This window comes from Taishania pollutisoli, assembly GCF_014518315.1.
GTDB classification, from domain to species: domain Bacteria; phylum Bacteroidota; class Bacteroidia; order Flavobacteriales_D; family Crocinitomicaceae; genus Taishania; species Taishania pollutisoli.
On sequence record NZ_JACVEL010000004.1, the window covers coordinates 230,686 to 288,356 of the forward strand.

The window sequence follows — 57,671 nt, forward strand, 5'->3', positions numbered from 1 at the left end:
ATTTCAATAAAAAATTGTATCTTTCGTTCGTAAACGATAACCCGGTTATACTTATGAAACATTTATTACTTTTCTCCTTATTCAGTGTGGTTATAACAGCATCTAATTGCTTTTACGGGCAAAGTGCAAAAACACACTTTGATAACAAGCCTTATGTTGAAGGTGAGTTTCTGATTCAGTTGACAACTGAACAAAGTCTGAAAAAATTAATTGCAGAAGCCCCTGCGGAATACAAATTAGAAGTTCTAAAATTTGTTTCTCCTCCCATGCGAATCTGGAGCATCAAATTTGACCATCAGGCTATTTCCCATGAAGGGATGCAACAATGGTTATACACCCGAAAAGAGGTTGTTGTAGCTGATTATAATTACTATGTTCAAATGCGCTCTACACTTCCCGGTGATCCAAGCTTTACTCAACAATGGCATCACAACAATACCGGACAGACCGGAGGAACGGCAGATGCGGACATTGATTCAGATCTTGCCTGGGACATTACGACCGGAGGAACAACAGCTACCGGTGAGGATATTGTGGTATGTATGGTTGAAGGATCAGGAGGGAATCTGAATCACCAGGATTTAAGTCCGAACCGCTGGATCAATACTGCTGAAATTCCGGGAAACGGAATTGACGATGATAACAACGGCTATATTGATGATTATAACGGTTGGAACACGGTTAATGATAATGATGACACAGGTACAGGGGCACACGGTACAAACTGTTTGGGAATGATTGGTGCAAAAGGAGACAACAACCTAAATGTTGCCGGAGCAAACTGGGATGTGAAGCTAATGGTAATTAACATGAGCAGTTCGCTGACGCAGTCCAATGTCATTGAAGCATATACTTACCCGCTGGTAATGAGAAAAAGATGGAACCAATCAAACGGTACACAGGGGGCCTTTGTCGTGGCAACCAGTGCATCCTGGGGAATTGATGGTGCGAATCCCGCAAGCTATCCGCTTTGGTGTCAGTTCTACGATACGTTGGGATACCATGGTATCATTAATATCGGTGCTACCACCAATTCTAACCTGGATGTGGATACTGCCGGAGATATGCCTACAGCATGTTCCAGTACGTACATGGTTGGAGTAGGAAGAACGGACCACAATGATAATACAGCCGGAGGATACGGGGATCAAACCATTGAATTCGGTGCACCGGGAATCAATGTTGTTACAACTGCCGGAACCAACGGAATTACAACAACGACAGGAACCTCTTTTGCTTGTCCGTTAACCGCCGGAGTTGTCGGATTGGCATATTCCATTCCCTGCCCGAGTTTTATGAATATTGTAAAATCGAATCCCCGGCTCGGAGCTGATCTGGTATTAGAAGCGTTAATAAATGGTGTGGATGTTAAGGCGCAATTGGCAACAAAATTTATCACCGGAGGACGTCTGAATGCTAAAAATACACTTGATTTATTGATGACGGAAACCTGCAGTACATGTTTTGCAGAAAACATCAGTGTTTCAACAACCGATGCTGCTGCAACCATCACATTTACGATTAATTCAGAAGTCAATTCGGTTAATGTGCATTGGAGGGCAGCAGGAGCTTCTTCCTGGGTAACAGTTACAGGCGTTACTTCTCCTTACCAGTTAACAGGGTTAGATGCCTGCAGTGCCTACGAATTTTACCTGGAAACAACCTGTACAAGTGAAACCGGGGAGTCTGCTATCACAGCATTCAGTACTGTAGGATGCGGAAATTGTATTGATCTGCCTTATTGTGATGCTAAAGCAACAGGTTCTACACAATCACGTATCGCGTTTCTTTCTCCGTCAGGAATTGTAACAACAATTACGACTTATACCGAAACCGACAATTGGGGAGGAGATATTGAGGATGGCTATGTATACGGTAATCTGGTGTTGATGAGCGGTAGCGGTACCAACACAAATGAAGGATGTGGTACACTTTCAAATGCTGCTGCTTTGTCCGGAAATATTGCTGTTGCAGTGAGAGGTACTTGTAATTTTTCAGAAAAAGCATTGAATGCTCAAAATGCAGGGGCAACGGCGCTGTTACTCATTAATAATCAAGGAACAGCACCTGCTTCTTTAGGTTCGGGAACAGGAGCGGCAAGCGTTACGATCCCTGTTGTAATGATCACTCAGGCACAGGGAGCCGGTTTATTGTCAACCATAACAGGTGGTGGGACAGCAACAGGATTGATGGGAGTTCAACACGAATGGATCGAGTCATTCGCTCTTGGTGGAACAACAATAACAAGTGGGGATAACAATGGCTATGCAGCTGCTGATGGAACAAATTCCTTTGCATTGGAAACAGGGACATCTTATCCGTTCACATTAACTCCGGGATTTGATGGTGAGGCACTTCCTGAATATACAAGAATCTGGCTGGATGCTAATCAAAACGGGACATTTGAAACCGGTGAGTTGGTTTTCGACCAGGGATCTGCCTCAATCGGTGCGGTATCAAATTCATTGACTGTTCCTGTAACAGCAGCTATCGGAAGTACACGTATGAGAGTTCAGTTGGCTTATCAGGGAACGGGGCAAACGACATTGCCGAATGTATGTGGTGACTTTATGTGGGGAGAAGTAGAAGATTATTGTGTTACAATCAGTGAAGGAGGGCAGGATACTACGGGAGTAGGGCTTGAGCAACTGACTGCGGATGATCTGAGTGTATTCCCGAATCCGTCAACAGATATTGTTTCTTTCAGCTGGAAAAAGCAACAAATCCCGGCTGTAATTAGCATTGTAGATCTTGTCGGAAAGGAAATGCATACAACACCATTGGATTCAGAGACGACGAAAATCAACGTTTCCGGTTTCGCTACGGGAACATATCTGTACCGCATTACCGGGGAAACAGGTCGTATATTATTTACCGGAAAATTACTCATACGGCATTAATACCATAACCTCTGCTAAAAAGCCTCTTTGATTATTTCAGGGAGGCTTTTTTATGATTAATGGTGTAATTCAAGGCCCCAACGCTATAGCTACCTTCGGGAAAACAATGAATGTAATTCTACGACATGCCCTCAATGGTATTTCGTGTTATCGCAATAATGCGATATGACGATTTGCGCATAGTATCATATGACGACAATTAAAAATGGTTCATTATGACCCACATTTTCCACATCCGCAGTCATCGTCTTTTTTCTTTCTGAACTGTTTCGAAAACTTCCAGCCTAAAAATCCTACTGCTGTGCCTACACATACTATGACAAGAATAAGTTGCATATCAAGATAACAATTGGAAGGATAAGAATGCGCCTAAATAAGCCAGAACTCCAAATAATCCTAACTGAAAAAATGTCCATTTCCAACTCCCTGTTTCTCTTTTTACAACGGCCATTGTCGCCATGCATTGCATTGCAAACACATAAAAGACCATTAGTGAAATACCGGTTGCAAGGGTGTAGACAGGAGTTCCGTCAGCACGTTTTTCTTTTAGTAATTTCTGGCGTAGCGGAAGATTTTCTTCTCCGTCATCGTGAACTGAATAAATGGTTGCCAATGAACCGACGAATACTTCTCTGGCTGCAAATGAAGTGATCAGCGAGATACCCATTTTCCAATCGTACCCAAGTGGCGCAATCACCGGTTCGATGGTTTTCCCCATAATCCCGATGTATGAATTTTCCAATTGAGCACCGGCAATTAAATCTGCCTGTTCCTCTTCGTCCAACTGGTTGACTGTTGCAAATTTCTCGGCAGTAATCACCGCTTGCTCCATCCTGTCACCCGGTCCGTAGGATGCAAGTGCCCACAAGATAATTGAAATCGCAAGGATAATTTTTCCGGCATTCAGTACAAACACTTTTACTTTTTCGAATACCGTAATTCCTACATTCCCCCAACGTGGTTGTTTGTATGCAGGCATTTCCAATAATAAATATCCCTTCGTTTTTGCTTTGATGACAAACTTTAACAAGGCAGCAATGCCCAAAGCTGCTATCACTCCCATGACATACAAGGCAAATAACACTAATCCCTGAAGGTTAAAAAAACCGAAAATCGTTTTTTCAGGGATAACCAATGCTATCAGTAACGTATATACCGGAATGCGTGCAGAACAACTCATCAACGGTGTTACCATAATAGTAATCATCCGCTCTTTCCAATCAGCAATTGTACGGGCAGCCATTACTCCCGGAATGGCACAGGCAACACCCGACATCAAAGGAACTACACTTTTTCCGTTCAGTCCGAAAGGACGCATCAACCGATCCATAATGAATACGACACGTGCCATGTATCCTGTTTCTTCCAGGATGGCAAGGAAAAAGAATAAAATTGCAATTTGGGGAACGAAAATAACGACTCCTCCGATTCCGGGAATAATTCCCTGGGTCAATAAATCATTGAAAATTCCTTCCGGCATGGATCGGGCTATCCATTCACTTAAATGCCCGAATTGCGCATCAATGAAGTCCATCGGAATAGAGGCAAACGAGAAAATAAATTGAAAAATGAGCAACAAAATTGCGGCAAAGATCAGGTATCCGAAAATGGGATGTGTTAAGATTTTATCTAATTTTGTGCTGTTTGTTTCCGTCTTTTTTTCATCTGCTTTTTGCGTCAGGATGCCCGGAATAATTGTATCAATTTTGGCAAATCGTTTTTCTGCCTCTTCCTCTTGTCTCGCCTGGTCATCAATAACAGCTAACGTGGCATTTTCTATAAAAGTAATACGATTCTCCGATTGCTTGGCTGTCGTAATCGCTTCAAGAATCCGGGTTTTCCCCAATTTAACACGCGCATTACTGGACACAATAACCGCATCGGGAAACTGGGATTGTAAGTTGTCTACAGCAATTGATAATTTGTTTTTGTCTGCCACATCAATCATGTTCAACACCATAACTGTGGGCAGTCCCAGGTCATAAATCTGTGAGAATAAAAACAAATTCCGCCGGAGATTGGATGCGTCTAAGACAACAACACATACATCCGGATAATCCGGATTGGCCGGATTGGAAAGCACATTGTAAACAACTTTCTCATCTTCGGAATGAGGATAAACACTGTATGTTCCAGGGAAGTCAATGAGTTGATGGCTGGTTTCGTTTATCTTTAATAGTCCCGTTTTTTTCTCAACCGTTACTCCCGGGAAATTTCCCACGTGTTGCCGCAAACCAGTCAACAGGTTAAAAACAGAACTTTTTCCGGTGTTCGGATTTCCTAAAAGCGCGATCTTCATTGTGCTGCTGTTGGTAAATGATTAAACGGTAACGTGAATTAAATTGGCCTCAGATTTTCGCAGTGAAAGAACAAATCCTTCGATATCGACTGCAATCGGGTCGCCAAAAGGTGCGGTGTATAAAACGCGGACTTTACTGCCGGATGTTAATCCCAATTCTAATAATTTTGAACGTAATTCGTCACCTTCTATTGATTGTACGACGGCATCATTTCCCTTTTTAATCTGTGCTAATTTAATGTGACCACTCATTATTGTGCTGACTTTCTGAAATTGCCGTAAAGTTAGCATTTTTAACCAATAAACCTTCCTTATTTAGAAAGATTATGAATTAGGTGTCATTATTTCGCCAACCACAAGCCCGGATTCAAGCTTGTAACAGTTGTTCCCACAACCTGATGGATCTCAAAATGTGACGTAGATAACGATTGTCCGTCACTGGTGACGAGCGAACCAATTACTTGTTTTGTAGATACTTTCGAGCCTACATTGACGAATGTACTTTGCAGATTACTGTATACCGTTCTGTAATTTCCGTGTTTCACAATCACCACTTTTCCTGCTCCCGGAATGTTCATCACAGAAGTCACTTCTCCTTCAAAGACAGCTCTTACCTGCGCATTTTTCGGTGCGGAGATATCCACTCCGTTATTATTTGTAAATACACCCGGAATCGTTGGATGCGGATTTTTACCATATCCTTCGGTAATGTTTCCTTTTTCAACCGGCCATGGTAGTTTCCCCCTGTTTCCTTCAAAACTTTTACTCAATGCCGCATTTTCTTTTGTCTCTGGCAATTCGACCGGTTTTGTCGTAGGTGTTGTTGAGGTAGTTGTATTCGGGGAAGTTGTCGTTGTCGGTTTAGCAGCATCAGCTTTCTTTTTGGCTTCCGCCTCTGCCTTTTTACGACGCGCCTCAGCTTCTGCTATTTCTTTCTTGATTGCTGCATCGATCTGTACCTTGAGGTTGGCGCGTTTACGTTCGTCTTCCTTCAGCTTCGCGATAATTTGTCCTTCCTGTGCTTTTAATTCCTGGTACACCACCTGTTGTTTCTGCTGGTCAGCCATGATCTGTTCACGTTCCGCCTTTTTTTCATCCAGCATTTTCGACTTGTACTCTTTTTCCTTTTCAATGTTCTTCATTTCCGTAGCGATCAACCGTTGATGTTGCTCAATTACCAGAAACTGCTTTTTGATCATTTCCTGTATTTTTTCCAGGTATTTCGCCCGCTTAATGGCTTCATAATAGCTGTCAGAAGAGAAAATGTACATCATTTTCCCGTATTTATTCCGGTGTTTATAGGCATAAACCAATAATTTCTTATATTGTTCCCTGAGCGTTTTCATTTCTTCGCTCAGTTGTTCAATCTGGTTTTGCTTCTCTTTAATTTTTAATTCAGCCCCCCGAATCTGGTTGTCGAAATTGCGAACCAATTGTTCCCTGTATGCGATCTGATTGTTCAGTAATTTCAATTCATTAAATGAAGACTCCGTATTCGACTTTGCTTTTTCGAGTAATTGTTTCGTATTGGCAATATTTTTTTCCAATTGCTGCTGTTCTCTCTTCAGTTTTTCACTGGTAGACTGCGCTATGGACTGTGAAGCCATTGCCATGCATAAGATTCCCAATATGATTTTACTTACACTTTTCATACGAATCAGGAATTACAATGATCATTTCTTTTGGAACGTTTAGTTCTACTTTATCGTATGTCATCGACAGCAAAATCTGGTTATTCGGTGTTTTGATTTCTGCCGTGATAATTTTCGGGGATGAGAAAAAATCTCCGGTCATGTACTCCGGATAATGGACTGCAATGGATACTTCATCTTTAAAGCTGGTAATTTCTACTTTTTTCAACTGTTTCAGATCCGGGCTGAGGTAATAGGAAATAAGCACTCTTCCTTCATCTTCCAGTTTTTTCTGTGTTGAAAGAATGTAATTGTACGGGTCGGGAACCAGATAATATTCCCGACCAGGATTGAAATTCAACGGACGCCCCAACAGCAATTCTTCGAGGTTTAAGTAGGAAAATTCTACTCCGAACCGGTTTTTAAAAAAATTCAGGTCTTCCAGGAGGTAACATTTCTCTTTCTTATTGGAAATCTTTACGGAATCCGTTGTGACCATTGCCGTAATAATCGGGATTCCCGCATAGGTGATCAAGGCGTTTACAGCAGTATCTTTTTGAATCTTAAGTGATGTTTTGAAGCTAATGTTTTGCTTATTATCTGTGTATTTTGTGTCAATTTTTGTCGACAGAAACTGTGGAACAGATTTGCTGATACTATCCAGCGCAGCGACCAATTCTTCTTCTTTTACTTTCGGAAGTTTTTCGTGTCCTTCTGTCAGTTTTCTGGCACACGACTGACTTCCGATCGCCAACACACCAATTAATATGTTAATCCAGATTTTCATGGTATGTTTTCGTTGCGATTTTTTTCTCAATTATTGTTCCTTTTGCTCCCAGTTGCACCGCTTTTTCCCAAAATTCCACTGCTTTGTCTTTTTGGTTCAATTTGGAATAAACATCTCCCAAATGCTCTGCTATTAAGTGTTGCTGATTATCCAACTCATATGCTTTCAGGAAATCGGCGAGGGCTGCTTCGTATTTTTCTTGTTTGAAATACACCCATCCCCGTGTATCGTAATAATTGGGTTGCTGGGGTGATTTTGTGATTGCCTGATTGGCTAGGCTCAGTGCTAGTTCCAGGTCTGTCTTCGCATTTGCCAGTCGGTATGCAAAGTTATTTTTCAGCAGGTTACTTTCTCCATCCAGTTTCACGGCATCCTGATAAAATTGTTTACCTTCCTTGTAATTTTTAGCTGTAAAATATGCTTCCCCCAATTGTCCCAGAAATTCAGCTTCCAGTTTTTTATCGTTCACTACCATTGATTTTCCGATGGTAAGTACATCAATAGCTTCATCTGCTTTTTTCAACTGAACGGCGCTTACTCCATTCAATAAATAAACAATTGGCATGGTTGTAAAGTAATTCAAACATTCTTTGCTATCCGTATACAGTTCTTCCCACATTGACGATTGGTATTCCAGCAACATCACCTGGTTCCAGATCGGGAATTGTTTTTTCTCGTATTGTAATGCCTTTCTGTAATTTTCCAGCGCTCCCTGCTCATCCTCTTTCTCCATCAGGTAATCTCCTTTGATCGAATACGACTTGGCATCTTCGGGGTGTAACAGGATCATCAGGTCAATCAGTTCCGCCGTTTCCTTCGCTGATGCCAGCGGTGTATCCTGTAAGCTGATGAGTAAACTCATTTTTGTATCCACATCTACATCCTGGCATTGAAAGGCTGCTTTGAATTCATTAAATGCTTCTGCTGTTTTCCCTTTTTGCCGGTAAATCTCCCCCAATGCAAGATGCGCCCTACCATTTTCCGGATCAGCATCCACCAACTGCTTGAGAAAATCAACCCCTTTGTTCATATCTCCTTTTTTGAAGTAATGATCAACCATTGTCGCAATGATCTGAGGTTCTTTCGGGTATTCCACTAAAACGGATTCCAATTCAGCCAGTGCTTCCTTTTCCTTTTTTAAGGACATGTAGAGGTTGTATTTCTCCAAAGAAAGACTTGGATTTTTTCCCATCACATCTTCAGCCTTATTCAACACCTGAATAGATTCATCTACTTTGCCTGTTCTCAACAAACAATCTCCGTACCCATATAACCAGCTCAGGTTTGTCGGTTCGTGCTCAACTAATTTTTTGAAGTATGGAACCGCTTTTTCAAACTGCTGTGTGTCGTAGTTTAAAACGGCTAATTCTTCTGCATACCAGATATTTTTCGGATCAAGTTCATAGGCCTTTGTTACCATCTGAATGGCTTGCTGATATTGGTTTTTCAGAGAATAGAGCTGTCCAAGCGCAAAGTATACAGCATCGTCATTTTGCTTTATCTCCAGGCATTTGTTAAATGCTTCGATGGCTGCATCCGTATCTCCTTTGATCTTTAATCGCATTCCATTGTGAAACGCTTCGATGTATGGAAATTCCGCCTGTGAATGGGGTTGTTCCTGTTTCTTTCCTTTTTTGGAAGACGAGGTATCGCTCTGAGCTGTTTTTCTTGTTCCGCACGAGCTGATAATCACCCCTGAAATAAGCACTATGACTGTTAGAAATTTCATCCTTTTACTGTTGTATAATCACCCATGCTCAAATCCTGCGCCACAGATTCAAAATGCGCGTGAGCACCGATCATTGAGTTGGCGATAATGGCATTTTTGATAGAGGAATGATGTTGGATGATTGTATTTTTAACCACTGATATCGCAATATTGCTATTTGCACCTATTGACACATGCGGACCTATCACAGAATTCGTTATCACTGCATTTTCTCCAATAAAACAAGGTTCAATGATTGTGGAATTTTCAATCTTTGCTGATGGAGCAATAAATAATACTCCTTTTTCTTTATCATATTCCAGTACTCGTTGATTGGTGAAAACCGTTACTTCTTTATTTCCGCAGTCCAACCATTCGATTACCTCACCCGGTTTGAATTTATACCCGGATTCAGTTAAACGTCTCAATGCATCCGGAAGCTGGTATTCTCCTCCTTTGATTACATTATTATCAATCAGGTATTCCAATTCCTTTCTTAATTTCTCTCCTTCCCTGAAATAGTAAATTCCAATCATTGCTAAATCAGAAACAAACGCTTTCGGTTTTTCTACAAAATCAATGATTTCTCCCTTGTCATTCATCTTTATTACACCAAAGGCAGAAGGATCTTCAATTTGTTTTACCCATAAAATACCGTCATCATTCGGGTCAATTTTGAAATCAGCTTTAAATAACGTATCAGCAAATGCTACAACGGTTGGCCCAATTAGCTGTTCTTTAGCACACAAAACGGCATGAGCTGTACCCAACGGTTCTTTTTGGTAATGGATGGAACCTTTTGCTCCTAACTTTTCTGCAACATTGATCAGTTCTTCTTCTACTTCCGTTCCGAAATCTCCGATTACAAAAGCGATCTCATCAATTTTGTTGTTTAAAACTGATGCGATATCTTCTACCAACCGATGAACAATTGGTTTTCCTCCAACCGGAACAAGTGGTTTCGGAACAGTTAATGTATGTGGTCTCAGACGACTTCCTCGTCCAGCCATTGGAATGATTATATTCATTTATTATTCTTTTATTTTACTCCCGTACTCCCAAAACCGCCATCTCCACGGTCTGTTTCAGAAAGGGTATCTACTAATTTAAATTTCGCTTGTTTATGTTTTGCAAACACCAGCTGGGCTATCCGTTCCCCATCTTCAATCAAAAATTCTTCATTGGAAAGGTTGATTAAAATTACACCAACCTCACCGCGATAATCTGCATCAATTGTTCCGGGAGAATTAAGGACTGTAATTCCCTTTTTTAAAGCCAGACCGCTTCTTGGACGAACCTGACACTCATAGTCTTGCGGTAATTCCATGAATAGTCCTGTCTTAACCAGGATCCTTTCTAATGGTTTTAATCGTATGGGATTGTCTATGTTTGCCCGGACATCCATTCCTGCCGAAAAAGCTGTTTCGTATTGTGGTAACGGATGCTTCGATTTGTTAATGATTCTGACTTTCACTGGTTGCTGTTTGTAAAACAAACAAAGGTATAAAAATGAAAAGGATTGGAGATGTCGCATATGTGAAAGTTGTTAGGATGAAGATGTTGAAAAGGTGAAAGAAATAACAATTATCCCCGATCTTCAGATAACACCATATCGCAATTTTGAGAACTGTCCAAATAGTAAGAAAATGCAAAGATCTGCTAAAACACATTTGCCTGACTCAATATTATTTCTTATCTTAAAATAAGATTTTATTTATCTACCTTATTTTAAAACCACAAAAATCATGGGTGCAACTAAAAACGAAGCATACACGCAACAACAGATCATGAGAGCCAGATTTTTTAAAGCGATTAGTCATCCTGCACGGATTGCTGCTCTTGAAAAATTAATTGCTGCAGCAGGACAAGATCTCGGATTCAACGAATTATTTGACGGAATAGAGCTGGCACAATCAAGTAAATCACGTCATTTAAAGCAATTAGTTGATGCAGGATTTGTGAAAACAAAACTGGCAATCAGGAGTAATAAAAGTTGTCTGCGTTATCGAATTAACAAACCTGCCATCGAATTTATTCAGGGATTTTTAGATTTAATCTATGAAACGATTGATTTAGATGTTAATGAAAAATGTGCAATTATTGAAGGCTTTTTTTCAGGTTTTCAACCAACTAACGGTTGGCCTGTATCTTTTCAGACGTAGAATTTTTATTTTGCGTTCATGATGTTCTCAAAAAAATTAATTTTGTAGGAATCCTATACCTCTCAATTACTGAAGCAAACTGATTATGATGGGATGTGTTACCGTCAGTATGTAGAAATTTGAAGAGATGCCAAAATTAAGCAGTGAACATCAGTATTGTATTCTTTGTGGAAACGATGAATTGATTCCAATGGAACGATACAAGGCGGCACACCTGTGCCAATGCCTTAAGTGTCATCTCGTGTTCTCAAGTCAACAACCTACATCCAATGAGATTGAGACCTTACAAAAGGGCAAAAAATGGAAAGATCATATTACGGATGACGCATATCGCCGTTATGCTCATATTTTAGATCGTTTTGAACATTTCCGTAAAAATGGCAGAATCCTTGATCTGGACTGTAGCCACGGAGAGTTTTTGGAAATGGCAAAAGAAAGGGGGTGGGAAGTGTATGGTACTGCCGATACCAGGGAAGCACTTGAAATCTGTAGAAGTAAAGGACTTGAGATGTACGAAGGCGCATTGAATGTAGAAATATTTGCTGAAAATACATTTGACATCGTATGTGCAAGAAATATTCTGGAACATATCGTAAATCCGAACGAGGAATTAAAAAAAATCCGAAAGATTATCCGAAGTGGTGGACTCTTATACGTTACAACACCTAATTTCAATTCTTTTCTGCGGTTTCGCTTAAGAGAAAAATATAGTATTATATCCTATCCTTTGCGATTGGTTTACTATACTCGTCGACCCTTTAAGCGCTTATTCAAAATGAATGATTTTAGAATAATGGAAACAGAAGCTTCCGGAGTCAGTATTTCAAAACGTCAGATTGCGCGGGCGAAATCTACCGTGCCCATTACAGAGGAATCCGATTTTATAGAATGGGATGAGGGATTAAAAGAAAGTTGGTTGTCCCGTTTTCAGAAAAAGAACCTGAATCCGGTGTTTAGCTTTTTGGGAATTGGAGATTTTTTAAAAGGTTGGTTTGTGAAGCCATAAAGGGATATTCCTTTTTATTCATATGAACTCTTATTCATATCGCAATAATGCGATAATGCTGCCAATAAATATCAAACTAAAGTTTTTGTAACTTTGCATTCCAACAAATATGGTAATGGCGGATCAATCTCTATACTGTATCAATATATTGAGTTATGAACGCTTTCCAACCCGGGAAGTAATGATCGGGAATGTCGGTGTGGGTGGAAAAAACCCTGTCCGGGTGCAATCGATGACAACGGCAGATACCATGAATACACAAGCGTCTATTGATGAGTCCATCCGGATGATTGATGCCGGATGTGAAATTGTCCGTTTAACAGCCCCCAGTAAAAAAGAAGCAGAAAACCTGAACGCGATCAAAGAAGGGCTCATTGAACGAGGGTATAAGACTCCATTGGTGGCGGACATTCATTTCACACCGAATGCTGCAGAAGTTGCTGCCGATTACGTTGAAAAAATTCGTGTTAATCCCGGGAATTACGCTGACAAAAAGAAATTTGAAGCAATTGACTACACAGACGGATCTTACCAACGAGAATTACTTCGAATTGAAGAGAAATTCACACCACTCGTTCTGAAGTGTAAAACATTGGGACGTGCCATGCGTATCGGAACCAATCACGGTTCACTTTCCGACAGAATTTTAAGCCGTTATGGCGATACTCCGGAAGGAATGGTCGAATCTGCAATGGAATTTATCCACATATGCGAAAAAAACGATTACTACGATTTGGTGATTTCCATGAAAGCAAGTAATACACTTGTTATGGTACAAGCCTACCGTTTGTTAGTTGCGCGAATGATTGAAAACGGTCAGAACTATCCCCTGCATTTAGGAGTAACGGAAGCCGGTGATGGAGAAGACGGCCGGATTAAAAGTGCAGTAGGAATCGGAGCATTGCTGGAAGATGGTTTAGGAGATACCATTCGGGTTTCACTAACGGAAAATTCAGAACATGAGATTCCTGTCGCAAAAAAACTGCTGGAAAAATTTGATGGGATTGAACCGGGACCCACAACGGAAAAGTTGCCATTGACATATTCACCGTACAGTTATACGAGAAGGAAAACCTTGGAGATAGCTAATCTTGGAAATGGCCATGCCCCGATCGTTGTTGCTGATCTTTCTAAGAAAGAAAATATAACACCAGCTAATTTTTTCGGATTTGGTTATAATTATTCTGTTCAGTTGGACAAATGGAACCTGATGGATTTGGCTGCTGATATTGTTTACCTGGGCAAACAGTCCATTGATTTTGAAGTACCCGGAACAATTCGTTTATTGCAGGATTTTGAAAGTTGGGACAATAATCCAAAATACATTCCACTTGTTCCCTTTGCTCAAAGAAACGAAATAGAACCTACCGTTGTTCATTTTATTTCGATTGATTTGGATCAAGCAATTGCAGTAGAAAAATTAGCTAACAGACCTAATGCCGTCTTTGTCGTTGAAACAAAAAAACGTCACAAAACACCTGTTTTTCGCAAATTTCGACTGAAATTAGATGAAAAAAATATCTTAAATCCGGTTATTTTAAAAACAAGTTATACAACTCCTGATGAAGAAACCTTCCTGTTACATAGTTCTTCTGACCTGGGGATTCATCTCATCGACGGCTTCGGGGACGGGGTGTGGATTACAGGTCATCACAGTCTGAATTTGATCAATTCTCTTAGTTTCGGTATTTTACAGGGCACACGTACACGGATCTCCAAAACTGAATACATTTCCTGCCCTTCTTGTGGTAGAACCTTATTCGATTTACAGGAAACCACAGCTAAAATCCGTGCAAAAACAGCTCATCTGAAAGGTCTTAAAATCGGGATTATGGGATGTATTGTTAACGGCCCGGGAGAAATGGCCGATGCGGACTATGGATACGTTGGAACCGGTCCCGGAAAGGTTAATCTGTACAAAGAAAAAACAGTTGTGCGGAAAAATGTTCCCGAAGAGGAAGCCGTTCAGGCGCTTATTGAAGTGATTACTGAGTATGGTGATTGGATGGAGCCGAGAACCACTTAATCTTTTTACAGCTTCCAATAGAAAGTTGTAACTACACAATTAACATCCGTTTTTCCATGTAAAAATAACCGATTTACTTTCTTTAAGTGAGTTTGTTTTCTTATGTTTGTGTAGCTATCATATCGACATATAGCGATTTCAATAAAAGCGCTGATCATGAAAACCTTTACACACATCATTATCTCAATGATTCCGTTGGGAGTCGGATTTTTAGCGGGAGTCGCAACTGCAACAGGAATTAACGATTGGTACCGCTACCTGGAAAAACCGGTATTCAATCCTCCGAACTGGTTATTTGGCCCGGTATGGACAGTTTTGTACCTGCTGATGGGCGTTACAATCTACCGTTTACTGATAAAACCACCAAGTCCGGAACGCTCCCGTGCGATGAGATTTTTCTGGATTCAACTGGTGCTCAACGGAGCCTGGAGTTTCATTTTCTTCAATGCGCAGCAACTGGGGTGGGCGTTTGTCGAAATTCTGCTTATTTGGATAGCTATTGTTGGAATGATCAGCACAACCCGTCGGGTAGATAAGATTGCAGCCTATATACAAATTCCTTACTTGCTGTGGGTCAGTTTTGCATCCGTGCTCAATGGCACCTTGTGGTGGATGAATCATTAAAAATGCTCCATGCCCTGAAAAATTGGGGATCACTTTAATTTTTTTAACTGTTCTTATAAGTCATTCATTCAAAGTTATTTGATTGATTTATCGATACTGTTTTCCGCATTCAGGAATCAAATTTCGAAAATCCATCAATTCCCGACGCTTATAGGCTAAAATCAGACGAATATAAATTTATTCTTAATTTATAGTCTGGTAAACGTTCCGGGCACATTTGGATAGCTATATTTGCATACTCATAAAACAAATATACTGTACAATGAAAAAACAAATTTTATGCTTGTTTATCGGAGGGGCCCTGTTGGCAACTTCTTGTTCCCGAACTCCTGAGAGCAAAGAGACGGAATATACGTCGAATGTAAAGGGATTCCTGAATGCAAAAAATAATGAAGAGGGAGAACCTGTATTCAATATGATTAGCTTATCACTGGTGACTGACGACTGGGATGGAAAAGAAGATTTCAGCCCGAACAGCGGAGATGACAAATTGGTGAAAGTAGAGTTCTCTATCCAATCAACAGATGGTAGTGTAGATATCGGAATGATGGAAACCAATCTTGGGCTGTTTGATTCTTCTACTAAAAAAACATATCCTGCAAGTGTTTCTCTTGCGACAGGTCCAACATTACAGGCTCTTATGTCTACTTTCGAAACAGGTTACGCAGTATTCAGCGTTCCGGTAGATACGAAATTGGATAACCTGTACCTGGGGGCAAGTACTAAAGATGGAGCAATCGATTTGAGCAAAGAAAATATCGAGTCATTGTTGCCATTGAAGAAAATGGAAGCTCCTGCAGAAAAAACAGTTGCGTTGAGCGCTTCTCATGCAATTGAAGATATCATCTTCGGAATGACGAAAACATATACATTCAAAAGCGTGACTTTCAATGCAAATGATGACAAAGTTAAAAATTTCCACTCTGCAAACCCTGGAATGGAAGGATACAGCTTCGTGAAATTGGAATTGGATATCGATAACTCTTCCAAGACTGAAAAAGCATGGGTAAACTTGCCATACCTGATTTCAGAATATGGTTATTCAATCCCTGATTACGATTCTTCATTCGGAGAAAAACCATCTGATGTTCAACCTGGAAAAACAAGTCTTACATTGTACTACAGAGTTCGTACAGGAGAGAAAGTAATTGCATTCGTTGGTGAAGACAGAAAAGCAGACGACTATTCTGTAAAATTATAAGGAAAGTAAAAGAAATAAATCATCCATATCCGGGATGTTTTAATTTCAAGAAATATATTGAAAAGAGATCGTACGTGGAAACGGCGGTCTCTTTTTTTATTAGAGCTGATTTCATCCTCAAAAAAATCCGGAAAGTAGGAGAATAAAGCATAAAATTACTGAAAAAGATCAGCTATCACCAGCCGAAGTCACCTGTTTTTTCTGCGAACAGTATTGTTTATCCTTTCCGCGGAAAGTTCCTCTAAATTTTCTATCTTTGCACCTTACTTTTTTGCAAACTTGAGTATTGCAGATTTTAAACGGAAACTAAAAAATGGAATTGAGCAGTTTAACAGCTATCTCGCCGATCGACGGGCGCTATCAACGTAAGACAAATGAACTTCAACCGTACTTCTCTGAATTCGGATTGATCAAATACAGGGTAATTGTTGAAGTAGAATACCTCATTGCTTTGGTAGAAGCAGGAATTGAACCGCTGCAACCGTTTCCGAAAGATAAGTTCACCGAACTGAGAGCAATCTGTACCAATTTCTCAGAGGAAGATGCTTTGTGGATCAAGAACACAGAGAAAACAACCAACCACGATGTGAAGGCAGTGGAATACTTCCTGAAAGAAAAGATGCAGCAGCTCGGATTGGAAGCGTACCTCGAATTTGTGCACTTTGGTCTGACATCCCAAGATATCAATAACACAGCTGTTCCTTTGTCCCTGAAAGACGCTGTGAATGAACAATACCTGCCATTGTTACAGCAGTTGCTGAACAAACTGAACGCATTGAAAAACGAATGGAAAGATATCCCGATGTTGGCGCGAACACATGGACAGCCGGCATCTCCGACGCGTTTAGGGAAAGAAATCCAAGTGTTTGAAGAGCGTATTGAACGTCAGTTGGATTTGTTAAAACAGATCCCTTATTCTGCAAAATTCGGCGGAGCAACAGGAAACTTTAACGCGCACCACGTCGCTTTTCCGCACCACGATTGGGTGGCATTCGGAAATGACTTCGTAAACAACAAACTGGGATTGAATCGTTCGCAAACAACAACGCAAATTGAGCATTACGATAATATCGCTGCATTGTTTGATGGGTTGAAACGCATTAATACCATTATCCTGGACCTGGACAGAGACATGTGGACCTACATTTCACAGGATTATTTCAAGCAAAAACTCAAAGAAGGAGAAATTGGTTCTTCGGCAATGCCACATAAGGTAAACCCAATCGATTTTGAAAATTCCGAAGGAAACATCGGGATCGCCAACGCATTGTTTGAACACTTATCAATCAAATTGCCGGTTTCAAGACTGCAACGCGATTTGACAGATTCAACCGTTTTACGTACAATTGGTATGCCTTTTGCACACACGTTTATCGCGTTCAAAGCAACGCTGACGGGATTGGAAAAGTTATTATTAAATGAACAGGCTTTCCACGATGACCTGGAGGATAATTGGGCGGTAGTGGCAGAGGCTATTCAAACCATCCTGCGACGGGAAGGATTTGAAAAACCGTACGAAGCATTGAAAGGATTGACAAGAAAAAATGAGCGCGTAACAAAAGAAACCGTACATTCATTCGTTGATACATTAATAATCAGTGAAGCGCTGAAAGAAGAATTAAAACGAATTTCACCGCATAACTACACAGGAATTCAATTAGTAAAATAAAAAACGCCTATGAATAAGTTCCTTACAGCCGTCTTTTTATGCATCAGCCACCTTACACTGGTAGCTCAGGAGAAGATGCTGGAATGGGGAGAACTGGAAGGAAGATCGGGGCATTTGATAGAGCTGCTGCCGTTTCACAGCAAGGATTTTTATACCCTTCGCTGGAAAGGAGGAGGTATTTTTGGAGGTTACTACCTTTCACGATTTGATGATCTGAAAGAAACGAAAACAAAGCGGGTTTCTATTTCTGTCAATAATAACATTGCCAATTTTGAACGGGTATTGATCATTGACGAGCATCCTGCCGTCATTCTAACCAATGTGCGGGATGGAAAGGAACAGGTTTTTCTTCAGCAATACAGCTATGAGCTGGAACCGAAAGGAGATGCCATCCTGTTAGCAGAATATGAACTCCTGAAGGGAATGTCCAAAGAGCCGATCAAAATTATTCAGTCAAAAGACAAAAAGTATTTTGCTGTCCTGTGGTTGTTGGTCGGGAAGAAAAAAGACCGGGATGTATATGGTTATGCCGTCTACGATCATAAATTCAAACAAGTGGATGAAGGAGAATACGAGGTTCCGTTCGAATCCCGTTACTCTCAGATTACGAGTCACCTGCTGAGCAATACCGGTCATTACTTCTTTGTGGTAAAAGAATTTGAACGAAATGAAAACCGAAAGGCCGGACAATCTGATATCATCTACAAAGCGATGCACATTTATCAGGTGAGTAATGATGAAGGATTGGATCGCTACACCATGCATTTGGGCGGTAAACGGATTGAAGCCATGTCAGTGAATACAGATGACAGTACGGCATTTACCATTACCGGAGTGTATGGAAGTAATGAATTCAGAGGGATTCAGGGGGCCTTTTTTATGAAACTGGACTTCCGGAATCAAAAAGTTATACAGGAAGGGTTCCAGGAGTTCGGAAAGAATTTTATTACTGAAGATTGGTCGGATAAGGAAATTGAGCGGGCTGAAAAACGGGCCAGCAGAGGAAAGGAAGAACCTGCATTGTACAATTATCAAATGCGTGAAGCACAACTGTTACCGGATGGGAGTATGATCGGGATTATGGAACAGAATTATGTCGTTGTCCGTTCGTTCTCAGATACGCGTAGCATGGTTACATTCAGTTATACGTATTATTACAATGATATTGTCGTTTTCAAAATCGGGCAGTCAGGGCAATTTGACTGGATTGAAAAAGTTAGAAAATCACAGATTTCTTCCAACGACGGCGGACCTTACAGTTCCTTTGCAAGTATTGTTGACGGAAATAAAATCCGCCTGATCTTCAACGACAATGTGGACAACTATGATAACAATGGAAGGTATCTCCCTGATCATGTCTATTCTTCCCGCTTTAATCTGAAGCACAATACCGTTTCCATGACAGAGATCGACCTGGTAACCGGAATGCAGGACCGTTATATGTTGTTTGGACGAAAAGACACGAAGACCATTGCAGTTCCGAAACAGTTTAAAATTGACCTGAATTCCAAAGAGATGCTGTTGTATACCGCTTATAAAGGAAAAGAATTGTACGGAATTCTGAATTTCAAATAGTCGCTTAATCGTGTGACCCCATTAGAAAAAAACAGAAAGGGCGATCCAATTGAATTGGGTCGCCCTTTCCTTATTCGTTACAGGTGTTATTGTTTTGTTCCCTTACCTTTGTGTTCCGAACCTCCGCCTTGCTCAATTGTAAAGGTCATCGTACTTCCTGTTACCTTCCCTAAACCGGAAAGTCCCGTTTGTGAAGGAATAGAGAAATTTGTTCCTGCAGTAATTGCCTGAAGGCTACCTCCTTCATTCCAGAAGTTATTGATGTAAAGCGTATCTTTCTTTGTTCCTCCTTTTGTTACCTGGAGCACATACACTTTCTGTTCAGAAAATACGCCCCCTACAAATACACTGTCTGTGATCAGGTAATTTCCTACAATTTGGTCCCGTGAGTCTGTTACTGCATACTTACAGCTTCCGTCATCCTTTTTTGCTTTTTCTTCGTAATTGGTAGCTGCTGCATCCGTACATCCGTCTTTCTTACAACTTACGAACATAAATGCAGAACACATCCCGGTAATGGCCGCTATAGCCAAACTTCTTTTGTTCATCATTTTGGTTTTAAAACTGATTAATAAAAAATAACGTAGTAATCTTTTTGAGATGTTAACGTTTAGTTGTTGCCGCGAAAATAAGACAATAATCGGAAATGGTAAAAAATCACGGGCTTTTTTCTGCCGGTGCACTCAAAAACGGGACATTTAAACGATTATTGAGTACCAGTTAGAGCGGGCGGATGAAATGCTATCCCCCTTTGGGTTGGAGAGTAAGGAGAAGGGGTGTAACTCTTCCATTTTAATGCCTTAATTTTTTTCTTCGCCTTTGTTATATCCTGAATTCCGCCCCTTGTTGATAAATAAGAAACGCAACGATCAATTAACGTTTCTACAACTTGGTAATATCGAATAAAATGCTATTTTTGCTGACTTAATCAATCGGAGGACATATAGAATGTTCTTATAAAAACAAGGAGATGATATGAAAGAAACTACCAGATATTCAGATGCCGAGTTGGAAGAATTCAAAGTGTTGATCGAACAAAAATTAGCGGAAGCTCAGGAGCACTTGAAGTTGTTGAAAGGTTCGTTGTCGCATACGGATGACCATGGAACCAATGATACTGGTCGTACTTTTAATATGATGGAAGACGGTTCAGACACACTTTCCCGTGAAGAAGTTGCCCAGTTGGCATCGCGTCAGGAGAAATTCATCCAGAATTTACACAATGCGTTGATCCGTATTGAAAACAAAACATACGGAATCTGCCGCGTTACGGGTAAGAAAATTCAAAAAGAACGTTTATTGTTAGTTCCTCACGCTACATTGAGTATCGAAGCAAAGAACAATGAACAAAAGTAATACTGTAAAACGTAATTTATTGATCGTAGGAGGGATGATTGTCCTTCTCCTATTGCTTGATCAATGGTTGAAAATCTACGTTAAAAACAATTTCCAGTTGGGAGAAGTTCATCCCGTATTTGGTGATTGGTTTGTAATGGAATACATCGAAAATCGGGGGATGGCATTTGGTACGTCCTTTGGAAACAAAGCATGGCATAAACTGGCGCTGAGTATCTTCCGGATCATTGCGGTCGGTGCGTTGATTTATTACTGGGTCAAAAAAGCCCGGGAAGGTATGAAATTGAGTTTTCTCGTTCCTCTGGGGTTGATCATTGCCGGTGCGATGGGAAATTTACTGGATTCCATGTACTACGATTATTATTTTCCGTATGATCCGTGTTTCCCGTATAATATTCAGGAAGGGTCAGGTATCTGGACGGAATGCAATGTCTGGGGATTTACAGAGAAAATAGAAACCAAACCGAGGGGATTTTTATTCGGAAATGTAGTGGATATGTTTAAGTTTGACGCTACCTGGCCGGAAGGAACACCTGTTGTTGGCGGAAAACCGGTTTTCCCTGCGATCTGGAACCTTGCGGATGCAGCCATTTCTATCGGAATTCTCGTCATCCTGATCTGGAACAAACGCTTCTTTCCAAAGAAAAAGGAACAGCAATCAGAGCAGGTAACTCCAACCGAGGAGCATCATCAATAAATCAATACAGCCAAAGAAAAAGTAACCTCTTTTCTCCGATGTAAACAACAGGAACAATAGCTGCAACGCTACTGCGATGTGGAATATCCAGTTGTCTACTGCGATAAATCGATACCCGATGTTTCCTGCGGTAAAACCAATCAGCAGAACCGTGCCAAGGAGTTTTGTCAACGGGATATCGATGCGTTGGGGTACGGTACTGTGATGCACGTCATCAATGTGTACATCCCGGATGTCAAAGGGAAGAATAATTGCTGTGAGGTAAAGGAAGAATAAAAGGGAAAATAAGAGGGTTTCCTGTAGCGGAATACCTTCATTTATGAGAGGAAATACAACACATCCATAGCTCCATGTCATAGCTGTAACGACGATCTTTATCCCCGGAATTTCCCGTAATTTCTGCCCGAAAAAAGGAACGGTGTACCAGTAACACAGAAACGAAAAGAACACGGAAAGAAAAACAAGGGAAGGACTGAAATGAAAGACCGAAATTCCCAAAATAAATGCTCCAAGCAGGGCAACCAGGCTGAATACAACCGGGATAGCTGTAGCATTTCCCCAGACAGATGGTTCCGATGCCGAAAACCCGGATTGATCAACAATGCGCTGCAGGGTATAGACAGCAAATATAAGTAAGAACAGGATACTTGCATACCTAAGAGGATGTTCCAGTGAAAAATGACGTGCGATACCAAATGCCAGAAAACCTCCTGAAAAACTGACCACCAGGTTGGAAGCAACCAAAAAATAACCGATTCGCCGGAAGAACTGCATTGTGTTTATTCATCCTTTTTTCAAAGGTAAGGAATCATTTTATCCCTTGTTGGTATTTCTGTTTGTATTTGATGTATAAATCTTTTTGTTTGTTACCCAGATCAACAATTTTCCCATCAATTAAAGCGAATGTGACATTATTGGTGCGCATATCGAGGGCATTTCCGTCAGAAACAAATAATGTTGCTGATTTACCGGTTTCAATACTTCCGTATTTTTTGTCAATCCCGATGATTTTACATGCATTGAGTGAAACTGCAGCAATTGCTTGTTCTTCCGTCAATCCATACGCGTGAGCTGTTCCTGCCAGAAACGGAAGGTTGCGGGCATTCATCGCTTCCATGTCCCCTTCATTCTGAATACAGAATAACACTCCTTCTTCCTGCAGTTTGAATGCGGTTGAATACGGTTGATTTACGGCTTCTTCTTCTCTTTTCGGCAGGCTGTGCGGTCGGTACAGCATCACAGCGATTTTTGCGTCTTTCAGTTTCCTTGCTACAAGTGCGGCATCGTATCCACCGACAATAACAGGTGCGGAGAGTTTGAAATATTGGACGAAATCAATGATGTCATTCAATTGCTGCAGGTCGTCAGCGTGAAAATATACGCGTTTCTTTTCGCGGAAGCAATCAGTCATGGCTTCATAACGCAAATCTTTTTCCGGTTTTTTAGTACTTGCATATGAAGATGCGGCTTCAAAAAAGGAATAGAGTTCCTGTTTTTGTGTTCCATAGTCTTTGGATTTCTCCTGAATGGCCCTGTTGTCCGCCATGCGTTGCGTACTGTTCGGCCAATTGATATGTACTCCGTCATTTGCCAGAATGGTTGCGTCTTCCCAGTTCCACCCGTCCATGGCCATAATGGAAGAAGTTCCGGAAATCACTCCTCCTCTTGGCGTAGGTTGACACAGCAAAACACCATTGGAACGAACCGTCCGGATGACTTCAGATTCTACATTGTAAGCAATTTGCGAGCGCACGTGCGGGTTGTAAATTCCTGTTTCGTGAAAATCCCGGGTTGCCCGAACGGCATCAATTTCTGTCAATCCCAATGTGGAATTGGCAGCAACAAATCCCGGGTAAACGTGTTTCCCTTTCAGGTCAATAATTGTGTCCCAATCGGAAACGGAGTGGCTGTATGCTAGTGAATTTTTCAGTAAAACAATTGTTCCGTTTTTTATTCCGATTGCCGCGCTGGCAATAATATCTCCGTTGCCCGTATGTAGGTAGCCGTTCTTCAGTAACATTGTTTTTTCCTGTGCTGAAGCAGTTGTACATCCTAACAATATGGAGATGATAAGTATACTGTTTACAAAGCTGTTATTCCGTTTATTCAATAGCATATGTATTTATTTTCTTAATGTCCGTTGTGTTCACTACTTCCTTCTTCTCCGAATGTGTCGCAATGGAAAAACTTGGGTTCGGTCGGTTGGAACGTCTTTTTCTCTCCTCCGGAATTGTTGGATTCCAGCATTTTTGAAATAATTCGTGCTTTTTCTTTTTGATTGCGTGCTTGTCTTTCCAGATCCTGTTTTCTGTCGAAGAATAAAATACCGTCAATAAAGACTGTTTCAGGAATGGCTGTAATGGTAAGCGGATTGTCAGTCCACAAGACCAGATCGGCATCTTTTCCAACTTTCATACTTCCCAAACGATCATCCAGATGTAGCAATTTCGCAGGATTCAGTGTAACCATTTTCCAGGCATCTTCTTCTTTCATGCCTCCGTACTTCATTGCTTTTGCCGCTTCCTGGTTCAGACGTCTTCCCATTTCCGCATCATCCGAATTAATGGCTACTACGACTCCCTGTTCGTGGATCAGTGAGGCATTGTACGGAATGGCATCCAGCACTTCAAACTTATAGGCCCACCAATCGGCAAATGTAGAAGCACCCGCCCCGTGTTTAAGCATTTTGTCGGCCACTTTGTATCCTTCCAGAATATGTGTAAATGTATTGACATGGAATCCGAACGTATCCGCTACTTTCATCAACATGTTGATTTCCGATTGAATATAAGAATGGCAGGTAATGAACCGTTCTTTGTTCAGAATTTCCGCCAGTGCTTCCAACTCCAGATCAACGCGGTGACTGTCTTTTTTTCCTTTGGATTTTTCCTCCATGTATTTCTGAGCGCGTGAGAATGCGTCTACGTATACCTGTTCAACCCCCATTCTCGTCTGCGGAAAACGAATGGTTTGTTCTTCTCCCCAGTTACTTTGTTTTACATTTTCTCCTAATGCAAATTTGATGAACTTCGGTGCATTCGGAACGAGCATCTCATCCGGTGTATATCCCCATTTCAATTTAATGATGGCAGATTGCCCGCCGATGGCGTTAGCGGATCCGTGTAGTAGTTGAGATGTTGTCACACCTCCTGCAAGTTGCCGGTAAATGTTGATGTCGTTGTTTCTGACCACGTCACCAATAGAAACTTCTGCTGAAACCGACTGTCCTCCCTCGTTGACACCCCGCGATATTGCGATATGCGAATGTTCATCAATAATTCCGGTTGTCAGATGCATTCCTGTTCCGTCAATTTCTACCGCATTGACCGGTTTTTTAAAATTTCCGGTTCCCACGTAATGAATTTTCCCATTTTCAACAATAACAGTTGCATTTTTCACGATTCCTTCTGCTTCGTTGGTCCAGGCTGTCACATTTTTAATGATATATGATTGTTGTTTTGGCAGAGAATCATAACCATACGCCATGTTCGGAAACCAGATTTTGTTTTTGTAGAGTGAATCTGTGACCAGTGTTTTATTCTTTTTATCTGCATCAATTTTCTTGTGTTTGATCGCGTTCCACTTCACCCATTTGCCACTTACATCCGTTCCCTCTCCCTCAAAAACGCCTACTTTTGAATTGATTTTCCCGTGCAGCAGTATCGTTCCGATGATTCCGTTGATGGAATCCTTCAGTTGGATGGTAATGTCATTGGAACTAACACTTACAGCTACTTTTTCGTATTCTTTTTTCACTGCATTGGTCTGCTTCCCTTCGTATCCGCTCCCTTTTTTAGTAATATCAACGTTATAGGTCTTGTTTTCAACCAATATCCGGTAATTTCCATCCAGTCCGTCAATTGCTGCCTCTTTGTATAATTTTGGTTGACCAAAGGTCCATGTTTCCAGCAAATCTGCTTCTTTTTCAAACGGATTCTCGGAATAAACAGAGAATGAAGCGATCTTTCCGATCTCGAGTGTTCCCGTTTCTTTTTCCAATCCGATTGTTTTTGCCGGAGTAATGGTTAGCGCTGTCAATGTCTGTTCGAACGATAATCCCCGTTCCATTGCTTTTCGGATATTTGTCCAGAACTCTTTCTCCGATTTATTCTTTCCAAATGTAAAACAGATCGGAATTCCGTTGGAAGCAAGTAAATAAGGGTTACTTGGTGCCAATTCCCAGTGTTTTAATTCTTTCAGCGGAATCTCCATATTGATATAAGGGTCGGAGACATTGTAGGCATCCGGGAAATGAGCGGGGATGATGATTGTTGCTCCTGTTTTTTTAATAGCATCGATGTGTTGGTATTCATTACCGCTTCCGTAAAAGTTAAACTTCAGATGAAATTCGTGTGCGATTTTATCACCTCTTAAAATTTCCAGAGCTTCCGAAGTAGAAAAGAAAATGGGTTTCTCCAGTTGTTTTGCCAATGCTTCCAATGATAAATTAACTGTTGCATTGTCTGCATGTTTCTGATACCATTTTACATCATACAGTGTTTGACGCAACAAGGCAATACTTCCCATTTGAGAAGAAGGATATGTTTGACGGGAAGAACCTTTTTCCAGTGAGAAATGTGTGGATACATTGGCTGCAAATAAAGAAGATAAGACGGGGTGACTTCCGAGTGCAATAACAGAGCCGGTTCCACGTACGATGCCGTCATTGAGATGTGTTAATGCAAATCCGAACCCGGCTTTTGCCAGTTTTTCATTGTCTGTTTCATTCGTTTTGTAATTTTCCGCGGATAAGAATTCCGGCCGGACTGCATCATTCCAGGAAAAGAACTGTTCTTTTTTCGAGTCAATTTGCGGTGTTCGGTCTCTTCGCTCCGCAGACGGAGGTTTTTGCATCCCGAGGTCCGTGTCCAGATCAATAAATGCGGGAACAATTGTTTTCCCCTTGCAGTCAATTTCAACAGCGTTTGCGGGTTTCAATAAAATGTTTCCGATATCCTTTACTTTTCCTTTTTCAATAAGAATGTACCCGTTACTGATTGTCTTTTGAGGGGAAACAATAATAGTCGCATTCTTCAGAATGTATGCATCCGGAAAAGATGGAGCAACCCCATTCTGCGGACGGTCCTGACCAAATAATAAAACAGATCCGATCCCTGTAAACAAGGTAAGGAGAAATAACTTCATATAGTTTGATAAATTTCAGTGGACTAAGTTATAAAATTGTACAATACAGACAATTTTATCCGTAAAAAACACTGGTTTCTGGTGCGTCTTACAGATACTGATATGCACATATCGCGATACCGTCATATCGCAATATGTGCATGTGCAAATTTGAGCAAAAGATGATGTGCGGCTTCCCGCTAATGAGATTATTTACAAGACAATATTCACAATTTTACCGGGAACAACGATCACTTTTTTAGGAGTATTTCCCTCCAGGTATTTTGCTGCTTCCGATGAAGTCAATACGGCTTGTTCTACTTCCTTCACTGAAAGTGTAGCTGCCAATGCAATCTTGAAACGCATTTTCCCGTTGAAAGAAACCGGGTACTCAATACTGCTTTCAACCAGGTATTCTTCATTGAAAACCGGGAATAGGGCAGTGGTGACTGTTCCTGCTTCATTTCCTGATCGCTGCCACAATTCTTCTGCGATGTGAGGAGCATACGGAGAAAGCATGATCACCACTTGATCCAGTATGTATTTATTGTTACACTTTTGCTCCGTCAATTCATTCACGCAGATCATAAAGTTGGAAACACAGGTATTGAACGAATAGCGTTCCAGGTCATCCGTTACCTTTTTGATCGTCTTGTGCAATGTTTTTAAATTGTCTTTTGTTGGTTCCCCGCTGTCCAGTTGTGCAATTCCGTTCTCATCGATGTTGAACAAACGCCACAACTTGCGCAGGAAGTTGGAGACCCCGTTGATTCCTTTTGTATCCCAAGGCTTTGCCTGTTCGATTGGTCCTAAGAACATTTCGTAGCAACGCAGTGTATCGGCTCCGAATTTTTCAACCAATTCGTCTGGTGTTTGAACATTAAATTTAGACTTGGACATTTTTTCTACTTCACTTCCGCAAATGTACGTTCCGTTATCTTCCAGAATAAACTCCGCATTGGCATAATCCGAACGCCAGTTTTTAAACCCTTCGATGTCTAATTGATCATTATCAACAAGTGAAATGTCAACGTGGATGGGAATTTCATTCCCTGCCAACTTACCTTTAGAGATATATTGACCCTCAGAATTTCTATACACAAACGAACTCCTTCCCAAAATCATTCCCTGGTTGATCATCTTCTGAAACGGCTCTTCAAATGGAATGTATCCTCTGTCGAACAGGAATTTTGTCCAGAAACGGGCATACAACAAGTGTCCGGTCGCGTGCTCGGATCCCCCGATGTACAAATCCACATTTTTCCAGTAATCCACTGCTGCTTTTGATGCAAATTCCGATGCATTTGTCGGATCGGTATAGCGCAGGAAATACCAGGAACTTCCAGCCCATCCAGGCATGGTGTTTAGTTCCAGTGGGAAAATCGTTTGGTTGTCAATGCGTGAATTTTCAACAACGGTGTTACTCACAGTGTCCCATGCCCACACGGTTGCATTTCCCAATGGTGGTTGTCCGTCTTCCGTCGGCAGGTACTTTTCCACTTCCGGTAAAATTACCGGTAAGTGTTCAACAGCAATGGTCTTCGGAATACCACCCTGGTAATACACCGGAAATGGTTCTCCCCAGTAACGTTGACGGGAAAACACCGCATCGCGCAGACGGTAATTTGTTTTTCCTTTCCCGATTCCCTTTTGTTCAATGACTTCAATTGCTTTTTCGATTGCTGCTTTCGCTTCCAGCCCGTTCAGGAAATCACTGTTGGCAATCACTGCGTCTTTTTCGGTGTATGCAGCTTCTGAAATATCCTTATCCTGGAAAATGTTTGTAATCGGAATGGAAAAATGTGTTGCAAAATCCCAGTCGCGTTGATCTCCGCATGGAACGGCCATTACAGCCCCGGTTCCGTAAGTGGCAAGAACGTAATCAGCAATCCAGATATCTACTTCTGCTCCGGTAAACGGGTGGATGACTTTTGCTCCTGTCAGCTGCCCGGTAATGTTTTTCACATCCGACTGACGGTCCCGTTCTGATTTCAATGAAGCCACTCGTTTGTATTCAGCAACTGCTTCCGCAAATTCCGGTGTTGTGATTTCATCTACCAACGGATGTTCCGGTGCAAGTACCAGAAACGAAACACCAAAAATGGTATCAGGACGTGTGGTAAATACTTCAATGGATGGTTGGGAGGCATTCTTTTGTGAAAGGGAAAAGAAAACCGAAGCACCTTTGGATTTACCAATCCAGTTGCGTTGCATGTCCTTGATAGAATCGGTCCATTCCAGTTCATTCAACCCGGTTAGCAAACGTTCCGCATAGGCTTTGATCCGCATCGACCATTGACGCATCAGTTTTTGCTCCACCGGATGACCTCCTCGCTCGGAAACACTGTTGATTACTTCATCGTTCGCCAGTACGGTACCCAATGCTGGGCACCAGTTGACCCATGAATCGGCCAGGTATGTCAGGCGGTAATTTTGCAGGACTTCCTCTTTTTTCAGTTCGGAATACGTATTCCAATCTGCTGCTGTAAATACTTCCGGATGGTCGTGAACAGCAGTGACTGTTGCATTTCCTTCTTGTTCAAAAAGGGCAATTAATGCAGCAATTGGTTCCGCTTGATCGGTTGTGGTATTGTACCAGCTGTCGAACAATTCGTTAAAAATCCATTGTGTCCATTTGTAATATTCAGGAGAAGAAGTGCGTACTTCCCGGTCCCAGTCAAATGAAAAACCGATTTTATCCAATTGTTCCCGGTAACGGGCGATGTTTTCTTTGGTCGTTTTTTCCGGATGTTGCCCGGTTTGAATGGCATATTGTTCTGCCGGCAGTCCGAAAGAATCGTATCCCATCGGATGCAGGACGTTGAATCCTTTCAGACGTTTGTAACGGGCATACACATCCGAAGCAATGTATCCGAGTGGGTGTCCTACGTGTAATCCTGCTCCGGATGGATAAGGAAACATGTCCAACACGTAAAATTTCTCTTTTTCAGGATGTTCAAAGACTTTGTACGTTTTGTTGTCCGCCCAGAATTTTCTCCACTTTTGCTCGATTGCGTTAAAATTGTATTCCATTACTGCTGATTCTAATTTTTTTGTGCAAAGATAACTGAAATTGAAGACAGGAGGATGGAAGAACGTAAAATTGAGAACCCGATCCGGAAAGTTCTTCCCATTTCAAAAGAGAAACTATGAGTGCATAATATTTTTTTGAAAATCCCTCTTTTATGTTATGGTTTTTCTATTTTTAATTTATTAAATTTGTCGACGTTAATAGAAAATTAAACGAGAAAAAGATGAAAATACTTGTAGGTATCTCAAAGTCACCTGATACAACTTCAAAAATTGCCTTCACAGATGGTAATTCAAAGTTTGATGAAAACGGTGTTCAGTATATTGTCAATCCTTACGATGAGTGGTATGCACTGGTAAGAGCATTGGAACTGAAAGAAACAATCGGTGGGACGGTAACAATCATCACGGTTGGTGCTGCTGCTGACGAAGCGGTTATCCGAAAAGCATTGGCAATTGGTGCTGACGAGGCGGTACGTGTTGATGCGGATCCGAAGGATGCATATTATACGGCTGCTCAGATTGCTGACTATGCAAAAAGCAATGGTTTTGATCTGATTCTTACAGGAAAGGAAACAATTCAGTACAACGGTTCCCAGGTAGGAGGAATGATTGCTGAAGCGTTGGATATGCCGTTTGTATCGTTGGCGACAAAACTGGATGTTGACGGAACAACGTTGAAATTGGAAAAAGAATACCTGGGAGGAATCCAGTCCGTTGAAGTAACATTGCCTGCTGTTGTTTCCTGTGCAAAAGGGATGGCGGAACAACGCATTCCGAATATGCGTGGTATCATGGCTGCACGAACAAAGCCATTGACAGTGATTCCTGCTGTTCAGGTGGAAGATTTGACGAGCTTTACAGGCTATACTACTCCTCCGGCGAAATCATCTGTTAAGTTGATTGATCCGAACAATATGGATGAATTGGTTGCTTTACTTCATAACGAAGCGAAAGTAATCTGATTTGGTTCTTTATTCATTATTTAAACATTGAAATATGTCAGTTTTAGTATATATAAACAGCGCACACGGAATCGGTAAAAATGCATTCGAGACCGTCACATACGGAAAGAAATTAGGAGATGTAACGGTTGTAACAAACGGTAACGTTGACGATGCTTCACTTGCAAAATTAGGGGAGTACGGAGCGTCAAAAGTATTGGTTGATAAAACGTTGGTGGATGCGGATGATCAGCAATTGACACGTCTGATTGCGAATGCCGCTGACCAGGTAGGAGCAAATACGATTGTGTTTTCACACGACCATGTAGCTAAAAATGTTGCACCGCGTCTTTCTGTTCGTTTGAAAGCAGGATTGGTGTCCGGGGCAATTGCGTTGCCGGATGCAGACGGAACAATCAAAGTAAACGTATTCTCCGGAAAAGCGTTTGGAAGTGTCAAAGTGAATTCAGCGAAAAAAATCATTTCGTTGCTTCCGAATTCCATTCAGCCTGAAAACATTGGTGGAAGTGCCACTGTTGAGGCGTTTGCAGGAAATGCAGGTGACGCAAAAGTAAAAGTATTGTCAACAAAGCAACCGGAAGGAGAGATTCCACTGCCTGAAGCGGAATTGGTTGTTTCTGCAGGGCGTGGTCTGAAAGGTCCTGAAAACTGGGGAATTGTTGAAGACCTGGCGAAAGCGTTGGGTGCTGCAACAGCTTGTTCCCGTCCGGTTTCAGATATTGGTTGGAGACCTCACCATGAGCACGTAGGACAGACCGGAATTGCGATTCGTCCGAACCTGTACATTGCGGCAGGAATTTCAGGAGCGATTCAGCACCTGGCAGGAGTGAACGGTTCAAAAGTGATCGTTGTGATCAACACAGATCCGGAAGCACCATTCTTCAAAGCAGCTGATTACGGAGTGGTAGGCGATGCATTTGAGGTGCTTCCTAAATTGACGGAGGCGATAAAAAAATTCAAAGCGTCCAACTGATTTCGGATTTAAAATAGTAACTTTACAAAAATCTTTAGGGAAGTATTCTGAATGCTTCCCTAATTTTTGTTGAAATAAACAAAACGATAAAACGCTTTTACGGATTGAATGAAAAAGGTTAAGTTGGAGATCGCGGGTCTTTCGTATAGTCAAACGCAATCTGGTGCCTATGCACTTGTATTGGCTGAATCGGGTGGAAAACGAAGACTGCCGATTATCATCGGGGGATTTGAAGCACAAGCAATCGCTATAGAATTGGAAAAAATGGTACCGACACGGCCGTTGACCCACGATTTATTCAAATCATTCGCTCTTACCTTTGATATCCAGGTGAAAGAGATCATCATTTATAACCTCGTAGAGGGAATTTTCTTCTCCAAAATTGTCTGTGAGCAAAATGGAGAAACGTACGAAATCGATGCGCGTACTTCTGACGCAATCGCAATTGGTGTTCGCTTCAATGCTCCTGTCTTTACGCTGGAAAATATTTTGGCCAGTGCAGGAATTTTGCTGGATGAAGACCTGATCGATACCATGAGCGAAGAACCTGCTGAACAGGAATCCTCCTCTAAAAATATCTACCAGAATCTCTCGTTGGAAGAGTTGGAAAATAAATTAAACGAAGCCATCAATAACGAAGAATATGAAGTGGCTTCCAAAATCAGAGACGAAATCAACAAACGCACTTCCAATTAGAAAAATTACGCGCCTATGTATGGAAACATAAAACTCCGGCTGACTGCAATGAGCTTTCTCCAATTTTTCGTCTGGGGAGCATGGCTGATCACCATTGGGATTTATTGCGATAAAACCCTTCATTGGACCTTTGCAGAGTTTGGAGCCATCTTCTCTAAAATGGGACTTTCAGCGTTGTTTATGCCTACATTGATCGGATTTGTAGCCGATAAATGGATCAATGCAGAGCGCCTGTACAGTATACTTCATTTGGGAAATGCTGCTGCAATGCTCATTCTCCCGACTGTGGACGATCCTTCTGTTTTCTTTTGGATTGTACTGGCAGCAATGATTTGTTACATGCCTACACTGGCACTTTCTAATTCCATTGCATACCAGACACTGAAATCGCAAAATTGCGATGTGATCAAAATTTTCCCTACGATTCGCGTGTGGGGTACTGTGGGGTTCATTGCAGCAATGTGGACAACTAATTTAACCGGGAACAAGGCGACAGAAGGCCAGTTTTACATCTCTGCAATAGCAGGAATTATTCTGGCGGTGTACGCATTGACTTTGCCCAAATGTCCGCCGCAACACAAAGTTGACGGATTGGAAGCGAAAGCGAATATTATCAAAGACGCACTCAAACTGATGACGGATTACAAAATGGCGTTGTTCTTCGTTTTTTCCATGTTACTGGGGGCTGCTTTACAGCTGACAAATATGTACGGCGATAATTTTGTGTCCAGTTTTGAAAACGTTCCTCAATATGCCGATTTGCTGGTTGTAAAGTATTCAACCATTATTATGTCGATTTCTCAAATCTCGGAAACGTTGTTTATCCTGGCTATTCCTTTCTTTTTGAAACGCTACGGAATCAAGAAAGTGATGCTGATGAGTATGTTTGCCTGGGTATTGCGTTTTGGCTTACTGGCTTATGCAAATCCTGCGGACGGGTTGTGGATGATCATTCTTTCCTGTATTGTTTACGGAATGGCATTTGATTTTTTCAATGTGTCGGGGTCATTGTTTGTTGAAACGACAGCCAGCCCTAAAATCCGGGCAAGTGCACAGGGATTGTTTATGATGATGACCAATGGAGTGGGAGCTATTTTAGGTAGTTTCATCAGCGGGATTATTATTGATGAGTATTTTATTCTTGCAAACGGCTCGTTAGATTGGACGGGTATATGGCTTACATTCTCCGGATACGCCTTTATTGTAATGGTGCTTTTTGCATTGTTATTTAAGCACAAACACGATCCTCGCCAGATGGAGCATATTCAGCATTGATTTGTTTTTAATTGTCTGATATCCAGTTTGTTTTTTAGTGTGCTTCTTTTTTTATTCTGTTAATTTATTGTGCTATTTCAGTAATTAATGTAGTTTTGCACATTATTATTGGTACAATTTATGTAAAACTTTTATTATGAAGCTTTTAATTCATTCACTTGAAAAAAAATTGAAAGGTTTGTCACTTATGGCATTGTCCGTATTTACAGCTGTATCTGCATTTTCTCAACCAGTCACAGATGCATATACGACTGAGGGAAATCATACGTGGATCGTCCCTGCGGGGATCACGTCCATTACCGTTGAGGCCTGGGGTGCCGGAGGCGGAGGCGGAGGAACACTCAGCCAATTGCTTCCTTATTCTAATCCGCGTGCCGGAGGTGGGGGTGGAGGAGCCTATTCACAGATCCAATTGACAGTTGCTCCGGGAGATATTCTTAACATCCAGGTAGGATTTGGCGGTATTGGTGGAAACTCGAATAACGATGGAGCTGACGGTGGTGCGTCTTCTGTTGATATTCTCGGTTCTACAGTTATCTCAGCTGCCGGAGGGCAGGGAGGTGCATTCAGAACAAGTAATGATGTCGTAGGTACTGCAACAGGACTGGGAGGTACTTCAGGTGTCGGGTTCATGTATGCAGGAGGAAACGGCGGACCGAATAACAGTGCCAGCAATGGTAGCGGAGGTGGAGGTGCCGGAGGTACTACACAGGCGGGAACGGATGGAACAACAACTGCTGCAGGTATCGGAGGTACTGCAGGGGGAGGAAACGGTGGTGATCCAACAACTACGAATGACCAGAACGGAAATGCCGGAATTGCACCCGGAGGTGGTGGAAGCGGTTCACGAAGAACACTTCTGCAAGGAAGCAGCCAGGGAGGAAACGGAGCAAGAGGAGAAGTGCGGATTACGTATTGTTTGATTCCTGCTCAACCGGGTATTATTGCCGGAGAAGATGCACTATGTGAAGGGACTGTTCAAAATTATTCGGTCACGCAGGATCCGAATGCGACAAGTTACAACTGGACATTGCCATCGGATTGGTCCGGCTCCAGCGTCACAAATACCATTGATGTAATGGCGGGAGGCGACAGCGGAGATGTTACGGTTGAAGCAGTTAATGTGTGCGGTGTTTCTACTCCTCAAACATTGACAATTACAACAACACCGCTTCCTACGCAACCATCCGTTATTTCGGGAACCACACCGATGTGTGTTGGTACAACAGGAACATTTTCTGTCGTACATGACCCTTCTGTTGATACCTATACATGGACCGTTCCTTCAGGGTGGACAGGTACAAGTACAACGAATACAATTGATGTGACTGCCGCTGCAAACAATGGCGCGATCACTGTAACAACTGAAAATGCATGCGGTACATCACCGGTGCGTATTATGAATGTAACAACGTCGGATGTTCCTGCACAACCTGTAACAATTACCGGAAATACAACATTCTGCCAGGGAGAAACAGCTGCGTATAGTGTAGCGATGAACCCGCTGGCATCGGGATATGTATGGAATTTCCCGGCTGACTGGACAGGAACCAGTACATCCAACTCGATCAATTTGACAGTTGGTACTGCGTCAGGATCTGTTTCTGTTGCTGCGGTCAATCAATGCGGGACATCTGCGGCTCAAACGATCAATGTGACAGTGAATCAGGTGACGAATGAGGTGACACAAAGCGGAGCGACACTGACAGCTGACCAGGAAAATGCAGTGTATCAGTGGTTGGATTGCGGAACAGGAAACCCGATTCCGGGAGCGACTTCAAGAACGTATACACCGACACAAAACGGACAATACAGTGTGTTGATCATTACACAGGCAAATTGTACGGTTGTTTCGGAATGTGTTACCATCAGTAATCTTGGAATTGAGAAAGAACAACTGGAAGGATTGTCGATTTATCCGAACCCTGCTTCAGACAATGTAACCATCAGTAATATTCCTGCTGAAAGTACGGTGCGTTTACTGGATATGACCGGGAAAGTGTTGTTTTCAACTGCGGCTAATTCAGCGTTGTCAATGGATTTGACAGATGTCAAGGCTGGTGTTTACTTGTTGAGCATTGAAGGTAAAAAAGGATCGAAAACACAAAAACTGATCGTGAGAAAGTAAGTACTCTGGTTTACTCACATTAATAGGATAATGAAATCCGTTCCGGCTTCGGGACGGATTTTTTTTCAACCATTCGTCAGATCACTTCGTTATTGGATGTGTAAACACATTTAATTGATAACCGATGTTGAGAAAGACATTCACAGCTACTCTATTATGCTTCTGCTGCTTTTCATGTATGAAGAAAGCAGACTACCGGGAAATTCCGGTTACCTTATGTTCCATAGATGTATTACCCATAGACAATACCTATGCTTCACCGCAAACAGCCATGAGTGATACGGTCGCCGCGCAAGCTTTCGGGTTGAGGTTGCAATTGAAATACATGGATGAAGCGGGAATCTGTCAAATAGACCCGATGGAAACAGTTTCATTGTTTCCTGCGTGTTATGCTATGGGAAATAATGGTAAAACATCACATTATTATGTCCCTGTAAACCCGATTGATTCACTTGTGGTCTACTCAACGGAAGATTTTGATGCAACTCATCCTGCAGGAACCAATCTCATTAACTGCTTTTCAATTTTTAAACCCTATTCCTATTATCTGCCAATGGACTATTTGGGGGGAGAACGGCGTATTTTATTTGATGACATGTACCTTCAACCCAAACGAGAAGAAGTGAATATGCTCCTGTTAAAGCTTCCTGAGCATGCAGGAAATCATCAGTTTACAATCCGTGTCTATACAAGAAACGGAGAACTGTTTCAACAAACATTACCTTCTATTACCTTAAGTTTATGATCCGATTGATTTTATGTACCTGTTTTTTAACGGGGCTTTTTTCCGCATTTTCTCAGGCGGAATATTACAGAGTTACACTACAACCGGGATTTGATTACGTTCATCGGTTTAATTCCAGCAATGACATACCAGTTGCAACAATGGAACGAGATTATACCGGGATAGGGTTGTCGGCAACTGTTTTTTTAACAAAACACATCGGATTGAACCTGAAGGGGAGTGTTGCTTCTGCTATTACAACAGGAAAAGATGTGGGACAGCCAAGAGAATCGCTGGAAGCGTATTACAGCCCGGATTTTTATTTGGAAGAGATCGTCCGTCCAAACGAGCAACTTCCCGTTTCGGCTCATTTTCTTGCTGCCGGAGGGGTATACCGACTCGTCAAAAAACGATGGAATTACCAGTTCGGGTTGAATGTAGGTGCAATGAATTATGCACCTTCCGGAGTGGAATATTTTTTGAAAGAACACGGGACGAATAATTATTATGCTGCCCGCATGTATACGAAAATGGAAAAACGTTGGTCATTCGTAGTAGAGCCGTCCGTATTGGTTTCTTTTGTCCTGAAAAACAGACTTGCCGTTTTTGTTGCTGCTTCGTACCGACTGAGTCCGGGAAAAATCCGTCAGCGGGAATACATGACGAATATGTATTCGGGTGAAGTTGTAAACAATGAGTATGCTTCCAATGGGTTGTTCCAAATGATTGCTTTCAATGTCGGTTTCTCAATCGGAATCGGGAAAATAATTGAATAACAGTCGGGAGATCGCTGATTGTTGAAATAATTCAGGGTAAAAAACAAGTAAATTCCTTTCTTCGTGACTATCTTTGTATTCATAGAACAAGATAAAATTCAACGAAATGAATAACTGGTTTACAGTAAAAGTAAAATATACCAAACAATTAGAAAACGGCACGTTTAAACGTGTTTCTGAACCTTATTTGTTATCAGCACTGACCTTTACGGATGCTGAAGCACGTATTTATGAAGAACTGGGGGCAATCATCCGGGGAGAATTTGATGTGGTAAGTATTTCCAGAACGGAGTTACACGATATTTTTGCTTATGACGATGCTTCTACGTGGTGGAAATGCAAGGTAACGTATGAATCTGCAGAGCACGATTCGGAGAAGACAAAGAAAGTATCACAAACGTTTTTGGTTTCTGCGGAAACTGCAAAAGAAGCGTACGAACGCATTCAGGAATCGTTGTCAACATTGATGGTAGACTTTAACATCCCTTCGATTATTTTCTCACCGATTGTCGATATTTTTCCACCTTCTGAAAACCTCGACCGGGAAATTTCCCGTCGTCCGGCTGAAGATTTTGAGTTGGAGCAAGCTTCTCCGGGGAAAGGAGTCGTGTTCAGTGCAGCAGGTTCTGATGTCGATGAAGAGATAGAAGAAGAGGAAGCGGACGAGGTGGACAGCGATATTGAAGACGAATACGCCGACGAAGAATAAAACCAATAGTAGTGGAAGATTTTTTAGAAGATTTACGGAATGACCATCGTGACTTTGATCTGGCAAGGCTCGAAGATGTTGTGGGAACCAACCCGTTTGATTTGTTCAATCAATGGATGAAAAATGCCGTGGATAAGGGAGTTGCCGAAGCCAATGCATGTGTTGTTTCAACAGTTGATACCACAGGGCAGCCATCCGGAAGGATTGTTTACCTGAAAGAGTTAATCAACGGAGAGTTTATCTTCTATACCAATTATCATTCGCACAAAGGGAAAGACCTTGCCGGTAATAATAAGATTTCCATGTTGTTCTTCTGGCCTGCATTGCAGCAACAAATCCGTATTGACGGATTGTGTTACAAAGTTCCGGAACAAGTCAGCGATGCTTATTTCCGATCCCGGCCAAGAGGCAGCAAGATCGGAGCATGGGCGAGTAACCAGTCTGAACAGTTAATTTCCAGAACCGAACTGGAACAACGTGTGCATGAATATGCTGAAAAATTTCCGGGTGAAGTTCCGCGACCGCCTCATTGGGGAGGATACGCAGTACGGGCAGAATTGGTTGAATTCTGGCAGGGACGTCCTTCCCGTCTGCACGACCGGTTCGTCTTTAAAAAAGAGGGTGAAAACTGGAATGTCGGACGCCTCAACCCCTAACTTAATACCCGTTAAAAAAACAGCGGGCAATCACCACATTTGATTAACAACATGTACGATATTCACCCCGAGATTATTCATTTTCCAAACGGGTTGCGCTTGGTTTATTTGCACAAAGACACTGTTGTGGGGCACTTTGGCGTGAATGTACTCGCGGGCTCCCGTTACGAACGGGCACATGAAGAAGGGTTGGCGCATTTCATTGAGCACAGCATCTTCAAAGGAACCGGGAAGCGGCGGGCATTTCACATCCTTTCCCGCCTCGATTCGGTAGGAGGGGAGCTGAATGCTTACACGGCAAAAGAGGAAATCGTTATTTACGGATCGTTTACAAACGCGTATTTAGAACGAGCGATCGAATTAGTTTCCGATATCACGTTTCATTCTACATTCCCTGAAAAAGAGTTGGAAAAAGAAAAAGAAGTGGTGTTGGATGAGCTGAATTCTTACCTGGATTCTCCGGGAGATCGCATCTTTGACGATTTCGAATCCCATTTATTCAAAGGACACGCACTGGGAGGCAATATCCTGGGAACCGAACAATCCGTTCGCAGTTTTACGAAAGAACACCTACAAGCCTATATTTCGCGGTTTTTTACGGTAAAGAACATGGTTGTTTCATATGTGGGAAGTGAATCCCTGAAAAAAGTAAACTACCTGGTAGAAAAATACTTTTCCAATGAAAACGCGGCTGCTGTTTCACATGAGTTGGAAATCTTTCAACCGAATCCTACGTTTAAACTTAAAGAATCGTTTGGGAATTACCAGACCCATGCCATCATGGGAGGATTGGCACCCGGATACAATGATGTTTCCCGCCGTGGAATGACTTTACTGACGAATATTTTGGGAGGTCCGGCACTCAATTCCCGCCTGACACTTTCCATTCGCGAAAAACATGGTTATTCGTACAGTGTAGAAGCCAATTATACACCGTATGTCGACACCGGGTTCTGGAGCATCTACCTGGGAACGGATTCCAAATACCTCGACAAGTCCCTTAAATTGGTTCAAAAAGAGCTCCGGTTGCTACGTGAAAAGAAATTGAGTGTTTTGCAACTGAATCGTGCCAAAGAGCAACTGAAGGGGCAAATCGCGTTATCGCTGGAAGGAAACTCCGGCCTGATGCTCGGATTGGGAAAAAGTTTGTTGTTGTTCGACCAGATTGATACGATTACGGATATTTACAACGAAATAGACTCCATTACAGCAGAAGATCTGATGACTATTGCCAATGAGTTCTTCGGCGAAGCCAACCAAAGTGAATTGATCTTTGATGTGAAGTAAAAGTGCTTATTAAATCCACAAGACTTCTGTGGGTACTTCCAGTTCGTTGATCAGATCAAGAGTGAGTTATTGAGATGTTACTGCCTGTTTTATTCAAATTGTAAAACAATCTGACAAGCGTTTGTGGGATTTCCTTCCTGCAGTTTTTTACCAACCAAGAAAGGTTCTCATCACACGATTCAGGTTACCGGGGTTTTATGTTACTACGTAAAAAGTCGCATCCTGTTTTCACTTATGTTCCGTCTCGCATGATTTTGTCAGCAAGTTTTGGCGAAAATCTGTGTATGAGCCGTAATAATTTTGATTTTCCAATGTAACTTTCAAAAGTGTTGACCTGGAAATTTTTTAAAAATTCTTTCGTCAGTTGCTCAGGAGGTATCCTTTTAGTTGTACTCCGTCCGTTTGTCATAGGAGTTTCTACTAATGGCGGAATAATTTCAAAAACCCTGATGTTTGTGTCTTTCAATTGATACCGAAGTGTCTTAGTAAAACTGTGAATGGCAGATTTTGTAGCACAATAAACCGAAGCAGACTTTTTGGGTGAGATAGCAAGCCCGCTGCTTACATTGATAATTGCACTTTCCGAATTTTTCATTAAAACAGGTAGCAACAATGCTGTCAATTTCATTGGAGCAATTAGATTCGTACTTACTTCATAGTCTATTTTATCGATCAGATTGTTGCTTTCCAGAAAACTGTAATTGTATTGTATAGCTGCATTGTTCAATAAAATATTCACATCCGGAACTGTTTGCTCAATAAATGTAACCAATTCATTGATTGAATTGGTGTCTGAAAGCTCACATCGGAAAATTGAAATATTAGGGAATTGGGCTTTTATTTTTTCTAATCGTTCAAGATTTCTCCCCGTAATTATTACTTTGTTGTTGAGTTCAAGAAATGCCTTTGCCAAACTTAAACCTATTCCCGATGAACCGCCGGTTATTAAAATGGTGTTACCTGTTAATTTCATTTTGACCCTGTTTGAAATTTGAATGGTAAATCTCGAACTTTTTAAAATGAACTACATTTACATATGTAAAGAAATCTACTTGCCTGTAAATTTCCGTCGGATTCTACTTAATTGCGTAGGAGTAATCCCTAAATAGGAAGCGATATGGTATTGGGGGACTTGTTGTTCTAATTGCGGGTATTCTTTTTGAAAAAGCAAATACCGTTTGTCGGCATCTAACAAAACGATTTCGATTTCTTTTTGTTCTTTGTGTACAAAAAATAATTCAGCCAACTTTCTTGCCGCCCTTTCGATATCAGGATGTTTGTCGAAGAGCGCCTTAAAGTCCGAATAGTTCGCTATAAAAACGGTGCAATTAGATAAGGCCTGTTGGTTAATCTGATTTGGTGTACCTGTTATGAGTGATGCATAGCCGCCAATAAAACAAGGCGAAACAAAAAAGTGTTTATTGTATTCATGTCCTTCACGGTTACTGTAAAAAGCCCTTATGATTCCATCTTGCAGAAAAGCGATTTGAGTGGCAACGTGCCCTTCCGTAATAAAAAAGTCGCCTTTGACGATTTCTTTTTCAGTAAATATACTGCTCAATTTATCCCAACTGTCTGCCGAAATTGGGTTTAACCTGTCAATATATTTCTTTAATTCTGTCAAAAGTGTATTACGCATTTGGGCAATAATTTTTTAATTCTTTCCTTTTCCTTGTCGCTTAACTTATTTCTCTCTATATGTAATTCTTGAAGGTTTGTCAAATACTTGATTTCATCAGGTAATGTCGTTAATTGATTATTCCCGATTTCTAAATATAGCAGGTTTGTCAATTCACCAATTTGTTTCGGTAATTCTGTCAATTGGTTATTGTTCATTATTAAAATGCGTACATTTTTAAGATTACCAATTTCTGGCCCTACATATTTTAGATTGTTTGAACTTAAAGATATTTCGTCCAAGGTCGTCAACTTGCTTAAAACAGTCGGAAAAGACTCAAATTCGTTTCCTAAGAGATTTATTGAAACAATTTTTTCAAGCTGAGAAAGTTTTTTTGGAAGTTTTTTCAGTCCTTGACTTGCAACGTTAATGCTCAGCACTTTTTCTTTTTCCTTAATTACCGTTTTAATGTCGGTGTATTCAAATAGAGCTCGATTTTTTTTAAGAACGTCCCAATATGATTTTCCAATTACTTGATTGATTTCAAATGTATACGCTCTGCTTTTTTGTCCGTCTGTCCATTTACCCGTTGCTTTTTTGAATGCAGTTTCAAGTTGCCCGCTGAAGTAACCTGTGATGCTGTCTGATGTATCACGTTCAATTAAGTAAAATGAATGGTCCGCAGTTAATTTTCCGACTAATTTTAGTGAACCCCGATTCGGATTGTAGTAATATGAACCTACCATTGTCGAGTCAAGAAGAACTAAAAAATTCAGATTTATTTCAAGTCGCTTGTTCTGATCTGTCAGGATGTAGCCTTCGTAAACGTGTGTTTCACAACATTTTTCCTCTTGACCAAATGAGGTTAAAACAGTAAAAAGTCCTATTAGAATTGTCAATATTTTCTTCATTCTCTGTGTCGTCTTAGCCTTGCTACTAACTGCTGCTGTGTGTATGTAGTTCTTAAAATTGCTTTTCAACCCCCTTTCCGTTAAACTTAAATATATTTCCGTCTGCCATTCCAAAAAGTAAATTGTTTTTGTTGTCTTTATAAATAGTCCAAATCATTGGCTTCGTTAGTGTGTCATTAATTGGATAGTTTGTCAACGTTTTACCGTCATATTTCCAGGCTCCTGTATCTCGATCTCCAAACCAAATATTGCCTTCTGAATCTTCTTCCATAGCAAAAACGTGTTCAAGTGTACCTGGTTGTGATGTATCGCCTCTTCTTGTGCTTGTCGGATGGATTAAATTATTCTTTTCAGAAAAATTTATGATTGAATTACCTTCCATTAGCAAAACGCCAATCCCGTTATTTCCTATCCAAATCCGACCTTTTGAATCTGCCAACACACTTCTGATATGCAACAGTTCATTATCTTTTAGGTTTAATTTTTCATTATCAAAGATATTTACCATTTTACCATCATAGTTAAATAATGCTGCATAAGTCGCAATCCAAACGTTCCCATTTTTATCTGTTAAGATATCAGTTACGCCATAAGTATTATCAGGATTTTTATTGGGGGGGAGGGGGAAAATTAAATAGTTCATATTTATTCCGTCAAAACGATTTATACCGCCATCTTCGCCTGCATAAAACCATAAATCTCCATTAGTTTCATTCCATTCATATCTTGGGTTATTAAAATGTGTTGAATAAGTGGTAAACGTTCCGTTGTCATACACACTTGCTCCTTTTGCAGTTTCAAACCAAATTTTTCCATCCTTGTCTTCTTGGATTGAACGGATTTGATTGTCGGATAAACCTTCATTCGTTGTAAAGTATTCAAATGATTTTCCATTGTAAAAACTGACACCTTCATTATGACTTCCAAACCAATAATTGCCTTTACTGTCCTGAAAGATAGCGCGTATTCCCGAAGTAAATTTCAAGGTGTCGGTTTTTGAAGTCGCTACCAATTCCGGCTTGTTTGTTTCTTTGCCGGTTGAACCCTTTTCAACGCAAGAAAAGTTCAGTGTCAATATGAGTATTAAGTAAATCAATTTTATTTTTTTATTCATTTCGGGTTTTTCTAATATGATGTGCAAAGCCCATGTTATCTAATTTATGTTCGTCAACAGAATTTCAAAATGATTTTCTTTTGCTTTTTCAAGAATCGCAGATAAATTGTAGTGGACACTATAATTTTCTACATCTCCGACAACTAATTTAAAACGGGCAAATTCCGCAATTTTATAAATGATACTCTTATGTTTTTCAGGGGCGGAAAAAAATAAGTTGTCTTTTCCGTTACATTCAACGGTAAATCCTCCAAGTGAAACATCATCCCACGAGATAAAATCGACTACAACAGGAAATTCAAATTCCGGAACAAAAAACACCAACATCCCTAAACCCTTCCAAGAAACTAACAAGTCAATAATTTCTTCCTCACTTGTTTCTTCCTCAAAGTAAACAGATTCTTTTTCTTCTCCGCTGACGGAATCATTAAAGCAAACCGATTCTTCGCTCAAAGCTAATTTCCATCCGATTGTTTTGAGTCTTTCAATCAATTCGGTTACAAAGTCTTTAGGATTTTGTTTTTCTTTCAGCAGAAATAATGTACCATTTGACCAACTCATATTTGTTTTTATTACATTAATTTCTGACTGGTTCGGGCAAGAACCAACTCGTACTTAGTTTATTAAATCGTGGTCTCTCCATCAGATCTAAGTTATATTCGTATTTGCTATAGTTGTCCAAAATTACACATAACTTGCTTATATACTGAATATTAATGGTTAATAGCGGGTTTTGAGCTGAATTATCAACTGTTAGAGAAACAGAGCTTCAGAAAGTAGTTCGCATCACATTAATTCCTCAATAGTAATCAAAAAAATCTGAAATAAAGCATCTTTCGGGCAAAAGTGAATGGAAACCACCAGAAGTTTTGGAAAACTGAATCAGATCAGGGGTGTGCGAAAGATTTGGACTTGTCCTCTCCCTTACTTCCTCTCCGAAGAGGAAGACTTAAATCGATCTTCGAACCATACCCTCACTCTCTGCTCTGCAAAAAGAAAAAAGCCCGGAAAGAGTGAGTATTGAGGTACAAAAAGAAAAAAGCGAACTACTTCCGTAATTCGCTTTTTTTGGTGGGGAATGACGGGTTCGAACCGCCGACCCTCTGCTTGTAAGGCAGATGCTCTAAACCAGCTGAGCTAATTCCCCTTCTTTATTTTTCAACTGACTCGCTTGTCATTTGTGGGTGCAAATCTAAGGCATTTTTTTGAATCTGCAAGCACTTTTTTTATTTTTTTTCAAAAAAATCTGAAATTAAAAAGAAACTGCCAAATACTAAAATTGTATCTGTTTTATTTGCAGTACTTTTTGCTGCTTCCAGCGCTGTCGCAGCAGATTGAAAAAATGTTCCGTCAATTCCGTATTTGGATGAAAATTCGCGTAATTTACCTATGGTTGCAGAACGCTCGTTGGTAAATTCCGTAAAGAAATAATGACTCTCCCGGGGAAATAACGGGAAGATGGCATCCAGGTTCTTGTCAGCACTTGTTCCATAAACAATGAACAGGTTTTGTTTATCCGAAAAATAATCCAGTGTTGCTTTGATTCCCGCTTCGTTGTGAGAAACATCAAAGATGACCGTTGGATGTGCTCCGACAACCTGCATGCGACCATAAAAACCGGTGTTTTGGGCTAAATTCGTTAATCCTGCTGAAATATGTCCGTTTGAAACAGGGAAATCGGTGCGCAGCACCTTCAATGCCGTTACAACCAATTTGTAATTCGCCTGTTGGTATGTTCCTAACAATGGGAATTCTGAAGGGAACGTGATTTTTGCATCAGAAGCGTACGTCAAAGGAGCATTTTTTTCATGTGCTGTGCGGTCAAATACCACGGAAGATTCCTGTTCCCGCTCACCGATCACAACCGGAATGTCATTTTTAATAATTCCTGCTTTTTCTCCGGCAATTTCCGGAATGGTATTTCCCAGGAATTGTGTATGTTCAATACTGATGTTGGTAATCAGTGAAATCAAAGGTGTAATACAATTTGTCGCGTCCAGTCGTCCTCCCAAACCTGTTTCGATTACACACACATTACACTCAGATGCTTTAAAGTACAAGAGAGCCATCAGAAAACTGATCTCGAAAAACGAAGGCTCAAATCCGAGTTCCGCCTGTTGAATTTGCTGTGTACACTCCATTACAAATGCTTCACTGACCATTATTCCGTTTACCCGGATACGTTCCCGGAAATCCTGAATGTGCGGGGAAGTAAATAACCCCACCGTGTTTCCTGCTTCTGTTAAAATAGAAGCCAGCATAGAACAGGTAGAACCTTTTCCGTTTGTTCCCGCTACGTGAATGAAGCGCAAATCGTGTTGCGGGTTTCCGAAATATGCCAACAAGCGGTTGATGTGTTCCAATCCGGGTTTATAGGCTTTTCCGCCAATGTGCTGGTACGAAGGAAATTGTTGAAACAACCAGTCAGTTGCTTCCCGGTATGTTGTTACTGTCACGCGAACAAATTATTGAGGCTGAATCCAGATGTGGTAATATTCTTCGGTTACACCGGAACCTTTGGCGTATTTCAATTGTGACTTACATGCGGAAGCCACTTTGCTGATAATGCTTTGGTCATTGGTCGTGGTTTCTTTTCCGACTACACGGGTGCCGATTACTTTTCCATTTTCATCTACATTCAGGATCAGAGTCACTTTGATCAGTGAGTTGGTATAAATGTTATCGGTAGAAATTTCATTGTAGCGCACACGTGCCTTTCCGCTTCCGTCACCATCTCCGTTTCCTGTCCCGGTACCTTTACCGCCTTTTCCGTTGTCGTTCCCGATAATACCTCCGCTTCCGGAATCATTTCCTCCTCCGGCACCTCCTTTTCCTCCGAAAATAGGATTTTTGTTGTTGGTTGTGGAAGCTGTATTCTCAGACGGTTTATCTGAATTTGTTTTATTTGATTTTCCGGATTGCAGGGAAGTGGCATTCGGGTCTTTCGTCGAAAGCATTTCTGTTTGCTGTGGTGGATTTGTTTTATTCAACGGATCATCGGAAGCTTTTCCGCTTCCACCCGGAGAACCTCCTTGTTTGGCTTTCGGTTCAAAATTCAATTCCATGAATTCCAGCGGCACTTCATTAGTCGTGGGAGAATGTACAGGAGGATCCGTCACACTCGAAATGTGAATTAAGCTAATTAACAGCACCAGGACAGCAATGATCGCAATTGCCAATATGCGCGATTTGTTGATGTCCTGCTTATTTGATACAACTAATAATTCCATGACTAAAAAAGTATAAGAAGTTACAACCTTCTACGGATGTACAGCAAAATTGTTACCAAAAAATGAGTTTACGTATAGTTACTAACGGTTTTTTGGACAAAAAAGTATAATCCACGGTAAAAATAGGGGAGAACTTGTTGTGAAAATCAGCAAGAACGAAATATGATCAACAGTTCAATGTGAATTTTGAATCGGATTTTCGATTTTTAACAAAAAATACTACAATCCTTTCAGCTCAACGGCTTTCAGTGTATTGATCATCAGGGAAGCAATTGTCATCGGACCAACACCTCCGGGAACCGGTGTAATAAACGAACATTTAGGTGCTACGTTTTCAAAATCAACATCTCCGCACAGACGCCATCCACGTTCACGGGAGGGATCTTCTACACGTGTTGTTCCCACATCAATCACTACAGCTCCTTCTTTGACCATTTCAGCGGTTACGAATCCCGGGCGACCGATCGCTGCAATGATGATATCCGCCTGTCTGCAAATTTCCCCGAGGTTTTTCGTTCGGCTGTGTGCCAGGGTGACCGTACAGTTTCCCGGACTTTCATTTCGTGCCAGCAGGATACTCATCGGAGACCCGACAATGTTGCTTCTTCCGATGACCACGCAGTGCATGCCGGAGGTTTCAATTCCGTTTCGTTTGATCAGTTCAAGGATTCCGGCAGGGGTAGCAGGTAAAAATCCCGGAAGATTCAGGACCATATTTCCCAGGTTTTGCGGGTGAAAACCGTCTACATCTTTAGAAGGGCTGATGGCTTGTGTTATTTTCAGCTCATCAATGTGTTTTGGCAACGGCAACTGGACGATGAAACCATCGATGTTCGGATCTTCGTTCAATTCGTTGATTTTTTTCAGCAATGCTTCTTCGGAAATGGAGTCATCGTATCGGATCAGGGTACTTTCAAACCCGATGTCTTCACAGGATTTTACTTTCGCGTTGACATAGGTCAGCGAACCACCGTCGTTTCCTACCAGGACTGCAGCAAGATGAGGTATTTTCTTTCCCTGAGCTTTGCGTTGTTTTACTGCTTCTGCTAATTCTACTCTAATGTCAGCAGATGTCTTTTTACCGTCCAATAATTGCATATCCTATTCCGAATGAGGTGCAAATTTAGTTAAAAAATGGTAGTAAATGAAAAACTAAATCGTTTTTGTAGCGGGGAGATATGCTTATTTGCACATATTGACATATCTGCATATCGCATTATTGCGATATCACTATATCACATCAAATTACTCCGATTAATTCCAGTGTTTCCTTCGCGGCAACCTGCTCTGCTGCTTTTTTAGAGGAACCTGTTCCCAGACCGTATTTCTGTTCGTTGATAAGCACAATCACTTTATATTCCCAACTGCTTCCTTTGTTGACTTCACTAATAATCTCAAAATCGATACTCAATTTGTTGCGCTGACTCCAGATAAATAGTTTGGATTTAAAATCAATTTCTTCTTCGAGGACTTTGTTGATGTTGACATATTTCCGGTATACATGCTGTTCCAGGGTTTGTCGTACCTGTTCAAAACCACCATCGAGGTAGATTGCGCCGATAATGGCTTCAAATGCATTTCCTTCCAGTGTATTGATGTTGATGGACCGTCCTTTGTGATAGCGGAGTACTTGCCGGATTTCCATCTCTTCAGCGATTTCCGAAAGGGTTTTCCGGCTAACCAGTTTTGATTTGATCTTTGTCAGGTACCCTTCATCTTCGTTCGGGAAGCGTGCAAATAAGAATTCTGCAACAACGGCATCAATGATTGCATCACCCAGAAATTCCAGGCGTTCATTGGAATCAATGTATTTGCTGTTGGCGTTGGATTTGTGTGTAATTGCCTGTTCGAAATAACTGATTTTTTTCGGGCGGTAGCCAAAACGCGATATGATGAAGCGAATCAATGTGAGTTGAGCCTCATTTTTTCCCGAACCAAAAAAGCGAATTAAAAACTGCAATTATTTTGAAAATTTCTTAACTATCACACTTGTATTATGTCCACCAAAACCAAATGTATTAGAAAGAGCAACATTCACCGTTCTTTTTTGAGGAGCGTTAAATGTAAAATTCAATTTAGGATCCAATTCAGGATCATCAGTAAAGTGATTAATTGTAGGAGGTACGATGTCGTGTTGAACAGCCATGATACAAGCAATGGCTTCAATAGCACCCGCAGCTCCTAACAAGTGACCGGTCATTGATTTTGTGGAACTTATATTCAAATCGTACGCATGGTCACCGAACACCTGTTGAATTGCTTTTACTTCCGCAATATCACCAAGTGGAGTAGAAGTACCATGTACGTTAATATAATCAATTTCAGAAGGAGCGACATTGGCATCATCTAACGCCGCCAACATAGTGTTCTTTGCTCCTAATCCATCGGGGTGTGGTGCTGTGATGTGATATGCGTCACCCGACATACCTCCTCCGATAACTTCGGCGTAGATTTTTGCGCCTCTGGCCAGGGCGTGTTCTAACTCTTCCAGGATCAGTGCCCCGGAACCTTCACCTAATACAAAACCGTCTCTGTCTAAATCAAACGGACGGGAAGCAGTTTCCGGTGAGTCGTTTCTGGTAGAAAGGGCTTTCAGGGCGTTGAATCCACCCATCCCCATTTCATTGACACATGCTTCGGAACCTCCGGTTACAATTGCGTCCGCCTTCCCCAAACGAATGGTGTTGAATGCGTCGATAATGGCATTGGTGGAAGAAGCACATGCAGAAACAGTCACATAGTTTGGCCCTCTGAATCCATACTTGATGGAAATGTGACCTGCCGCTATGTCGGCAATCATTTTAGGAATAAAGAACGGATTGAACCGCGGAGTTCCGTCGCCTCCGAAGAAAGCCTGTGCCTCATCCTGAAACGTTTTCAGTCCCCCGATTCCGGATCCCCAGATAACCCCGATTCTATCCAGGTTCGGATTGGATTCCATGATTGCAGAGTCTACCACGGCTTCTGTTGCAGAAACCATGGCATACTGTGCAAATGGATCTAATTTTCTTGCTTCCTTGCGATCAATAAAATCTTCAATGTTGAAGTTTTTAAGCTCGCAGGCAAATTGTGTCTTGAATAACGATGCATCATATTGCTGAATTGGAGCAGCTCCGCTTTTACCCGCAAGCAATCCCTCCCAATATTCATTTAAGGTATTACCAATTGGGGTAAGCGCCCCCATTCCAGTTACAACAACTCTTTTTAATTGCATAAAATGTGATTCAAGAAAATATTAATTCAATTAACGTTTATGATTAAGCGTTTTTCTCGATGTAAGAAATGGCGTCACCAACAGTTTGAATGTTCTCAGCTTGATCGTCTGGAATAGCGATGTTGAATTCTTTTTCAAATTCCATGATCAACTCAACAGTATCCAAAGAATCTGCTCCCAGGTCATTTGTAAAGCTTGCACCAGCTGTTACTTCGCTTTCCTCAACTCCCAATTTATCAACGATAATCGCTACTACTCTTGTTTTAATATCAGACATCTTTTCTAATTTTTAAAGGTTAATCGGCAACAAAGAAAAAAACAAACATTCAATTATCAAAATTATTTGTGCAGTTTTATCAGTTTTCATTGATTTTGATTTAGTTAAGTATGCTGATGCTCAGTGGTTAAAGTCACTTATTCGGGCGATTTATTTTCGGGTTTCTTTTTCCGTCATTTCACACCTTTGATTTCAGAAATTGCACAGTGTATGAGCGGTTTTATTGAACCAGTAAATTACACCCCCGAAGGTCAGATAAGTCGATTCTACCTAATATTTCAAAGGTTTCCCCTCTTTTTTTTCCCAGGTCTTCCGTTGCAATAAAACTGCAACTGTTGATATTTGCCAGATCAATGACATTGATTCCTCCGCTTTTACCGTCAGCTGTATATGAAAACGGATCGTTGATATCACGGATACAGATTTTCATCCAGGGAGGGCATTCAAACACCCCGTTTTTATTACTGTAGGCCTGAGATAGCAGCTCGGTCATTCCATATTCCGATGAAATGTATTCGACATGCATTCCTGTTTTGAGCCGTTCGTGCAACTCGGATTTTGAAAGTTCTTCTCTTCTTCCTTTCATTCCACCGGTTTCAATGATCCGGGCATGTTGAAAGGAAAATCCTTTTTCCGCCAGATCCAACAATGCGTATGAGACACCGAAAACAACAATTTCTTTTCCGCGTATAACGGCTTCTTCGTATCGTTTCAGCACTTCTTCCGGTTGGTTGAGCAGGAACCCGGATAACGGATCACCACTTTGTTTAATCAGATGGTCAACCATAAAGACAAGACTGGAATTTCCCTGCTCGATATAATTGGGAAGCAATGCGAGGATCACCTGTTTCTTCGGGCCGCCAATCAACAGGTGGTAGGCTTGTTCAAATGAACGAATATATAAAGATGAATCTTCAACATAATGTTTACTGCGGATTTGTCCGGTTGTTCCGCTACTCATAAACAGTACGTCTTCGGGCGTATTTTCCTTACAGATTTTATGTGTTTTGAAAAAGGAAATCGGTAAGAAGGGAATTTCGCTGTAATGTTGCGGATGTATTTTATTTAATTGTTCAACAAATTGACGATAAACCGGGATGTTGTTGTATTGATATTGAAAAACATCAAGCGCAATACGGTTAAACATTGTTTCATCCTTGATTGTAAATATGTCGTGGTGTAATGTGTTCATGAAGTTGCTTACGTGGCAAAGATAACGAAACAATGAATTGCAGGTGAGGGAGTGTGCTATATTTCAAATGATCTCCGGTTGATTACGTCCATTAAAAAAGGGATCTGTCTATTGACAGATCCCTTTTTTGTATCATTTACGAATGATTATTTTCTATCAACTAATTCTTCGTATTGTTCTTTGTCGGCAACAACCATTTTCTGGAATCTGCGAACTCCGGTACCTGCAGGGATCAAGTGTCCAACGATAACGTTTTCTTTCAATCCTAACAAGTGGTCTTCTTTTCCGGCAACAGCAGCCTCATTCAATACTTTCGTTGTTTCCTGGAACGATGCCGCAGAAATAAACGATTGTGTCTGAAGGGAAGCACGTGTGATACCCTGAAGCAATGGAGTAGAAGTTGCAGGAACGGCATCTCTTGCGTCAACCAGTTTCTTGTCAGCGCGTTTCAATTGTGAGTTTTCATCTCTCAATTTACGCGCAGAAACAATTTGTCCTGCTTTCAATTCTGTAGAATCTCCTGCGTCAACCACTACTTTTTTACCGTAGATCGCATCGTTTTCTTCCATGATATCCGCTTTGTGGATGGACTGACCTTCCAGGAAGCGTGTGTCTCCGGCATCAACAATTTCTGCTTTTAACATCATCTGACGAACGATCACCTCAAAGTGCTTGTCGTTGATTTTTACCCCTTGTAAACGGTAAACTTCCTGAATTTCATTTACTAAGTACTCCTGTACTTTTGTAGGTCCCTGAATGTTCAGAATATCGTTCGGAGTAATTGCTCCGTCAGATAACGGTTGTCCTGCACGTACGAAGTCGTTTTCCTGTACAAGGATGTGCTTGGAAAGCGGTACCAAGTACTTGCGAACTTCACCTGATTTAGACGTAATCGAAATCTCACGGTTACCGCGTTTGATCTTGCCGTATTCTGCAATACCGTCGATTTCAGCAACAATTGCAGGGTTGGAAGGGTTACGTGCTTCGAACAACTCCGTTACACGTGGAAGACCTCCGGTGATATCCCCTGTCTTACCTGCTTTACGCGGGATTTTAACGAGGATTTTACCTGCTTCAATTGTTTCACCTTCTTTAATGGCGATGTGTGCGTCAACCGGTAATGAATATTCCCGTAAGATTTCTTTCGTTTTCTTGTCAACGATGTGAATCGCAGGGTTCTTTTTCTTATCTCTTGATTCAGTAATTACTTTTTCGGTAAATCCTGTTTGTTCATCGACTTCTTCACGGAACGTAACACCTTCCTGGATACTGTCGAATACAACATTACCGGCCACTTCTGAAACGATTACAGCGTTGTACGGGTCCCATTTACAGATCACGTCACCTTTCTTCACTTTCGTGTTGTTAGCAACTTTCATTTCAGCTCCGTAAGGGATGTTTGCGTGCATCGCTACAATTCCGGTTTTCTCATCGATGATTCTCAATTCAGCTGAACGTCCGACAACAATTTCCACGCTGCTTCCGTTTGCGTCTTTTGATGTAATTGTTCGCAATTCATCGATTTCCAGTTTACCTGAAATTTTTGCTTTCAAATCTGATTCATCAGCAATGTTAGAAGCGGTACCCCCAACGTGGAATGTACGTAGTGTCAACTGTGTACCTGGTTCCCCGATGGATTGTGCAGCAACAACACCTACTGAATCTCCGTGCTGAGCCAGGCGGTGAGTTGACAGGTTGCGTCCGTAACATTTCGAACATACCCCTCTTCTCATTTCACATGTCAATACAGAGCGGATTTCAACTTCCTCAATTCCTGCATTGTCAATTGCCGCAGCCACGTCTTCGGAGATCAATTCTCCTGCAGCAACGATCAGATTGTCTGTTTCAGGTTCGTAAACATCGTGTACAGATGTACGTCCTAAAATACGATCGTATAACGGTTCAACGATTTCATCATTTTTACGCAGTGCAGTAGCGTGAAGTCCTCTTAAGGTACCACAATCTTCTGCATTGATTACCACATCCTGGGCAACGTCTACCAGACGGCGTGTCAGGTAACCTGCATCGGCTGTTTTCAATGCCGTATCGGCCAAACCTTTACGTGCACCGTGGGTAGAGATAAAGTACTCTAAGATCGAAAGACCTTCCTTAAAGTTGGAAAGGATCGGGTTTTCAATAATTTCCTGACTTGTTGCTCCTGATTTTTGCGGTTTCGCCATCAATCCACGCATTCCGGATAACTGACGAATCTGTTCTTTCGAACCACGGGCTCCTGAATCGTACATCATGTAGATGGAGTTAAACCCTTGACGGTCGTTTTTCAGCTGATCCATCAATGTTTGTGTCAATCGGGAGTTGGTATGCGTCCAGATATCAATGATCTGGTTGTAGCGTTCGTTGTTGGTGATCAATCCCATGTTATAGTTCATCATCACCTCTTTTACATCGTCTTCCGCTTTTTCAACGTAAATTGCTTTTTCTTTCGGAATGATAATGTCGTCCAGGTTGAATGAAAGACCTCCTTTGAATGCCATTTCATATCCCAATTCTTTGATATCATCCAGGAATTTCGCTGAACGCGCTGTTCCGGAAACTTTCAATACGTGTCCGATGATGTCACGCAATGCTTTTTTCGTCATTACGTCATTGATATATCCTGCTTCACGTGGTACAACCTGGTTGAACAATACACGTCCGCATGTTGTTTCTTTCAACATCAATTCCGATTCACCATCGAAGTTCAGATCGTACACTTTCACTTTGATGTGGGCGTGCAGATCCAGTTTCCCTTCGTTGTATGCAATTTCTACTTCTTCCGCAGAGTAGAAAATACCACCTTCACCTTTTACAATTTCTGTTTCCGTAGAACGTTTTCCTTTTGTGATATAGTACAGACCAAGGACCATGTCTTGAGAAGGTACGGCAATCGGTGCTCCGTTTGCAGGGTTCAGAATGTTGTGAGATGCCAGCATCAATAATTGTGCTTCCAGGATTGCAGCGTTACCCAATGGTAAGTGAACCGCCATCTGGTCACCATCGAAATCGGCGTTGAATGCTGTTGTTACCAACGGGTGCAAACGAATCGCTTTTCCTTCGATTAATTTTGGCTGGAATGCCTGGATCCCCAAACGGTGCAAAGTAGGGGCACGGTTCAGTAACACAGGGTGTCCTTTCAATACGTTTTCTAAGATATCCCAAACTACCGGCTCTTTTCTGTCAACGATTTTCTTCGCAGATTTTACTGTTTTCACAATTCCACGCTCAATCATCTTACGGATGATAAACGGTTTGTAAAGTTCAGCGGCCATGTCTTTTGGTAAACCACACTCATGCAGTTTCAATGTAGGACCAACGACGATTACAGAACGCGCTGAATAATCGACACGCTTTCCTAACAAGTTTTGACGGAAACGCCCTTGTTTTCCTTTCAATGAATCAGAAAGGGATTTCAACGGTCTGTTTGATTCTGTCTTAACTGCAGAAGATTTTCTTGAGTTGTCAAACAAGGAGTCAACCGCTTCCTGTAACATACGTTTTTCGTTACGCAAGATTACTTCCGGAGCTTTGATTTCGATCAACCGCTTCAAACGGTTGTTACGGATGATCACACGACGGTAAAGGTCGTTCAAATCCGATGTTGCGAAACGTCCACCGTCCAACGGAACCAACGGACGCAATTCAGGTGGAATTACCGGAACTACTTTTACAATCATCCATTCCGGACGGTTGTCAATACGTTCCTGAGATTCACGCATGGATTCTACCACCTGCAAACGCTTCAATGCTTCGTGCTTACGTTGCACAGAAGTTTCAGTGTTTGCCTGGTGACGCAAATCATAAGATGTTTGCTCCAAATCCAGCATTCTCAGCAAATCGTGTAGTGCTTCCGCACCCATTTTTGCGATGAACTTGTTTGGATCTGTATCTTCCAGGTATTGGTTTTCTTTTGGCAACGAATCCAGGATGTCCAGGTATTCTTCTTCCGTTAAGAAATCCATTTTGTTTAATACCGAACCATCTACAGATGATGCGATCCCCGGTTGAATGACTACGTAACGTTCGTAGTAAATGATCTGATCCAGTTTTTTTGTTGGCAACCCCAACAGGTAACCGATTTTATTCGGAAGTGAACGGAAGTACCAGATGTGTGCTACAGGAACCACCAATGAGATGTGCCCCATACGCTCACGGCGTACTTTTTTCTCCGTTACTTCAACACCACAACGGTCACAAACAATTCCTTTGTATCGGATGCGCTTGTATTTACCACAGTGACATTCATAATCTTTTACAGGACCGAAAATTCGTTCACAGAAAAGACCATCACGTTCCGGCTTATAGGTACGATAGTTAATCGTTTCCGGCTTTAAAACCTCCCCGCTAGACTGCTCCAAAATCACTTCCGGCGAAGCCAGAGAGATGGTTATTTTGTTGAAGCTACTTTGTTTTTTTGGTGTTTCTTTTCTAAAAGCCATGATAATGCTTGTTTCTTAGTTCAAAATTAATCCAATGATACGTTCAGACACAATCCTCTCAACTCATGCAACAATACGTTGAATGATTCAGGAATTCCCGGTTCAGGAATGTTGTCTCCTTTAACGATTGCTTCGTACGCTTTCGCACGACCCATCACGTCATCAGATTTCACTGTCAATATTTCCTGCAGGATGTTAGCGGCACCGAATGCTTCCAATGCCCAAACCTCCATCTCTCCAAAACGCTGACCTCCGAATTGTGCTTTACCTCCAAGAGGTTGCTGCGTGATCAACGAGTATGGTCCGATAGAACGTGCGTGCATTTTGTCATCCACCATGTGAGATAATTTCAACATGTAAATGATTCCCACTGTTGCAGGTTGGTGGAAACGATCTCCCGTTCCTCCGTCGTACAGGTATGTTTTACCTGATTTCGGAATTCCTGCTTTTTCACAGTAGTCATCAATTTCTGAAGGATGTGCTCCGTCAAAGATTGGAGTTGCAAATTTAACACCCAGTTTTTCTCCTGCCCATCCAAGAACAGTTTCGTAAATCTGTCCAAGGTTCATACGGGAAGGTACCCCTAACGGGTTCAACACGATATCAACCGGAGTTCCGTCTTCGAGGAACGGCATGTCTTCCTGACGAACGATATTGGCAACGATACCTTTGTTACCGTGACGTCCCGCCATTTTGTCCCCGACTTTCAGTTTACGTTTTTTCGCAACGTAAACTTTTGCCATTTTGATGATACCTGCTGGCAGTTCATCTCCTACGGAAATATGGAATTTCTTACGCTTGTATGCTCCGAGAATGTCGTTTGACTTGATTGTAAAGTTGTGCAACACACGACCGATCAATGTATTCAAACGTGCATCAGCTGTCCAGTTTGTCGGATTGATGATTGTGTAGTCAATCGCATACAGGTTCTTTTCTGTGAATTTTGAGCTCTTTTTGATGATCTCTTCACGGAAGTTATTGAATACACCTGCAGATTTCTCTTCACCGATGATTTTCAATAATTTGTCAACCAATTGCTTTTTCAAGACTGCATAATCCTTTTCGTATTCTGAATCCAGGCTTTCCAACAATGGTTTGTCCTGTGCTTTCGCTTTGCGGTCTTTAACTGCTCTTGAGAACAATTTTTTATCGATGACAACCCCTCTCAATGAAGGTCCTGCTTTTAACGATGCATCTTTCACGTCACCAGCTTTGTCACCAAAGATTGCGCGCAATAGTTTTTCTTCCGGAGAAGGATCTGTTTCTCCTTTCGGCGTGATTTTACCAATCAGGATATCTCCTTCTTTGATTTCCGCTCCGATACGGATCAATCCGTTTTCATCCAGGTCTTTTGTTGCTTCTTCTGAAACGTTTGGAATATCGGAAGTTAATTCTTCCATTCCTCGTTTTGTATCACGTACCTCCAGTGTATATTCATCAATGTGAATAGATGTGAAGATATCATCGCGTACTACTTTTTCAGAAATCACGATCGCATCCTCGAAGTTGTATCCTTTCCATGGCATGAAGGCAACTTTCAGGTTCTGACCCAATGCCAGCTCTCCTTGTTGTGTTGCGTATCCTTCACACAGTACCTGTCCTTTTTCAACTCTGTCACCTGTCTTAACAATCGGCTTGAGGTTGATACATGTACTTTGGTTGGTTTTTTGGAACTTCGTAAGGCTGTAACGTTTT

General features: G+C 41.4%; 46 protein-coding genes and 1 tRNA gene (1 of these 47 running past the window's edge). 20 read left to right on the top strand and 27 right to left on the bottom strand.

Going from position 1 to position 57,671, the window contains the following annotated elements; genetic code table 11:
- Positions 1–53 precede the first annotated feature (53 nt).
- A complete protein-coding gene (locus tag H9Y05_RS08135) occupies positions 54–2,900 on the top strand; it encodes a GEVED domain-containing protein (RefSeq protein WP_216714004.1) in 2,847 nt (948 codons plus the stop codon).
- 337 nt (positions 2,901–3,237) lie between these two features.
- On the opposite strand, the gene feoB is transcribed toward H9Y05_RS08135, so the two are convergent.
- The 7 genes from feoB to dut all read right to left on the bottom strand — a co-directional run bounded on the left by feoB (position 3,238) and on the right by dut (position 10,799).
- Positions 3,238–5,199, bottom strand: a complete 1,962-nt coding sequence (gene feoB / locus H9Y05_RS08140; RefSeq protein WP_216714005.1) for a ferrous iron transport protein B — start codon at positions 5,197–5,199, stop codon at positions 3,238–3,240.
- Positions 5,200–5,220: 21 nt separating this feature from the next.
- Positions 5,221–5,451: a FeoA family protein gene (locus H9Y05_RS08145; protein WP_163489822.1), complete on the bottom strand. Its 231-nt coding sequence runs from the start codon at positions 5,449–5,451 to the stop codon at positions 5,221–5,223.
- Positions 5,452–5,540: 89 nt separating this feature from the next.
- Positions 5,541–6,851, bottom strand: a complete 1,311-nt coding sequence (locus H9Y05_RS08150; protein ID WP_163489823.1) for a murein hydrolase activator EnvC family protein — start codon at positions 6,849–6,851, stop codon at positions 5,541–5,543.
- Entirely contained in the window at positions 6,835–7,617 is a 783-nt protein-coding gene (locus H9Y05_RS08155) for a DUF4292 domain-containing protein (protein WP_216714006.1), read from the bottom strand. Before H9Y05_RS08155 ends, H9Y05_RS08150 begins: the two co-directional genes overlap by 17 nt.
- Positions 7,601–9,346 carry a tetratricopeptide repeat protein gene (locus tag H9Y05_RS08160; protein WP_216714007.1) on the bottom strand — a complete coding sequence of 582 codons (1,746 nt, stop codon included), beginning with the start codon at positions 9,344–9,346 and terminating at the stop codon, positions 7,601–7,603. The genes H9Y05_RS08155 and H9Y05_RS08160 overlap by 17 nt, the downstream gene beginning before the upstream one ends.
- Positions 9,343–10,353 (bottom strand): sugar phosphate nucleotidyltransferase, encoded by a 1,011-nt coding sequence (locus H9Y05_RS08165; protein WP_163489826.1) that lies wholly within the window; start codon positions 10,351–10,353, stop codon positions 9,343–9,345. The genes H9Y05_RS08160 and H9Y05_RS08165 overlap by 4 nt, the downstream gene beginning before the upstream one ends.
- Before the next feature lie 11 nt (positions 10,354–10,364).
- Positions 10,365–10,799 carry a dUTP diphosphatase gene (gene dut, locus H9Y05_RS08170; RefSeq protein ID WP_216714008.1) on the bottom strand — a complete coding sequence of 145 codons (435 nt, stop codon included), beginning with the start codon at positions 10,797–10,799 and terminating at the stop codon, positions 10,365–10,367.
- Between the two features lie 271 nt (positions 10,800–11,070).
- On the opposite strand from dut, the gene H9Y05_RS08175 reads away from it, so the two are divergent.
- The 7 genes from H9Y05_RS08175 (at position 11,071) to H9Y05_RS08205 (ending at position 19,588) form a co-directional block, all read left to right on the top strand.
- Positions 11,071–11,487, top strand: a complete 417-nt coding sequence (locus H9Y05_RS08175) for an ArsR/SmtB family transcription factor (RefSeq protein ID WP_163489828.1) — start codon at positions 11,071–11,073, stop codon at positions 11,485–11,487.
- Between the two features lie 127 nt (positions 11,488–11,614).
- On the top strand, positions 11,615–12,493 hold the full coding sequence (locus H9Y05_RS08180) for a class I SAM-dependent methyltransferase (RefSeq protein ID WP_216714009.1): 879 nt from the start codon (positions 11,615–11,617) through the stop codon (positions 12,491–12,493).
- Between the two features lie 115 nt (positions 12,494–12,608).
- Complete coding sequence (gene ispG / locus H9Y05_RS08185; protein WP_235992164.1) at positions 12,609–14,519, top strand: (E)-4-hydroxy-3-methylbut-2-enyl-diphosphate synthase; 1,911 nt, start codon at positions 12,609–12,611, stop codon at positions 14,517–14,519.
- A gap of 156 nt (positions 14,520–14,675) precedes the next feature.
- The gene (locus H9Y05_RS08190; protein ID WP_163489831.1) at positions 14,676–15,143 is read left to right on the top strand and encodes a TspO/MBR family protein; all 468 of its coding nucleotides are present in this window, start codon (positions 14,676–14,678) and stop codon (positions 15,141–15,143) included.
- Positions 15,144–15,405: 262 nt separating this feature from the next.
- Positions 15,406–16,344, top strand: coding sequence for a hypothetical protein (locus tag H9Y05_RS08195; protein ID WP_163489832.1), 939 nt, complete (start codon positions 15,406–15,408; stop codon positions 16,342–16,344).
- Positions 16,345–16,657: 313 nt separating this feature from the next.
- Positions 16,658–18,013, top strand: a complete 1,356-nt coding sequence (purB, locus tag H9Y05_RS08200) for an adenylosuccinate lyase (RefSeq protein WP_163489833.1) — start codon at positions 16,658–16,660, stop codon at positions 18,011–18,013.
- Between the two features lie 9 nt (positions 18,014–18,022).
- Complete coding sequence (locus H9Y05_RS08205) at positions 18,023–19,588, top strand: hypothetical protein (protein WP_163489834.1); 1,566 nt, start codon at positions 18,023–18,025, stop codon at positions 19,586–19,588.
- Between the two features lie 86 nt (positions 19,589–19,674).
- Here the strand turns inward: H9Y05_RS08205 and H9Y05_RS08210 are convergent, their stop codons facing one another.
- A complete protein-coding gene (locus H9Y05_RS08210; protein ID WP_163489659.1) occupies positions 19,675–20,136 on the bottom strand; it encodes a hypothetical protein in 462 nt (153 codons plus the stop codon).
- 427 nt (positions 20,137–20,563) lie between these two features.
- On the opposite strand from H9Y05_RS08210, the gene H9Y05_RS08215 reads away from it, so the two are divergent.
- Together H9Y05_RS08215 and H9Y05_RS08220 are read left to right on the top strand one after the other, a co-directional pair.
- Positions 20,564–20,944, top strand: coding sequence for a TraR/DksA family transcriptional regulator (locus tag H9Y05_RS08215; protein ID WP_163489835.1), 381 nt, complete (start codon positions 20,564–20,566; stop codon positions 20,942–20,944).
- Positions 20,931–21,641, top strand: a complete 711-nt coding sequence (locus H9Y05_RS08220) for a signal peptidase II (protein ID WP_163489836.1) — start codon at positions 20,931–20,933, stop codon at positions 21,639–21,641. The genes H9Y05_RS08215 and H9Y05_RS08220 overlap by 14 nt, the downstream gene beginning before the upstream one ends.
- Here H9Y05_RS08220 and H9Y05_RS08225 read toward each other — a convergent pair.
- From H9Y05_RS08225 to leuS, 4 genes are all read right to left on the bottom strand, one after another.
- A complete protein-coding gene (locus H9Y05_RS08225) occupies positions 21,603–22,415 on the bottom strand; it encodes a UbiA prenyltransferase family protein (protein ID WP_216714010.1) in 813 nt (270 codons plus the stop codon). The genes H9Y05_RS08220 and H9Y05_RS08225 overlap by 39 nt on opposite strands.
- A 34-nt stretch (positions 22,416–22,449) precedes the next feature.
- Positions 22,450–23,757, bottom strand: a complete 1,308-nt coding sequence (locus H9Y05_RS08230) for an amidohydrolase family protein (RefSeq protein ID WP_163489838.1) — start codon at positions 23,755–23,757, stop codon at positions 22,450–22,452.
- 14 nt (positions 23,758–23,771) lie between these two features.
- The gene (locus tag H9Y05_RS08235) at positions 23,772–26,786 is read right to left on the bottom strand and encodes an amidohydrolase family protein (RefSeq protein WP_216714011.1); all 3,015 of its coding nucleotides are present in this window, start codon (positions 26,784–26,786) and stop codon (positions 23,772–23,774) included.
- A 192-nt stretch (positions 26,787–26,978) separates the two neighbouring features.
- On the bottom strand, positions 26,979–29,798 hold the full coding sequence (gene leuS, locus H9Y05_RS08240) for a leucine--tRNA ligase (RefSeq protein WP_216714012.1): 2,820 nt from the start codon (positions 29,796–29,798) through the stop codon (positions 26,979–26,981).
- Between the two features lie 221 nt (positions 29,799–30,019).
- On the opposite strand from leuS, the gene H9Y05_RS08245 reads away from it, so the two are divergent.
- From H9Y05_RS08245 to H9Y05_RS08290, 10 genes are all read left to right on the top strand, one after another.
- The gene (locus H9Y05_RS08245) at positions 30,020–30,760 is read left to right on the top strand and encodes an electron transfer flavoprotein subunit beta/FixA family protein (RefSeq protein WP_163489841.1); all 741 of its coding nucleotides are present in this window, start codon (positions 30,020–30,022) and stop codon (positions 30,758–30,760) included.
- Positions 30,761–30,794: 34 nt separating this feature from the next.
- Positions 30,795–31,733 carry an electron transfer flavoprotein subunit alpha/FixB family protein gene (locus H9Y05_RS08250; RefSeq protein WP_163489842.1) on the top strand — a complete coding sequence of 313 codons (939 nt, stop codon included), beginning with the start codon at positions 30,795–30,797 and terminating at the stop codon, positions 31,731–31,733.
- A gap of 108 nt (positions 31,734–31,841) precedes the next feature.
- Positions 31,842–32,429 (top strand): bifunctional nuclease family protein, encoded by a 588-nt coding sequence (locus H9Y05_RS08255; protein WP_163489843.1) that lies wholly within the window; start codon positions 31,842–31,844, stop codon positions 32,427–32,429.
- Positions 32,430–32,444: 15 nt separating this feature from the next.
- Positions 32,445–33,704: a nucleoside permease gene (locus H9Y05_RS08260; RefSeq protein WP_216714013.1), complete on the top strand. Its 1,260-nt coding sequence runs from the start codon at positions 32,445–32,447 to the stop codon at positions 33,702–33,704.
- A gap of 136 nt (positions 33,705–33,840) precedes the next feature.
- Positions 33,841–35,832: a glycine-rich domain-containing protein gene (locus tag H9Y05_RS08265; protein WP_216714014.1), complete on the top strand. Its 1,992-nt coding sequence runs from the start codon at positions 33,841–33,843 to the stop codon at positions 35,830–35,832.
- A 178-nt stretch (positions 35,833–36,010) separates the two neighbouring features.
- Entirely contained in the window at positions 36,011–36,577 is a 567-nt protein-coding gene (locus H9Y05_RS08270) for a DUF5034 domain-containing protein (RefSeq protein ID WP_163489846.1), read from the top strand.
- Complete coding sequence (locus H9Y05_RS08275) at positions 36,574–37,332, top strand: hypothetical protein (protein ID WP_216714015.1); 759 nt, start codon at positions 36,574–36,576, stop codon at positions 37,330–37,332. The genes H9Y05_RS08270 and H9Y05_RS08275 overlap by 4 nt, the downstream gene beginning before the upstream one ends.
- Positions 37,333–37,438: 106 nt before the next feature.
- Positions 37,439–38,041: a DUF4494 domain-containing protein gene (locus H9Y05_RS08280; protein WP_163489848.1), complete on the top strand. Its 603-nt coding sequence runs from the start codon at positions 37,439–37,441 to the stop codon at positions 38,039–38,041.
- Between the two features lie 11 nt (positions 38,042–38,052).
- Positions 38,053–38,697, top strand: a complete 645-nt coding sequence (gene pdxH, locus H9Y05_RS08285; protein WP_216714016.1) for a pyridoxamine 5'-phosphate oxidase — start codon at positions 38,053–38,055, stop codon at positions 38,695–38,697.
- A gap of 51 nt (positions 38,698–38,748) precedes the next feature.
- Positions 38,749–39,984, top strand: coding sequence for a M16 family metallopeptidase (locus H9Y05_RS08290; protein WP_216714017.1), 1,236 nt, complete (start codon positions 38,749–38,751; stop codon positions 39,982–39,984).
- A 232-nt stretch (positions 39,985–40,216) separates the two neighbouring features.
- Here the strand turns inward: H9Y05_RS08290 and H9Y05_RS08295 are convergent, their stop codons facing one another.
- The 15 genes from H9Y05_RS08295 to rpoB all read right to left on the bottom strand — a co-directional run.
- The gene (locus H9Y05_RS08295) at positions 40,217–40,957 is read right to left on the bottom strand and encodes an SDR family oxidoreductase (RefSeq protein WP_216714018.1); all 741 of its coding nucleotides are present in this window, start codon (positions 40,955–40,957) and stop codon (positions 40,217–40,219) included.
- Positions 40,958–41,032: 75 nt separating this feature from the next.
- Positions 41,033–41,623: a Crp/Fnr family transcriptional regulator gene (locus H9Y05_RS08300; protein WP_235992165.1), complete on the bottom strand. Its 591-nt coding sequence runs from the start codon at positions 41,621–41,623 to the stop codon at positions 41,033–41,035.
- Positions 41,605–42,513 (bottom strand): leucine-rich repeat domain-containing protein, encoded by a 909-nt coding sequence (locus tag H9Y05_RS08305; protein ID WP_216714019.1) that lies wholly within the window; start codon positions 42,511–42,513, stop codon positions 41,605–41,607. The genes H9Y05_RS08300 and H9Y05_RS08305 overlap by 19 nt, the downstream gene beginning before the upstream one ends.
- Before the next feature lie 52 nt (positions 42,514–42,565).
- The gene (locus H9Y05_RS08310) at positions 42,566–43,627 is read right to left on the bottom strand and encodes a ligand-binding sensor domain-containing protein (RefSeq protein WP_216714020.1); all 1,062 of its coding nucleotides are present in this window, start codon (positions 43,625–43,627) and stop codon (positions 42,566–42,568) included.
- Between the two features lie 39 nt (positions 43,628–43,666).
- The gene (locus H9Y05_RS08315) at positions 43,667–44,188 is read right to left on the bottom strand and encodes a hypothetical protein (RefSeq protein ID WP_216714021.1); all 522 of its coding nucleotides are present in this window, start codon (positions 44,186–44,188) and stop codon (positions 43,667–43,669) included.
- A 508-nt stretch (positions 44,189–44,696) separates the two neighbouring features.
- A tRNA-Val gene (locus H9Y05_RS08320) sits at positions 44,697–44,774 on the bottom strand.
- Between the two features lie 79 nt (positions 44,775–44,853).
- Positions 44,854–46,083 (bottom strand): bifunctional folylpolyglutamate synthase/dihydrofolate synthase, encoded by a 1,230-nt coding sequence (locus H9Y05_RS08325; RefSeq protein WP_216714022.1) that lies wholly within the window; start codon positions 46,081–46,083, stop codon positions 44,854–44,856.
- A 9-nt stretch (positions 46,084–46,092) separates the two neighbouring features.
- Positions 46,093–46,857: a hypothetical protein gene (locus H9Y05_RS08330; protein ID WP_163489856.1), complete on the bottom strand. Its 765-nt coding sequence runs from the start codon at positions 46,855–46,857 to the stop codon at positions 46,093–46,095.
- Positions 46,858–47,076: 219 nt separating this feature from the next.
- Positions 47,077–47,955, bottom strand: coding sequence for a bifunctional 5,10-methylenetetrahydrofolate dehydrogenase/5,10-methenyltetrahydrofolate cyclohydrolase (locus H9Y05_RS08335; protein WP_163489857.1), 879 nt, complete (start codon positions 47,953–47,955; stop codon positions 47,077–47,079).
- A 142-nt stretch (positions 47,956–48,097) separates the two neighbouring features.
- On the bottom strand, positions 48,098–48,817 hold the full coding sequence (rnc, locus tag H9Y05_RS08340; protein ID WP_163489858.1) for a ribonuclease III: 720 nt from the start codon (positions 48,815–48,817) through the stop codon (positions 48,098–48,100).
- Positions 48,818–50,071: a beta-ketoacyl-ACP synthase II gene (fabF, locus tag H9Y05_RS08345; RefSeq protein ID WP_163489859.1), complete on the bottom strand. Its 1,254-nt coding sequence runs from the start codon at positions 50,069–50,071 to the stop codon at positions 48,818–48,820.
- 43 nt (positions 50,072–50,114) lie between these two features.
- Positions 50,115–50,348 (bottom strand): acyl carrier protein, encoded by a 234-nt coding sequence (locus tag H9Y05_RS08350; protein WP_163489860.1) that lies wholly within the window; start codon positions 50,346–50,348, stop codon positions 50,115–50,117.
- 220 nt (positions 50,349–50,568) lie between these two features.
- Entirely contained in the window at positions 50,569–51,540 is a 972-nt protein-coding gene (locus tag H9Y05_RS08355; protein ID WP_216714023.1) for a LuxE/PaaK family acyltransferase, read from the bottom strand.
- Positions 51,541–51,686: 146 nt separating this feature from the next.
- On the bottom strand, positions 51,687–55,976 hold the full coding sequence (gene rpoC, locus H9Y05_RS08360; RefSeq protein WP_216714024.1) for a DNA-directed RNA polymerase subunit beta': 4,290 nt from the start codon (positions 55,974–55,976) through the stop codon (positions 51,687–51,689).
- A gap of 26 nt (positions 55,977–56,002) precedes the next feature.
- Positions 56,003–57,671: the final stretch of a DNA-directed RNA polymerase subunit beta gene (gene rpoB / locus H9Y05_RS08365; RefSeq protein WP_163489867.1), read on the bottom strand. It continues 2,144 nt past the right edge of the window; the window shows 1,669 of its 3,813 coding nt (coding positions 2,145–3,813); its start codon lies beyond the right edge, outside the window — the gene reads right to left on this strand; the stop codon is at positions 56,003–56,005.

Coding starts and splice junctions, on each gene's coding strand:
- H9Y05_RS08330 (WP_163489856.1), bottom strand. CDS start 46,857: ATGGAATTATTAGTTGTATCAAATAAGCAGGACATCAACAAATCGCGC.
- H9Y05_RS08165 (WP_163489826.1), bottom strand. CDS start 10,353: ATGAATATAATCATTCCAATGGCTGGACGAGGAAGTCGTCTGAGACCA.
- H9Y05_RS08175 (WP_163489828.1), top strand. CDS start 11,071: ATGGGTGCAACTAAAAACGAAGCATACACGCAACAACAGATCATGAGA.
- H9Y05_RS08205 (WP_163489834.1), top strand. CDS start 18,023: ATGAATAAGTTCCTTACAGCCGTCTTTTTATGCATCAGCCACCTTACA.
- H9Y05_RS08295 (WP_216714018.1), bottom strand. CDS start 40,957: ATGAAATTAACAGGTAACACCATTTTAATAACCGGCGGTTCATCGGGA.
- H9Y05_RS08160 (WP_216714007.1), bottom strand. CDS start 9,346: ATGAAATTTCTAACAGTCATAGTGCTTATTTCAGGGGTGATTATCAGC.
- purB (WP_163489833.1), top strand. CDS start 16,658: ATGGAATTGAGCAGTTTAACAGCTATCTCGCCGATCGACGGGCGCTAT.
- H9Y05_RS08210 (WP_163489659.1), bottom strand. CDS start 20,136: ATGAACAAAAGAAGTTTGGCTATAGCGGCCATTACCGGGATGTGTTCT.
- H9Y05_RS08145 (WP_163489822.1), bottom strand. CDS start 5,451: ATGAGTGGTCACATTAAATTAGCACAGATTAAAAAGGGAAATGATGCC.
- H9Y05_RS08195 (WP_163489832.1), top strand. CDS start 15,406: ATGAAAAAACAAATTTTATGCTTGTTTATCGGAGGGGCCCTGTTGGCA.
- ispG (WP_235992164.1), top strand. CDS start 12,609: ATGGCGGATCAATCTCTATACTGTATCAATATATTGAGTTATGAACGC.
- H9Y05_RS08180 (WP_216714009.1), top strand. CDS start 11,615: ATGCCAAAATTAAGCAGTGAACATCAGTATTGTATTCTTTGTGGAAAC.
- H9Y05_RS08230 (WP_163489838.1), bottom strand. CDS start 23,757: ATGCTATTGAATAAACGGAATAACAGCTTTGTAAACAGTATACTTATC.
- H9Y05_RS08280 (WP_163489848.1), top strand. CDS start 37,439: ATGAATAACTGGTTTACAGTAAAAGTAAAATATACCAAACAATTAGAA.
- H9Y05_RS08270 (WP_163489846.1), top strand. CDS start 36,011: ATGAAGAAAGCAGACTACCGGGAAATTCCGGTTACCTTATGTTCCATA.
- H9Y05_RS08255 (WP_163489843.1), top strand. CDS start 31,842: ATGAAAAAGGTTAAGTTGGAGATCGCGGGTCTTTCGTATAGTCAAACG.
- H9Y05_RS08135 (WP_216714004.1), top strand. CDS start 54: ATGAAACATTTATTACTTTTCTCCTTATTCAGTGTGGTTATAACAGCA.
- H9Y05_RS08245 (WP_163489841.1), top strand. CDS start 30,020: ATGAAAATACTTGTAGGTATCTCAAAGTCACCTGATACAACTTCAAAA.
- H9Y05_RS08265 (WP_216714014.1), top strand. CDS start 33,841: ATGAAGCTTTTAATTCATTCACTTGAAAAAAAATTGAAAGGTTTGTCA.
- H9Y05_RS08260 (WP_216714013.1), top strand. CDS start 32,445: ATGTATGGAAACATAAAACTCCGGCTGACTGCAATGAGCTTTCTCCAA.
- H9Y05_RS08190 (WP_163489831.1), top strand. CDS start 14,676: ATGAAAACCTTTACACACATCATTATCTCAATGATTCCGTTGGGAGTC.
- H9Y05_RS08220 (WP_163489836.1), top strand. CDS start 20,931: ATGAACAAAAGTAATACTGTAAAACGTAATTTATTGATCGTAGGAGGG.
- H9Y05_RS08235 (WP_216714011.1), bottom strand. CDS start 26,786: ATGAAGTTATTTCTCCTTACCTTGTTTACAGGGATCGGATCTGTTTTA.
- feoB (WP_216714005.1), bottom strand. CDS start 5,199: ATGAAGATCGCGCTTTTAGGAAATCCGAACACCGGAAAAAGTTCTGTT.
- H9Y05_RS08335 (WP_163489857.1), bottom strand. CDS start 47,955: ATGCAATTATTGGACGGTAAAAAGACATCTGCTGACATTAGAGTAGAA.
- H9Y05_RS08350 (WP_163489860.1), bottom strand. CDS start 50,348: ATGTCTGATATTAAAACAAGAGTAGTAGCGATTATCGTTGATAAATTG.
- H9Y05_RS08355 (WP_216714023.1), bottom strand. CDS start 51,540: ATGAACACATTACACCACGACATATTTACAATCAAGGATGAAACAATG.
- H9Y05_RS08315 (WP_216714021.1), bottom strand. CDS start 44,188: ATGAGTTGGTCAAATGGTACATTATTTCTGCTGAAAGAAAAACAAAAT.
- H9Y05_RS08150 (WP_163489823.1), bottom strand. CDS start 6,851: ATGAAAAGTGTAAGTAAAATCATATTGGGAATCTTATGCATGGCAATG.
- H9Y05_RS08250 (WP_163489842.1), top strand. CDS start 30,795: ATGTCAGTTTTAGTATATATAAACAGCGCACACGGAATCGGTAAAAAT.
- H9Y05_RS08305 (WP_216714019.1), bottom strand. CDS start 42,513: ATGAAGAAAATATTGACAATTCTAATAGGACTTTTTACTGTTTTAACC.
- H9Y05_RS08300 (WP_235992165.1), bottom strand. CDS start 41,623: ATGCGTAATACACTTTTGACAGAATTAAAGAAATATATTGACAGGTTA.
- H9Y05_RS08225 (WP_216714010.1), bottom strand. CDS start 22,415: ATGCAGTTCTTCCGGCGAATCGGTTATTTTTTGGTTGCTTCCAACCTG.
- rpoC (WP_216714024.1), bottom strand. CDS start 55,976: ATGGCTTTTAGAAAAGAAACACCAAAAAAACAAAGTAGCTTCAACAAA.
- H9Y05_RS08215 (WP_163489835.1), top strand. CDS start 20,564: ATGAAAGAAACTACCAGATATTCAGATGCCGAGTTGGAAGAATTCAAA.
- leuS (WP_216714012.1), bottom strand. CDS start 29,798: ATGGAATACAATTTTAACGCAATCGAGCAAAAGTGGAGAAAATTCTGG.
- fabF (WP_163489859.1), bottom strand. CDS start 50,071: ATGCAATTAAAAAGAGTTGTTGTAACTGGAATGGGGGCGCTTACCCCA.
- H9Y05_RS08275 (WP_216714015.1), top strand. CDS start 36,574: ATGATCCGATTGATTTTATGTACCTGTTTTTTAACGGGGCTTTTTTCC.
- H9Y05_RS08290 (WP_216714017.1), top strand. CDS start 38,749: ATGTACGATATTCACCCCGAGATTATTCATTTTCCAAACGGGTTGCGC.
- H9Y05_RS08155 (WP_216714006.1), bottom strand. CDS start 7,617: ATGAAAATCTGGATTAACATATTAATTGGTGTGTTGGCGATCGGAAGT.
- H9Y05_RS08310 (WP_216714020.1), bottom strand. CDS start 43,627: ATGAATAAAAAAATAAAATTGATTTACTTAATACTCATATTGACACTG.